General features: G+C 71.5%; 50 protein-coding genes (2 of these 50 cut by a window edge). 24 read left to right on the top strand and 26 right to left on the bottom strand.

Features of this window, described 5'->3' with window-relative positions:
* From pcaB to AC07F0_RS06960, 6 genes are all read right to left on the bottom strand, one after another.
* Window positions 1-445: the 5' end (the start) of a 3-carboxy-cis,cis-muconate cycloisomerase gene (gene pcaB / locus AC07F0_RS06935; RefSeq protein ID WP_478975230.1), read on the bottom strand. Its footprint begins 851 nt before the window's first position; the window shows 445 of its 1,296 coding nt (coding positions 1-445); it begins with the start codon at window positions 443-445; the stop codon falls past the left edge of the window.
* The gene (gene pcaG, locus AC07F0_RS06940) at window positions 442-1,047 is read right to left on the bottom strand and encodes a protocatechuate 3,4-dioxygenase subunit alpha (protein WP_478975233.1); all 606 of its coding nucleotides are present in this window, start codon (window positions 1,045-1,047) and stop codon (window positions 442-444) included. Before pcaG ends, pcaB begins: the two co-directional genes overlap by 4 nt.
* Window positions 1,048-1,053: 6 nt before the next feature.
* Window positions 1,054-1,827, bottom strand: coding sequence for a protocatechuate 3,4-dioxygenase subunit beta (gene pcaH / locus AC07F0_RS06945; protein WP_478975236.1), 774 nt, complete (start codon window positions 1,825-1,827; stop codon window positions 1,054-1,056).
* 113 nt (window positions 1,828-1,940) lie between these two features.
* A complete protein-coding gene (locus AC07F0_RS06950) occupies window positions 1,941-3,143 on the bottom strand; it encodes a thiolase family protein (RefSeq protein ID WP_478975239.1) in 1,203 nt (400 codons plus the stop codon).
* Window positions 3,140-3,784, bottom strand: coding sequence for a CoA transferase subunit B (locus AC07F0_RS06955; RefSeq protein WP_478975242.1), 645 nt, complete (start codon window positions 3,782-3,784; stop codon window positions 3,140-3,142). Before AC07F0_RS06955 ends, AC07F0_RS06950 begins: the two co-directional genes overlap by 4 nt.
* Complete coding sequence (locus AC07F0_RS06960) at window positions 3,784-4,539, bottom strand: CoA transferase subunit A (protein WP_436725934.1); 756 nt, start codon at window positions 4,537-4,539, stop codon at window positions 3,784-3,786. The genes AC07F0_RS06955 and AC07F0_RS06960 overlap by 1 nt, the downstream gene beginning before the upstream one ends.
* A gap of 222 nt (window positions 4,540-4,761) precedes the next feature.
* Between AC07F0_RS06960 and AC07F0_RS06965 the strand changes: the two genes are divergently transcribed.
* Window positions 4,762-5,226: a MarR family winged helix-turn-helix transcriptional regulator gene (locus AC07F0_RS06965; protein WP_436725933.1), complete on the top strand. Its 465-nt coding sequence runs from the start codon at window positions 4,762-4,764 to the stop codon at window positions 5,224-5,226.
* Between the two features lie 17 nt (window positions 5,227-5,243).
* On the opposite strand, the gene AC07F0_RS06970 is transcribed toward AC07F0_RS06965, so the two are convergent.
* The gene (locus tag AC07F0_RS06970; RefSeq protein ID WP_478975245.1) at window positions 5,244-6,245 is read right to left on the bottom strand and encodes a DUF3048 domain-containing protein; all 1,002 of its coding nucleotides are present in this window, start codon (window positions 6,243-6,245) and stop codon (window positions 5,244-5,246) included.
* Between the two features lie 189 nt (window positions 6,246-6,434).
* Between AC07F0_RS06970 and AC07F0_RS06975 the strand changes: the two genes are divergently transcribed.
* Complete coding sequence (locus tag AC07F0_RS06975) at window positions 6,435-7,625, top strand: zinc-dependent alcohol dehydrogenase (RefSeq protein WP_478975248.1); 1,191 nt, start codon at window positions 6,435-6,437, stop codon at window positions 7,623-7,625.
* Window positions 7,626-7,641: 16 nt separating this feature from the next.
* Here AC07F0_RS06975 and AC07F0_RS06980 read toward each other — a convergent pair whose 3' ends face one another.
* Window positions 7,642-8,706 carry an ATP-dependent DNA ligase gene (locus tag AC07F0_RS06980; RefSeq protein WP_478975251.1) on the bottom strand — a complete coding sequence of 355 codons (1,065 nt, stop codon included), beginning with the start codon at window positions 8,704-8,706 and terminating at the stop codon, window positions 7,642-7,644.
* Between the two features lie 74 nt (window positions 8,707-8,780).
* Here AC07F0_RS06980 and ligD point away from each other — a divergent pair, with 74 nt between their 5' ends.
* Complete coding sequence (ligD, locus tag AC07F0_RS06985) at window positions 8,781-9,794, top strand: non-homologous end-joining DNA ligase (RefSeq protein ID WP_478975254.1); 1,014 nt, start codon at window positions 8,781-8,783, stop codon at window positions 9,792-9,794.
* A 16-nt stretch (window positions 9,795-9,810) separates the two neighbouring features.
* Here ligD and AC07F0_RS06990 read toward each other — a convergent pair whose 3' ends face one another.
* The gene (locus tag AC07F0_RS06990) at window positions 9,811-11,952 is read right to left on the bottom strand and encodes an OmpL47-type beta-barrel domain-containing protein (protein WP_478976232.1); all 2,142 of its coding nucleotides are present in this window, start codon (window positions 11,950-11,952) and stop codon (window positions 9,811-9,813) included.
* A gap of 47 nt (window positions 11,953-11,999) precedes the next feature.
* Complete coding sequence (locus AC07F0_RS06995; RefSeq protein ID WP_478975257.1) at window positions 12,000-14,477, bottom strand: ThuA domain-containing protein; 2,478 nt, start codon at window positions 14,475-14,477, stop codon at window positions 12,000-12,002.
* Between the two features lie 189 nt (window positions 14,478-14,666).
* Between AC07F0_RS06995 and AC07F0_RS07000 the strand changes: the two genes are divergently transcribed.
* Both AC07F0_RS07000 and AC07F0_RS07005 read left to right on the top strand, forming a co-directional pair.
* Window positions 14,667-15,668 (top strand): multicopper oxidase domain-containing protein, encoded by a 1,002-nt coding sequence (locus tag AC07F0_RS07000; RefSeq protein ID WP_478975260.1) that lies wholly within the window; start codon window positions 14,667-14,669, stop codon window positions 15,666-15,668.
* 173 nt (window positions 15,669-15,841) lie between these two features.
* A complete protein-coding gene (locus AC07F0_RS07005) occupies window positions 15,842-16,879 on the top strand; it encodes a LacI family DNA-binding transcriptional regulator (protein WP_436725926.1) in 1,038 nt (345 codons plus the stop codon).
* Window positions 16,880-16,894: 15 nt separating this feature from the next.
* Here the strand turns inward: AC07F0_RS07005 and AC07F0_RS07010 are convergent, their stop codons facing one another.
* Entirely contained in the window at window positions 16,895-17,677 is a 783-nt protein-coding gene (locus tag AC07F0_RS07010) for a VOC family protein (RefSeq protein ID WP_478975263.1), read from the bottom strand.
* Between the two features lie 221 nt (window positions 17,678-17,898).
* On the opposite strand from AC07F0_RS07010, the gene AC07F0_RS07015 reads away from it, so the two are divergent.
* Window positions 17,899-18,144 (top strand): WhiB family transcriptional regulator, encoded by a 246-nt coding sequence (locus AC07F0_RS07015; protein ID WP_010042893.1) that lies wholly within the window; start codon window positions 17,899-17,901, stop codon window positions 18,142-18,144.
* A gap of 106 nt (window positions 18,145-18,250) precedes the next feature.
* Here AC07F0_RS07015 and AC07F0_RS07020 read toward each other — a convergent pair whose 3' ends face one another.
* The 4 genes from AC07F0_RS07020 to AC07F0_RS07035 form a co-directional block, all read right to left on the bottom strand.
* A complete protein-coding gene (locus AC07F0_RS07020; RefSeq protein ID WP_478975266.1) occupies window positions 18,251-19,237 on the bottom strand; it encodes an acyl-ACP desaturase in 987 nt (328 codons plus the stop codon).
* Between the two features lie 191 nt (window positions 19,238-19,428).
* Window positions 19,429-20,205: a dimethylargininase gene (ddaH, locus tag AC07F0_RS07025; protein ID WP_436725923.1), complete on the bottom strand. Its 777-nt coding sequence runs from the start codon at window positions 20,203-20,205 to the stop codon at window positions 19,429-19,431.
* 651 nt (window positions 20,206-20,856) lie between these two features.
* Entirely contained in the window at window positions 20,857-23,178 is a 2,322-nt protein-coding gene (locus tag AC07F0_RS07030) for an ATP-binding cassette domain-containing protein (RefSeq protein WP_478975269.1), read from the bottom strand.
* A gap of 10 nt (window positions 23,179-23,188) precedes the next feature.
* Entirely contained in the window at window positions 23,189-24,814 is a 1,626-nt protein-coding gene (locus tag AC07F0_RS07035; protein ID WP_478975272.1) for an ABC-F family ATP-binding cassette domain-containing protein, read from the bottom strand.
* Window positions 24,815-25,110: 296 nt separating this feature from the next.
* Between AC07F0_RS07035 and AC07F0_RS07040 the strand changes: the two genes are divergently transcribed.
* On the top strand, window positions 25,111-25,758 hold the full coding sequence (locus AC07F0_RS07040) for a GOLPH3/VPS74 family protein (RefSeq protein ID WP_478975275.1): 648 nt from the start codon (window positions 25,111-25,113) through the stop codon (window positions 25,756-25,758).
* Window positions 25,759-25,822: 64 nt separating this feature from the next.
* Here the strand turns inward: AC07F0_RS07040 and ssgD are convergent, their stop codons facing one another.
* Window positions 25,823-26,239 carry a spore wall synthesis regulator SsgD gene (ssgD, locus tag AC07F0_RS07045; protein WP_020271762.1) on the bottom strand — a complete coding sequence of 139 codons (417 nt, stop codon included), beginning with the start codon at window positions 26,237-26,239 and terminating at the stop codon, window positions 25,823-25,825.
* A 346-nt stretch (window positions 26,240-26,585) separates the two neighbouring features.
* Here ssgD and AC07F0_RS07050 point away from each other — a divergent pair, with 346 nt between their 5' ends.
* The 3 genes from AC07F0_RS07050 to AC07F0_RS07060 all read left to right on the top strand — a co-directional run bounded on the left by AC07F0_RS07050 (window position 26,586) and on the right by AC07F0_RS07060 (window position 28,790).
* Window positions 26,586-27,602, top strand: coding sequence for a WD40/YVTN/BNR-like repeat-containing protein (locus AC07F0_RS07050; protein WP_478976234.1), 1,017 nt, complete (start codon window positions 26,586-26,588; stop codon window positions 27,600-27,602).
* A gap of 70 nt (window positions 27,603-27,672) precedes the next feature.
* On the top strand, window positions 27,673-27,996 hold the full coding sequence (locus AC07F0_RS07055; protein WP_010042867.1) for a hypothetical protein: 324 nt from the start codon (window positions 27,673-27,675) through the stop codon (window positions 27,994-27,996).
* A gap of 101 nt (window positions 27,997-28,097) precedes the next feature.
* Window positions 28,098-28,790 (top strand): endonuclease V, encoded by a 693-nt coding sequence (locus AC07F0_RS07060; protein WP_478975278.1) that lies wholly within the window; start codon window positions 28,098-28,100, stop codon window positions 28,788-28,790.
* On the opposite strand, the gene AC07F0_RS07065 is transcribed toward AC07F0_RS07060, so the two are convergent.
* Window positions 28,778-28,972 (bottom strand): hypothetical protein, encoded by a 195-nt coding sequence (locus tag AC07F0_RS07065; protein ID WP_478975281.1) that lies wholly within the window; start codon window positions 28,970-28,972, stop codon window positions 28,778-28,780. The genes AC07F0_RS07060 and AC07F0_RS07065 overlap by 13 nt on opposite strands.
* 191 nt (window positions 28,973-29,163) lie before the next feature.
* Here AC07F0_RS07065 and mmpA point away from each other — a divergent pair, with 191 nt between their 5' ends.
* The gene (gene mmpA, locus AC07F0_RS07070; RefSeq protein ID WP_010042861.1) at window positions 29,164-29,310 is read left to right on the top strand and encodes a morphogenic membrane protein MmpA; all 147 of its coding nucleotides are present in this window, start codon (window positions 29,164-29,166) and stop codon (window positions 29,308-29,310) included.
* A gap of 53 nt (window positions 29,311-29,363) precedes the next feature.
* Here the strand turns inward: mmpA and AC07F0_RS07075 are convergent, their stop codons facing one another.
* A complete protein-coding gene (locus AC07F0_RS07075; RefSeq protein ID WP_478975283.1) occupies window positions 29,364-30,542 on the bottom strand; it encodes a saccharopine dehydrogenase family protein in 1,179 nt (392 codons plus the stop codon).
* Between the two features lie 91 nt (window positions 30,543-30,633).
* On the opposite strand from AC07F0_RS07075, the gene AC07F0_RS07080 reads away from it, so the two are divergent.
* The 4 genes from AC07F0_RS07080 to AC07F0_RS07095 all read left to right on the top strand — a co-directional run bounded on the left by AC07F0_RS07080 (window position 30,634) and on the right by AC07F0_RS07095 (window position 35,710).
* Complete coding sequence (locus AC07F0_RS07080) at window positions 30,634-31,014, top strand: MmcQ/YjbR family DNA-binding protein (protein WP_436725914.1); 381 nt, start codon at window positions 30,634-30,636, stop codon at window positions 31,012-31,014.
* 109 nt (window positions 31,015-31,123) lie between these two features.
* Entirely contained in the window at window positions 31,124-32,269 is a 1,146-nt protein-coding gene (locus tag AC07F0_RS07085) for a CaiB/BaiF CoA transferase family protein (RefSeq protein ID WP_478975286.1), read from the top strand.
* Between the two features lie 11 nt (window positions 32,270-32,280).
* Window positions 32,281-33,495, top strand: coding sequence for an acetyl-CoA C-acetyltransferase (locus AC07F0_RS07090; protein WP_478975289.1), 1,215 nt, complete (start codon window positions 32,281-32,283; stop codon window positions 33,493-33,495).
* Window positions 33,496-33,529: 34 nt separating this feature from the next.
* A complete protein-coding gene (locus tag AC07F0_RS07095; RefSeq protein WP_478975292.1) occupies window positions 33,530-35,710 on the top strand; it encodes a 3-hydroxyacyl-CoA dehydrogenase NAD-binding domain-containing protein in 2,181 nt (726 codons plus the stop codon).
* Here AC07F0_RS07095 and AC07F0_RS07100 read toward each other — a convergent pair.
* Window positions 35,702-36,412 carry a MerR family transcriptional regulator gene (locus AC07F0_RS07100; protein ID WP_478975295.1) on the bottom strand — a complete coding sequence of 237 codons (711 nt, stop codon included), beginning with the start codon at window positions 36,410-36,412 and terminating at the stop codon, window positions 35,702-35,704. The two genes, AC07F0_RS07095 and AC07F0_RS07100, sit on opposite strands and share 9 nt — an antisense overlap.
* Before the next feature lie 268 nt (window positions 36,413-36,680).
* Between AC07F0_RS07100 and AC07F0_RS07105 the strand changes: the two genes are divergently transcribed.
* Both AC07F0_RS07105 and AC07F0_RS07110 read left to right on the top strand, forming a co-directional pair.
* A complete protein-coding gene (locus AC07F0_RS07105; RefSeq protein ID WP_478975298.1) occupies window positions 36,681-38,147 on the top strand; it encodes an amino acid permease in 1,467 nt (488 codons plus the stop codon).
* A gap of 42 nt (window positions 38,148-38,189) precedes the next feature.
* A complete protein-coding gene (locus AC07F0_RS07110; protein ID WP_478975301.1) occupies window positions 38,190-38,669 on the top strand; it encodes a macro domain-containing protein in 480 nt (159 codons plus the stop codon).
* 11 nt (window positions 38,670-38,680) lie between these two features.
* Here the strand turns inward: AC07F0_RS07110 and AC07F0_RS07115 are convergent, their stop codons facing one another.
* Window positions 38,681-39,574 (bottom strand): arginase family protein, encoded by an 894-nt coding sequence (locus AC07F0_RS07115; RefSeq protein WP_478975304.1) that lies wholly within the window; start codon window positions 39,572-39,574, stop codon window positions 38,681-38,683.
* 119 nt (window positions 39,575-39,693) lie between these two features.
* Entirely contained in the window at window positions 39,694-41,235 is a 1,542-nt protein-coding gene (locus tag AC07F0_RS07120; RefSeq protein WP_478975307.1) for a M1 family metallopeptidase, read from the bottom strand.
* 201 nt (window positions 41,236-41,436) lie between these two features.
* On the opposite strand from AC07F0_RS07120, the gene AC07F0_RS07125 reads away from it, so the two are divergent.
* From AC07F0_RS07125 to AC07F0_RS07135, 3 genes are all read left to right on the top strand, one after another.
* Complete coding sequence (locus tag AC07F0_RS07125) at window positions 41,437-43,392, top strand: Xaa-Pro dipeptidyl-peptidase (protein ID WP_478975309.1); 1,956 nt, start codon at window positions 41,437-41,439, stop codon at window positions 43,390-43,392.
* The gene (locus AC07F0_RS07130; protein ID WP_478975312.1) at window positions 43,389-44,675 is read left to right on the top strand and encodes a M14 family metallopeptidase; all 1,287 of its coding nucleotides are present in this window, start codon (window positions 43,389-43,391) and stop codon (window positions 44,673-44,675) included. Before AC07F0_RS07125 ends, AC07F0_RS07130 begins: the two co-directional genes overlap by 4 nt.
* A 118-nt stretch (window positions 44,676-44,793) precedes the next feature.
* Window positions 44,794-46,482, top strand: a complete 1,689-nt coding sequence (locus tag AC07F0_RS07135) for a BCCT family transporter (protein WP_478976237.1) — start codon at window positions 44,794-44,796, stop codon at window positions 46,480-46,482.
* Window positions 46,483-46,635: 153 nt separating this feature from the next.
* Here the strand turns inward: AC07F0_RS07135 and AC07F0_RS07140 are convergent, their stop codons facing one another.
* Complete coding sequence (locus AC07F0_RS07140) at window positions 46,636-47,583, bottom strand: NAD(P)/FAD-dependent oxidoreductase (RefSeq protein WP_478975315.1); 948 nt, start codon at window positions 47,581-47,583, stop codon at window positions 46,636-46,638.
* A 66-nt stretch (window positions 47,584-47,649) separates the two neighbouring features.
* On the opposite strand from AC07F0_RS07140, the gene AC07F0_RS07145 reads away from it, so the two are divergent.
* Complete coding sequence (locus AC07F0_RS07145; RefSeq protein ID WP_478975318.1) at window positions 47,650-48,672, top strand: oxidoreductase; 1,023 nt, start codon at window positions 47,650-47,652, stop codon at window positions 48,670-48,672.
* Between the two features lie 46 nt (window positions 48,673-48,718).
* Window positions 48,719-50,359, top strand: a complete 1,641-nt coding sequence (locus AC07F0_RS07150) for an ABC-F family ATP-binding cassette domain-containing protein (RefSeq protein WP_478975321.1) — start codon at window positions 48,719-48,721, stop codon at window positions 50,357-50,359.
* A gap of 148 nt (window positions 50,360-50,507) precedes the next feature.
* Here AC07F0_RS07150 and AC07F0_RS07155 read toward each other — a convergent pair whose 3' ends face one another.
* From AC07F0_RS07155 to AC07F0_RS07165, 3 genes are all read right to left on the bottom strand, one after another.
* Entirely contained in the window at window positions 50,508-52,886 is a 2,379-nt protein-coding gene (locus tag AC07F0_RS07155; protein ID WP_478975324.1) for a Tex family protein, read from the bottom strand.
* Between the two features lie 142 nt (window positions 52,887-53,028).
* Window positions 53,029-53,160, bottom strand: a complete 132-nt coding sequence (locus tag AC07F0_RS07160; protein ID WP_010042827.1) for an LPFR motif small protein — start codon at window positions 53,158-53,160, stop codon at window positions 53,029-53,031.
* 117 nt (window positions 53,161-53,277) lie between these two features.
* The gene (locus AC07F0_RS07165) at window positions 53,278-54,147 is read right to left on the bottom strand and encodes an SCO6745 family protein (protein WP_478975327.1); all 870 of its coding nucleotides are present in this window, start codon (window positions 54,145-54,147) and stop codon (window positions 53,278-53,280) included.
* Window positions 54,148-54,261: 114 nt separating this feature from the next.
* Between AC07F0_RS07165 and AC07F0_RS07170 the strand changes: the two genes are divergently transcribed.
* Together AC07F0_RS07170 and AC07F0_RS07175 are read left to right on the top strand one after the other, a co-directional pair.
* Complete coding sequence (locus tag AC07F0_RS07170) at window positions 54,262-55,221, top strand: GlxA family transcriptional regulator (protein WP_478975330.1); 960 nt, start codon at window positions 54,262-54,264, stop codon at window positions 55,219-55,221.
* A 27-nt stretch (window positions 55,222-55,248) separates the two neighbouring features.
* Entirely contained in the window at window positions 55,249-55,884 is a 636-nt protein-coding gene (locus tag AC07F0_RS07175) for a DJ-1/PfpI family protein (RefSeq protein ID WP_478975333.1), read from the top strand.
* On the opposite strand, the gene AC07F0_RS07180 is transcribed toward AC07F0_RS07175, so the two are convergent.
* A protein-coding gene (locus AC07F0_RS07180; RefSeq protein ID WP_478975336.1) for an enoyl-CoA hydratase/isomerase family protein crosses the window boundary here: on the bottom strand, window positions 55,871-56,475 show its 3' portion. The gene runs 151 nt beyond the window's last position; only the last 605 of its 756 coding nucleotides appear in the window; its start codon lies beyond the right edge, outside the window; the stop codon is at window positions 55,871-55,873. The genes AC07F0_RS07175 and AC07F0_RS07180 overlap by 14 nt on opposite strands.

The raw sequence follows: 56,475 nt of genomic DNA on the forward strand, positions 1-56,475 counted from the left end.
CCGTGTCACGGTGCCGGACGGCCAGCCGCGCCAGCGCACGTTCCGTGCGGCCGAGATCGGCGAGGACCAGGCCCAGGGTGCGCACGGCGACCAGCATCGTCGCGGTGTCCATGATGTCCTGGCTGGTCGCGCCCCGGTGGACGTAGGGGCCGTACTCCTCGCCGACGGCCTTCGTCAGCTCCGCGACCAGGGGAATGACGGGGTTGCCGCCCGCGCGGGCCCGCTCGGCGAGGGACCGGACGTCGAAGGCGCCGGCGCCGGCCGCCTCGGTCACCGCCGTCGCCGCCTCGGCGGGGGCCAGCCCCAGCTCCGCCTGGGCCCGGGTCAGCGCGGCCTCCGCGTCGAGCAGCGCCCGCAGATAGGCGTGGTCGCTCGTGGCGGACGCCGCCGCCGAGGCGGCCCACCCGGGGGCGAGCAGGCCGGTGTCACCTTGAGCAGCTGTCACTGGAACTCCAGGAAGACCGTCTCGCCTTCGCCTTGAAGGCGGATGTCGAAACGGTACGTGCCGGCCGCCTCCGCCACGGCGATCAGCGTGTCGCGGCGCCCGTCCTCCAGCCCGGACAGCAGGGGGTCGGCGGCGAGCACCGCCGCGTCGTCCGGCAGGTAGATGCGGGTGTACAGGTGCACGAGGAGCCCGCGTGCGAAGACGCAGACACTGATGTACGGGGCGCTCCGCCCGCGCGCACCGGGCCGCAGCGTGCGCGCGTACCAGTGGCCGTTCGCGTCGGTCTGGATACGTCCCCAGCCCGTGAACTCCACGCCGTTGCGCCCCAGGAAGCCGCCCGACGCCGGGTCGCGGCGCATCGACCCGTCCGCCGTCGGCACGTTGCCGTCCGGGTCCGCGCCCCACAGCTCGATCAGTGCGTCCGGCAGCGGATCGCCCGCGCCGTCGGTGACGTACCCGTGCAGGGTGACCGTGTCCGGATGCCCGAGGGGCGCGATGTCCTCGCCGCCGCGGAACGGCAGGGCGTGGCCGTAGAACGGGCCGACGGTGTGCGACGGGGTGGGCAGCACACTGTCCGGCCTGTTGGTGTCGATCTTCGTCATGGCAGGTCAGCGCCCTTCTTCGATCCAGGTGGCCCGGGGGCCGTCCAGCACGATGTCCCAGTGGTAGCCCATCGAGAACTCCGGCACCGACAGGCTGTGGTCGTACGTCGCGACCAGCCGCTGCCGGGCCGCGTCGTCGGTCACCGACTGGATGATCGGGTCGTAGGGGAACAGCGGGTCGCTCGGGAAGTACATCTGCGTCACGAGCCGCTGGGTGAACGCCGTGCCGAAGAGCGAGAAGTGGATGTGCGCCGGCCGCCAGGCGTTGAGGTGCTGGCGCCACGGGTACGGGCCCGGCTGGATGGTGGTGAAGTGGTACCGGCCCTCGTCGTCGGTGAGGGTGCGGCCCACGCCGGTGAAGTTGGGGTCCAGCGGGGCGTCGTGCTGCTCGCGCTGATGGGCGTAGCGGCCCGCCGAGTTGGCCTGCCAGATCTCCACGAGCTGGCCGCGCACCGGGCGGCCGTCACGGTCCAGCAGCCGCCCGGAGACGGTGATGCGCTCACCGATCGGCTCGCCCTCGTGCTGCCGGGTGAGGTCGTTGTCGATCTCGGTGATGTCCCGCTCCCCGAAGGCCGGGGAGGCCAGCTCCACCAGCTCCGGATCCTTGCCGACGTCGATCGTGACCGGCGGCTGCTTGGGATGCCGGAGCACCGAGGACCGGTACGGGGCGTAGTCACGCCGCGGCTGGTGCTCGACGGGCCCGCCGTCGGCGAGCCGCTTCTCGTATGCGGCACGCTCGGCCGCGATCTCCTGGTCGATGTCGTGCTGGGTGAGAGTCATGGGAGTCCTAGAGGTTCCTGAGGGTCTCGCCCCGAAAGGGGCGCGGGGCTGTTGTCGATGTGCGGCTCCGCCGCGCGGGCGCGACCAGCCACATCCGGCCGGCAGCCGAACGTCTACCGTTCCAGAACGAGCGCAAGCCCCTGTCCCACCCCGATACACAGCGTGGCGACACCAACGCCACCGCCAAGGCGGGCCAGCTGATGGGCAACAGTGCCGGCAAGCCGAGCCCCCGACGCACCGAGCGGATGCCCGAGAGAGATGGCACCACCCTGCGGATTGAGAATCGCCGGGTCGAACTCGGGCCACTCGGCCACACACCCCAGCACCTGCGCCGCGAAGGCCTCGTTCAGCTCCAGCACGGACAGGTCGCCAAACCCCCTGCCCGCCTTGGCCAAAGCCCGGTTCACCGCCTCGACAGGGGCAAGCCCGAAGTAGTGCGGGTCGATCGCGGAGACACCGGTGGCGGACACCCGGGCCAGCGGCTCACGCCCCGTCGCCCTCAACCCTTCCTCGTCGACCAGCAGCAGCGCCGCCGCACCGTCGTTGAGGGGTGACGCGTTGCCCGCCGTCACCGTCCCGCCGTCCGTACGGAACGACGGCTTCAGCCTGGCCATCGCCGCAAGGGACGCATCCGGACGGACACACTCGTCGGCGGCGAAGACCACCGGGTCACCCTTGCGCTGCGGAATCTCCACCGGCGACAACTCGGCGTCGAAGAACCCGGCCTGCTGAGCCCGCGCGGCCTTCTCATGGGAGGCCAGCGCGAACTCGTCCTGCCGCTCCCGGCCGATCTTGTGCTTGTCGGCGATGAGTTCCGCGCTCTCGCCCAGCGGAATCGTCCACCGCGGCTCCATGCGCGGATTGACCATGCGCCAGCCGAGGGTCGTGGAGCACAGCTCGGTGTGCCCGGCCGGGAAGGGCCTGTCGCTCTTGGGCAGGACGTACGGCGCCCGGGTCATCGACTCGACCCCTCCGGCCAGCGCGATCGAGGCGTCGCCGACGGCGATCGCACGGGCCGCCTGGATCACGGCCTCCAGGCCGGACGCGCACAGCCGGTTGACGGTCACGCCCGGCACGGAGGTGGGCAGGCCCGCGAGCAGGGCGGCCATCCGGCCGACGTTGCGGTTCTCCTCACCGGCGCCGTTGGCGTTGCCGAAGTACACGTCCTGGATCCGCGCCGGATCCAACCGCGGCGTGCGGGCGAGGAGTTCGCGGACGACGTGCGCGGCCAGGTCGTCCGGACGCACGCCGGCCAGTGCGCCGTTGTAGCGGCCGATCGGTGTGCGGACCGCGTCGACGATGTAGACGTCCTTCACTTCAGGCCCTCCGGCACGGTCAGTTCGGCGTCGGTCCTGGCGGCGATCTCGGCCGCGGTCACGCCGGGCGCGGTCTCGACCAGGACGAGTCCGTCGTCGGTGACGTCCAGGACGCCGAGGTCGGTGATGATCCGGTTCACGCACCCCTTGCCGGTCAGCGGGAGGGCGCACTCGGTGAGGATCTTCGGGGAGCCGTCCTTGGCGGTGTGCGTCATGACGACGACGACCGTACGGGCGCCGTGCACCAGGTCCATCGCCCCGCCGATCCCGGTGATCAGCTTGCCCGGGATCGCCCAGTTGGCCAGGTCGCCCCGCTCGGACACCTGCATGGCACCGAGCACGGCGACGTCGATGTGCCCGCCCCGGATCATCGAGAACGACAGCGCCGAGTCGAAGAACGACGCGCCCGGCAGGACCGTCACCGTCTCCTTCCCCGCGTTGATCAGGTCCGGGTCGACGGCGTCCTCGGTGGGGTACGGACCCGTGCCCAGGATGCCGTTCTCGGATTCGAGGACGACCTCGACGCCCTCGGGCAGATAGTTGGGGATGAGGGTGGGCAGGCCGATGCCGAGATTGACGTACTGGCCGTCCCTCAGCTCCCGCGCCGCCCGCGCGGCCATCTCTTCGCGACTCCAGGCCATCAGGACCTCACCGTCCGCTGCTCGATCTTCTTGTCCGCCGCCTGCTCGGGGGTGAGCGCGAGCACCCGCTGCACGAAGATGCCGGGCAGATGCACCGCGTCCGGGTCGATCTCGCCGGGCTCCACCAGCTCCTCCACCTCGGCGACCGTGACCCGCCCGGCCATCGCGGCCAGCGGGTTGAAGTTCCGGGCGGACTTGCCGAAGACCAGGTTGCCGTGCCGGTCGCCCTTCGCGGCCCGGACCAGGGCGAAGTCGGTGCGGATGCCCCGCTCCAGCACGTACTCCGTGCCGTCGAACTCCCGGACCTCCTTCGCGGGGGAGGCGATCGCGACCCCACCCTGTCCGTCGTAGCGCCACGGCAGTCCGCCCTCGGCGACCTGTGTGCCCACCCCGGCCGGGGTGTAGAAGGCGGGGATCCCGGCGCCGCCGGCCCGCAGCCGCTCGGCCAGCGTGCCCTGAGGGATCAGCTCGACCTCCAGCTCACCGGCCAGGTACTGCCGGGCGAACTCCTTGTTGGCGCCGATGTAGGAGCCCGTCACCCGGGCGATCCGGCCGGCCGCCAGCAGGACCGCCAGGCCCGACTCCATCGCCCCGCAGTTGTTGGAGACCACCGACAGCCCGGTCACCCCGCGCTCGTACAGCGCCCCGATCAGCACGTTCGGCACACCGCTGAGCCCGAAACCGCCCACCGCGAGCGACGCGCCGTCCGGGACGTCGGCCACCGCCTCCAGGGCTGTGGCGACCACCTTGTCCATCCGAGAAGCCCATCTCTTCCGAGCGACCCGACCGCTATTTAGTCAGGGCACTGAGTATTTTCATGAAGCTGCTCTCACGCTGCCATCGGGACGGAAGGGCGTCAAGACCTCGGTTGATCGGCCCATGATCCCTTGTGCGGGCGGCAGACAGGCCGGGAGCAGCCGGGTATTGTTCAGTGCACCGACGAATACGTGCGGGACGAATGCGAGCGAGGGGTGCACATGGCGGCGGCGGACCTCACCACCCACCCCGGGCACCTGGCCCGGCGGCTCCAGCAGGCGCACTACCTGCTGTGGAACACGATGGTCTCCGAGGAGATCACCTCGCCCCAGTACGCGGTCCTCAACACGCTCGTCGACGAGCCCGGGCTGGACCAGCGCACGGTGGGGGAGCGGGTGGGCCTGGACCGGTCGACCGTCGCCGAGGTGATCAGCAGGCTCAGCCGGCGCGGACTCCTCGACAAGGTCCGCGACCCGGAGGACGGCCGCCGTTCCCTGCTGCGTCTCACGGACGAGGGCGAGCGCACCCACCGCAAGCTGACCGTGCGCACCGCCCGGATGAACCAGGTGTTCCTCGCCCCGCTGTCCGCCGAGGAGCGGACGGTGTTCTTCGACCTCATCCGGCGCGTCGCGGACGCGGCCGAGGGGCTGCGCAACCCGGGCGAGCCCCTGGTGGCGCCCGGCTGACGGGCGCGGCCCGCGGGTCAGGACGCCTTGGCGTACACCACCCACACCTGGCCCTTGGCGAAGTTCACCGGTGTGCCGTCGCCGGTGGTGAACGCCGTGCCGTCCGAGGCGTCCTCACGCTTCCAGTTCACCTCGTAGGCCCGCCCGTCGCGCAGCACCCTGGCCTTTCCGGAGCCCACCGTCTCGGTGTACGGCGTGTTGTTGCCGAGGAAGTCGTGGAAGGCGGAATCGCGGACCTTCACGTACTGCACGACGACCGTCGCGGCCGCAAGCCGCTTCCCGTCGGCGGTCGTGGCGGGCGCGCCGTCCATGCCGACCAGCCAGCGGTCCCGGGAGCCCGACCAGGTGAAGGTGAAGCGGGCCGCCGGGTAGCGCACCGTCTGCGAGGCCGCCGACGTGCCGCCGGCCGGGGCTGAGCCGTAACGGAAACCGGTGGTCAGGGCGGCCGGTCCCGGGACCTCGGGCACGATCCGCTCGGGCCGCAGATACAGGTTGTGCGGGGCCGGCTTGCCCGAGCCGCGGAAGTACGCGCCCGGGGCGCTGCCCGGCGTCTCGGCCCGCAGCGGTGCCTTGTCGATCAGCGGCAGGAGTTTCTTCTGCGCGCCCGAGAAGGCGAGCGTGGGCCGGTCGAACTGGCGCAGCAGCTCCAGGTCCGACTCGCGCGCGCTGCGCACCGGGCCGACCGTCTTCGGCAGCCGCGTCGCGTACACCGCCATCAGCCGGCTCAGCCCGCCCTCGACCTGTTCCGCGTACACCACGTCCGCCGCGTCGACGCCGGTGTGCGGGCGGGCCGCGACGGCGTTGTCGAGCTTGACGGCGAGCACGGAGGAGCCGGTCGCCGACGTGCCTTGCTCCGACTGTCTGGAGGCGCCCCGTCCGTCGTCGCCGGGACCGCTCCCGCCGGTGGTGCAGCCCGCAGCCAGGGCGGCCGTCGCAGTGGCGGCCAGCAGCGCCGCCGTCGTCGCGACGCGCCGTCCGCGTGCCCCTCGTTCCCTGCCCACCCTCGCCACCGGCCCCATGTCATTGATTTGTCTTGATTGTGCTCTTATATGTCCACCGATGGCCATACCCGATCAATTCTGACGGAGGGTCTTCGCTTCGTCCGCCGATCGGCTCAAGGTTCAGCGCGGATGCGCCCGGGTACCCGGGCCTCGCCGACTGACCGACCGGCCGACCGACGCGCACGCTGACGGAGGGAGCGCGAGGCGATGAGGGCTGTGACCTGGCAGGGCAAGCGGGACGTCCGGGTGGAGAACGTGCCCGATCCGCAGATCCAGGAACCGACGGACGCGGTCATCCGCGTGACGTCCACCGGGCTGTGCGGTTCCGACCTGCACCTGTACGAAGTGCTCACGCCGTTCATGACCCCAGGGGACATCCTCGGTCACGAACCCATCGGCATCATCGAGGAGGTCGGCGCCGGCGTCCCGGACCTCCAGGCCGGGGACCGGGTCGTGGTGCCGTTCCAGATCGCCTGCGGCAACTGCTGGATGTGCCTGACCGGCCTGCCCACCCAGTGCGAGACCACCCAGGTCCACGGCGAGGGCATGGGCGCCGCCCTGTTCGGCTACACCCGCCTGTACGGCTCCGTGCCGGGCGCCCAGGCCGAGTATCTGCGTGTCCCGCAGGCGCAGTACGGCCCGATCAAGGTGCCGGAAGGCCCGCCCGACGACCGTTTCGTCTACCTCTCCGACGTCCTGCCCACCGCCTGGCAGGCCGTCGCCTACGCCGAGGTGCCGCAGGGCGGCAGCATCGCCGTGCTCGGCCTCGGCCCCATCGGCGACATGGCCTGCCGCGTCGCCCAGGTCAAGGGCGCGGGGCGGGTGTTCGGCGTGGACCTGGTCCCGGAGCGGCTGCGCCGGGCACGCTCGCGCGGTGTGGAGACATACGACCTCAGGTCCTTCGACGACGAGAAGGAACTCATCGAGGCGATCCGCGACGAGACCGACGGCCGCGGGCCCGACGCCGTGATCGACGCGGTCGGCACCGAGGCCCACGGCAGCGCGGCCGCCAAGCTCGCCCAGCAGGCCACGGCGATCATGCCCCGCAAGCTGAGCGGTCCGCTCGCCGAACGCTTCAGCATCGACCGCCTCGCCGCCCTCTACACCGCCATCGACCTGGTCCGCCGCGGCGGCACCATCTCGCTGTCCGGCGTGTACGGCGGCATGGCCGACCCGATGCCGATGCTCACCCTGTTCGACAAGCAGATCCAGATGCGGATGGGCCAGGCCAACGTCCGCCGCTGGAGCGACGACATCATCCCGTACCTGACCGACGAGGACCCGCTCGGCGTCGAGGACTTCGCCACCCACCGGGTGCCGCTGTCGCAGGCCCCGCACGCGTACGAGATGTTCCAGCGCAAGCAGGACGGCGCGGTCAAGGTGCTGATGCAGCCCTGACGGGTCCGGGTGCGTTCTACGCGCCGAGAATCTCCGCAAGGTCGTAGCGGAGCGGCTCCTGAAGCTGTGCGTACGTGCAGCTCTCCGGGGTCCGGTCCGGGCGCCAGCGGCGGAACCGGGCGGTGTGCCGGAAGCGCTGCCCGTTCTCCATGTGGTCGTACGCCACCTCCGCCACCCGCTCCGGCCGCAGCGGCACCCACGACAGGTCCTTGCGGCCCGACCAGCGGCTCGGCGCCCCGGGCAGCCTGGCCTTCTCGTGCGCGGCCTCGTCGGACCAGGCCGCCCACGGATGCCCCTGGACATCGTCCATGCGCAGCGGCTCCAGCTCCTCGACCAGCTCGGCCCGCCGCTTCATCGGGAACGCGGCGGACACGCCCACATGCTGGAGGATGCCCCGGTCGTCGTACAGGCCGAGCAGCAGCGAGCCCACCACGGGGCCGCTCTTGTGCAGGCGGTACCCGGCGACGACCACGTCCGCCGTCCGCTCGTGCTTGACCTTGAACATGGCACGCTCGTCCGGCCGGTAGCGCACGGTCAGCGGCTTGGCGATGACCCCGTCCAGACCCGCCCCCTCGTACTGCTCGAACCAGCTGCGCGCCACCTCGATGTCGGTGGTCGCCGGAGCCAGGTGCACCGGCGCGGTCACCCCCGACAGCTCCCGGTCCAGCAGCTCCCGCCGCTCGGTCAGCGGCGCGTCCATCAGCGACTCGTCCCCCAGTGCCAGCAGATCGAAGGCGACGAACGAGGCCGGTGTCCGCTCGGCCAGCATCCGCACCCGCGAGTCCGCCGGGTGGATCCGCTCCGTCAGCGCGTCGAAGTCCAGATGCCCCTCCCGCGCGATCACGATCTCCCCGTCCACCACCGAGCGCTCCGGCAACCGCTCCCGCACGGCCGTCACCAGCTCGGGAAAGTACCTGGTCAGAGGCTTGCCGGTACGACTTCCGAGCTCGACCTCGGCCCCGTCGCGGAAGACGATCGCCCGGAAACCGTCCCACTTCGCCTCGTACTGCATGCCCGACGGGATCGTCGCCACCGACTTGGCGAGCATCGGCAGGACAGGGGGCATCACCGGCAGATCCATGGTCCGATTCTGCGCCCATACGCCGGGTCACGCCCGATGTGCGAGGTATGCGGGGTGCGCCTACCGTGGCTCGCATGGGTGACGCGGTGGAGCTGGAGGCGGGCGGCCGGACCGTACGGCTGTCCAGCCCGGACAAGGTGTTCTTCCCGGAGCGGGGCTTCACCAAGCTGGACCTCGCCCGCTACTACCTGGCCGTCGGCCCCGGCATCCTGCGCGCCCTGCGCGACCGCCCCACCACCCTGGAGCGCTACCCCGAGGGCGTGACCGGCGAGAACTTCTTCCAGAAGCGGGCGCCGAAGAACATGCCCGACTGGATCCCGACCGCGCACATCACCTTCCCCAGCGGCCGCAGCGCCGACGAGATGTGCCCCACCGAGGTCGGTGCCGTGGTGTGGGCCGCCCAGTTCGGCACCCTCACCTTCCACCCCTGGCCGGTCCGCCGCGACGACGTCGACCGCCCGGACGAACTCCGCATCGACCTCGACCCGCAGCCCGGCACCGAATACGAGGACGCCGTCCGCGCCGCCCACGAACTACGGGCCGTCCTCGACGAGTTCGGCGGACTGCGCGGCTTCCCCAAGACCTCCGGCGGCCGGGGCCTGCACGTCTTCGTGCCCATCGAACCCCGCTGGACCTTCACCCAGGTCCGGCGCGCCGCCATCGCCGTCGGCCGGGAGATGGAGCGGCGGATGCCGGAGCAGGTCACCATCAAGTGGTGGAAGGAGGAGCGGGGCAAGCGCATCTTCATCGACTACAACCAGACGGCACGCGACCGCACGATCGCCTCCGCCTACTCCGTACGCCCACGCCCGCACGCCCCCGTCTCGGCGCCCCTGCGCTGGGACGAGGTGGGAGTCGCGCACCCTCAGGACTTCGACCTCGCGACGATGCCCGCGCGCTTCGCCGAACTCGGCGACGTGCACGCGGACATGGACGACCACCGCTACTCACTGGAGGCCCTGCTCGACCTCGCCCGCCGCGACGAACACGACCACGGCCTGGGAGACCTGCCGTACCCGCCCGAGTATCCCAAGATGCCGGGGGAACCCAGGCGGGTACAGCCGAGCAGGGCCAGGAAGGCGCCCTGAGGGCCCTGAAACGCGTCTACAACTCCTTGATCCGGATGTCCCGGTACGACACCACGTCCGTCGTGCCGTGCACCTGGAGCCCGATGTAGCCGGAGGCGAACCGCCGCCCGTCCGTGCCCGGGTCGTCCGAGCGGGGCGGGGTGAAATCCTGGCCGCCGGTGTTGTCGAACTCGTTGATCAGCACACCGTTGCGGAACACCGAGTAGTGCTGGCCCTCCACACGGATCTCGTAGTCGTTCCAGGTGCCCTTCTGCGTCACGCCGGCACCGGCCAGGCCCACGCGGTCGAAGCCGTAGACCGAGCCGGTCTTGTACATGTCGCCGTCGGGCCGGTCGAGCACCTGCACCTCGTGCCCGTACTTGATGGCGACCCACTCCGGCCGGGACTCCTCCGGGTGGTCGTGGACCCACGGGAAGCGTACGAAGACGCCCGAATTGGCGTTGCCCTTGCCGGGAGCGTCGTCACGCCACTGGAGTCGCAGCGAGAAGTCACCGTACTTCCGCTGAGGGAACCACAGCATGCCCATGCCGGGCGTCGTGGTGCTGGAGGTGATCGTCTTGTCGGGGTTCAGCGCGAACGAACCACCGCCCACCTGCTGCCACTTGGCCAGCGACTCGGCACTGCCGTCGAAGAGCGCCCGGTAGCCCTCGGTCTGTCCCGGCTTGCCGATGCCGGACTGGCGGGCGGCCTTGCGGATGGCGGTGTACTCGCGCTGGTCGATCACGCCCTCCTTCAGCAGCGCGTCGAGGACGGACGTCACGTGCTTGAGGAACAGCGCGTGGGACGTCCACTCCTTCTCGTCCTCGATCAGTTCGCCGATCCGGCAGCGGTTGTCGGTGACCCGGTTGCGCACGCCGGAGTCGACCTCGCCGACGATCACCGTCAGCCGCTCGTCGTACTCCGGGCAGTTCGGCGCCGGGACCTGCCCGGAGACGACCGTGAAGGTCACCGTACGCGCCGCCGAGGTGTTGCCGGCCTTGTCGGTCGCCCGGTACGCCACGGTGTGCGCGCCCGCCCGGTCGACCACCACCGGGGCCGTGTAGGCCAGGTACGGGCCGCCGTCCAGCGAGTACTCGGTCCTCTCGACGCCCGAGCCGTGCTCGTCGGTCGCCGTGACGGTCACCCGGGCGCTGTTGACGTACGCCCCGTCGGAGTTCTTCGTGCCCTCCACGGTCACGCCCGCCACCGGCGGCGTGGTGTCCTGCGGCGGCGCCGCGACGACCGTGAACCGCACGCTCTTCTCGGCCGCCACGTTGCCCGCCTTGTCGGTGGCGCGGTAGCGGACGGTGTGCTCGCCCACCTGGTGCACCATCACGGGCGCGGTGTACGGCTGCCAGGCGCCGGAGCCGATCGCGTACTCGATCGTGTTGACCCCGGAGCCGATGTCGGACGCGGAGACGGTGACCGTCGCCATGTCGATGTACGCCCCGTCCGGGTTGCGCTCGCCGCTCACCGTCGCCGAGGTCTCCGGCGCGGTCGTGTCGTCCGACTGCGGCGCCACGACCGTGAACGCGGTGCTCTTCTCGGCGGAGACGTTGCCCGCCTTGTCGAAGGCGCGGTAGCGGACCTTGTGGGCGCCGACCTGGTCGACGACGACCGGCGCGGTGTACGGCTGCCAGGCGCCCGCGTCGCCGATCGCGTACTCGATCCTCTCGACGCCGGAACCGCCCTCGTCGGTGGCGTGGATGGCCACGCTCGCCGAACCGACGTACTCGCCCTGCGTGTTCTGCGTCCCGCTCACGTGCGCCGACGCCTCGGGCGCGGTGGTGTCCTCGCCGGTGCCCTCGGTCACCACCAGGATGCCCTGCATCTGGCCGTGGCCGGGGATCGTGCAGTGGTAGAAGTACCGGCCGGGTGTGAGCGTGACCTGGGCGGTGTGCTTGCCGCCCTGGGCGTCGTTCGGATTGGCCAGGATGTTGAGCTGCACGTCGTTGTTGAACTCGGGATCGCTGGTCACGAACGTCAGCGTGTGCGGCATGCCCGTGGTGTTGCCGGTGGCCACACTGTTCTCGAACACGATCGTCGCGCTGCCGGCGACCGCCGTCCTCGGCGCCGAGAGGTACTTGTCGATGTCGTTGCCGGCCGTCCAGGTGAGGACCTGTTCGGCGGCCGGTGCCTGCGTCTGCCCGGCGGCGGGCATCGTCTGCACGCCGAGCATCACGAGCAGGGCGGCCAGCAGGGCGGCCCAGATTCTTCGTTGCCGGATCACTCGGTCCCCCTCGCCAGCTGACCGGCGGCCGGGGTCGGCCCGCCGCCCTTGTAGGTGACCCGCCACAGGGCCGACTTGGAGTCCGAGGTGAAGAAGCCGCGGCCGTAGTCGAGCACGTACAGCGCACCGTCCGGACCGAACTTCCAGTCCATGAGGTTCTTGATGCCGTCGTTGCCGATCGGCACGATCTTCTTCAGCGACTCCGAGTGCACCGGCAGACCGCCGTCGCCTTGCGTCTTCGGGTCCATGAGCACCGCGTTGCGCGGCTGGTCGGCGTCGTAGAAGTCACCGACGAACCACTTGCCGTCCCAGTACGCGGGCCACTTGACGGCACTGTCCGCCGCGGCCGTGTCGTACCGGTAGACCGGACCGTTCATCGCGGCCTGCCCGCCGCCCTTCAGCCAGGGCAGCCGGTACGTGGCCTCCTCCGGCTTGTACGACGGGACACCGCTGGCGTCCCGCGGGTAGTCCGGCGCGCCGCCCTGCGGCGAGTACCAGATGTTGTTGCCGGTGACCGGCGGCAGGTTGACCAGGCCGTCGTTGTTCGGCGACTCGTTCTTCGGGTGGTCGCAGTCGTACCAGCCGAGCGGCTGGGACGGATCGGGCAGATTGCGGTCCCGGTAGGGCTGCTTGTTGCCCATGCAGTACGGCCAGCCCCGGTTGCTCGCCTTGGTGATGGCGGCGAACGTGTCGTACTTGGCCGGGCCCCAGGTCGTCGAGGGCGCGCTCGCGTCCGGGCCGACCCAGCCCGCGTAGAGCACGTCGGTCGACTTGTCGACGAAGATGCGGGCGGGGTTCCTGACGCCCATGACATAGATCTCGCCGCGCGTCTTGCCGCCGCCCTCGTCGGTCTCCTTCCCGGTGAAGAGGTTGCCCTCGGGGAGCGTGTACGTCCCGTCCGGCTCCGGGTGGACGCGCAGGATCTTGCCGTTGAGGTTGTTGGTGTTGCCGGCCGTGCGGCGCGCGTCCGCGAAGGAGACGCCCTTGTAGTTCGGCTGCGGGTTGTTGCCCGAGTAACCGCCGCTGAACCCGCTGGAGTTGTTGTCACCGGTGGCGATGTACAGGTTGCCCTTGGAGTCCCAGGCCATCCCGCCGCCCGAGTGGCAGCAACTGTGGATCTGCACCGGCCACTTCAGCAGCACCTTCTCGCTGCCCAGGTCCAGTGTGTTCGTGGCTTGGTCGAGCGTGAAGCGGGAGACCCGCCGCTCGGCCATCCGCGTGTCCCGGTTGATCCGGGAGTGCGGCGTGTAGTGCAGGTACACCCAGCCGTTCTGCGCGAACCTCGGGTCCAGCTCGATCCCGAGCAGCCCCTCCTCGACCTTGACCAGTTCGTCGCCGCCGCCCTTGTTGCCGAAGACGGTGAGCGCTCCGGCGAGCGTGACCTGCTTGGTCTTCGGGTCGTAGACGTGGATCTCGCCCTTGCCCTTGCCGATGTCGGGGTTGTTCCAGTCGGTGACCACGGGCTGCGTGGAGTCGGCGCCGCCCCGGCCGATGTAGAACACCCGTCCGTCGGGCGCGGTGACCAGCCCGTGCGGCTCGCCGATCTGGTCGTTCTGCCCCGGCAGGTTGGGCCTGGTCAGCCGCTCCGCCGCGTAGTTGGCGTTGATGGTCGCCTTGCAGTCGGCCTGCTCCAGGCGCGTCGTCCACATCAGCGCGCCGCGCAGATGGGCCCGGAAGTCGGCCTCGTCGTACGACGACACCGTGCCGCCCATGCCGGTGTAGAAGGAGCGTCCGCCGTCGTAGTCACGGCACCAACTCACGGGGTGGTCCCAGCCGTTGGCACCCGCCCCAGGCTGATAGCTCGACTCCCGGACCCGGGCCACCGTATGGACCGCACCCGACGGGTTCTTCACCCAGTTCAGCCACTTGTCGGGGCGCTTCCACTGCACCGGCAGGTCCTTGGCGGCCGGATGCCGGCGGTCGCCGACCTCCACGGTCGCCCGCTGGGCGGACGCCGGGTTCGACGCGGTCGGTCGGGCGCCCACCAGCCCGGTGAACCAGTCCGAGTACGGCTCCGCGCGCGCCGCGTCATGGATGCCGACGAACCCGCCGCCGGCCTCCATGTAGGCCTCCAGGCCCGCCTCCTGCTCGGCGTCGAGGACATCGCCCCCGCCGGTCAGGAACACGATCGCGTTGAAGCGGCCGAGTTTCTTCTCGTTGATGAACACCGAGGCGTCGTCGGTGGCCTGCACCGTGAAGCGGCGGTTCGCCGGTCCGGACAGACCGATGTCCTCGATGGCCTCGATCCCGGCGTTCACGACCGGCGACTCCTCCCCGGCCGCCGCGGAACCGTGGAAGATCAGCACCCGTACATTCGCGCCGCCCGGCGGCGACTTGATCGACATCGTTGTCAGCGGGGGTTCTGGATACGGGCCCGCGTGGGCGGGCCCCGCCAGCAGTCCGGCGGTCACGACCCCGGCGGCCACGGAGGCCGCCCAGACGCGTCTTCCCTTGCTCAACCCTCGTAAGTGCATGGGCACCTCCACGGTCACAGCAACACCGCCAAGGAAGCTAAACCTCTTTGCACGGCTCGCCAATACCTATGACCGTGATGGCCCCAACTTTGTCTTGAGTGTGGATAAACGGGAGCGCGGCCGGTACCGTCTCACAGGTTCATCACAGGTACGCCTCCGTAAAAGCCTTACCAGGGTGGGGAGTTCCGCATGGACAGACGCAGCTTCAACCGGCGGGTCCTGCTGGGGAGCGCGGCCGTCGCGACATCGTTGTCCGTGGCGCCGGAGGCCGTCAGTGCCGCCGGACCGGCGAAGACGGCACCGGCCGGGGGCGAGGTGAGACGCATCAAGTTCTACGCCGAGAAGCTCGCCGACGGACAGATGGGCTACGGCCTGGAGAAGGGCAAGGCGACCGTCCCCGGCCCGCTCATCGAGCTCAACGAGGGCGACACGCTGCACATCGAGTTCGAGAACACCATGGACGTGGCGGTGAGTCTGCACGTCCACGGCCTGGACTACGAGATCACCAGCGACGGCACCAAACTGAACCGCAGCCATGTCGAGCCGGGCGGCACCCGCACCTACACCTGGCGCACCCACGCCCCCGGCCGCCGCAAGGACGGCACCTGGCGGGCGGGCAGCGCGGGTTACTGGCACTACCACGATCACGTCGTCGGCACGGACCACGGCACGCGGGGGCTCCAGAAGGGCCTGTTCGGTCCGGTCATCGTCCGCCGCAAGGGCGATGTCCTGCCGGACCGCACGCACACGGTCGTCTTCAACGACATGCTCATCAACAACAGGCCGCCGCACTCCGGGCCCGACTTCGAGGCCACGGTGGGTGACCGCGTCGAGTTCATCGTGATCACGCACGGCGAGTTCTACCACACGTTCCACATGCACGGTCACCGCTGGGCGGACAATCGCACCGGCATGCTGACCGGCCCCGACGACCCCAGCCCCGTCATCGACAACAAGATCACGGGCCCGGCCGACTCGTTCGGCTTCCAGGTCATCGCGGGGGAGGGGGTCGGCGCCGGCGCCTGGATGTACCACTGCCATGTCCAGAGCCACTCCGACATGGGGATGGTGGGTCTGTTTCTGGTGAAGAAGCCGGACGGCACGATTCCCGGCTACGACCCGCACGAGCACGGGGGTGATCACCCGCAGCGGGATCGGCCGGAGCGCGACCAGCGGGAGCGCGGGCACTGACGGTCGCGCGGGCACTGGCGTTCGCGCGGGCACTGACGGTCGCGCGGGCACTGGCGTTCGCGCGGGCACTGGCGTTCGCGCGGGCACTGGCGTTCGCGCGGGAGCGAGAGCGCTCTCACCGTCCGCGCGAGCGGGGCTATCCTGATCCGCACCCGCAGGTGAGGAGCCCCGAAGTGACCGACACAGCGCCGCGTCCCACGCTGGAGGCCGTGGCAGCCCGGGCCGGTGTCTCGCGGGCCACCGTCTCGCGCGTGGTCAACGGCGGGGACGGGGTCAGGGACATCCTCGTCGAGCGGGTCCGCAAGGCGGTGGAGGAGCTCGGGTACGTGCCCAATCAGGCGGCCCGCAGCCTGGTGACCCGGCGGCACGACGCGATCGCGGTCGTCGTCGCCGAACCGGAGACCCGCGTCTTCGCCGACCCCTTCTTCGCGCTCCAGCTGCGCGGCATCAGCAAGGAACTCACGGCCCACGACAACCAGCTCGTCCTGCTGCTCACGGAGGGCCGGGACGACCACGCCCGGGTCGGCCGGTACCTCGCCGGCGGGCATGTCGACGGGGCCCTCGTCTTCTCCCTGCACCTCGACGACCCGCTGCCGGAGTTGATCCAGCGGGCCGGCGTCCCCACCGTCTTCGGCGGGCGGCCCGGCTGGAGCGGAGACCGGCGCGGCGTGGTGTACGTCGACAGCGACAACCGCGGCGGCGCCCGCGACGCCGTCCGCCACCTGGCCGGCCTCGGCCGCACCCGGATCGCCCACATCACCGGCGCCCTCGACCAGACGTCCGCCGTGGACCGGCTCGACGGCTACCGGGACGTCATGGCGGACGCCGATCCCCGGCTGATCGCCGAGGCCGACTTCACCCCGGCCGGGGGCGAGCGAGCGATGCGCGAACTCCTCGGCCGCTGCCCGGACCTGGACGCGGTGTTCGCCGCCAACGACCTCACCGCCTCGGGGGCGCTGCGGGTCCTGCGCGAGGCCGGGCGGCGCGTCCCCGACGACGTCGCCGTGATCGGCTTCGACGACATGCTGCCCGTCGCGGAACAGACCGACCCGCCCCTCACGACGGTCCGTCAGGACATCGAGAAGATGGGCCGCCTGATGGCCCGCCTGCTGCTGCGGGGGTTCGACCGCGGCACTCCTCAGGAGGGCGTGGGCGACACACCCTCCGGTGTCGTCCTGCCGACGACCCTGGTCCGGCGGGCGTCAGCGTAGTCCCGCGCAGGTGCCTCAGGCGGGCTGCGGCTCGCTGCGGATCACCGCGAACCGCGCCCCGTACGGGTCCGTGAGCTTGGCGAGGCGCCCGACGCCCGGCAGGTCCGTGGCGGGCACGCGGACCGTGCCGCCCAGTTCCCGGGCCCGGGCGACGGTGGAGTCCGGGTCGGTGACCTCGAAGTACGGCAGCCAGTGGGCCTCCCCCTCGGCCGCGTCGGCCAGGGGGACGAGGCCGCCGAACATGGCGTCCTCGCTCTCCCCGGCCGGGGTGAGGGCGGTGTAGGTGCCGCCGGGGAAGTCGACGCCGACGGTCTCCAGGCCGAGCACGGAGTGGTAGAAGGCGGCGGCGGCCGGGACGTCCGCCGTGTACAGCTCCAGCCAGCACAGCGAGCCGGGCTCCCGGACGACGTCCAGGCCCTTGTTGCGGCCCGGCTGCCACAGGCCGAAGGTCACCCCGGCCTGGTCGGCGAGGATCGCCATGCGGCCCAGGTCCTGCACGTCCATGGGCTGCATCAGCACCGAGCCGTGCGCCCGCCCGGCCGCCCGCGCCATGGCGTCCGCATCCGGGGCCTGGAAGTACACCGTCCAGGAGGGCGGGCCCTGCTCCGGGGTGGTCTGCATGCCACCGGCCGTGGTCCTGCCGCCGAGCTGGAAGAGGCCGTACCCGCCGACCTCGGGCCCACCCGGCTGGAACCGCCAGCCGAACAGGCCGCCGTAGAAGGCGGCGGCGCCGTCGATGTCGGGGGTGCCGAGATCGATCCAGTTCGGAGCGCCGGTCACATAACGGGTGGTGAGCATCGCGGTCTCCTCGCACAGGTTCCGTCGTCCGCTCTGCCGAGTCTGGCACCGGCCACTGACGAGCGCCGCCGGAGCGCCGCGGGGGCGTGATGCCGGGTTTCCGCGCGCCGCCGTGCGTCGGCGGGTCCGGGGGGCGACCATCGAGGTGGCCGGAGGCCCGTCCACGCGGTGTTGATCCCGCGTTGATCGAACGTTTTTCGCCCTCCGGAACGCTTCTGGACATGCACATCGACACCATGATCTCGCCCGAACTCGCCTGGCAGCAGGAGGCGTTGTGCGCGCAGACCGGGGCCGACTTCTTCTTCCCCGAGCCCGGCAGTTCGGTACGGGAGGCCAAGCGGATCTGCGGCCTGTGCCCGATCCGTGACGCCTGCCTCGAATACGCGATGGACAACGACGAACGGTTCGGTGTCTGGGGCGGTCTGTCGGAGAAGGAGCGGCTGGAGCTGCGGCGTACGTCGCGGTAGCCGGGTGCGCGCGCCCCCGGCGGGGGAGGGGCGGGCGCAACGCCGAGGCCCCGGCCGCTCGTGGCGGCCGGGGCCTCGCAGTCGTGGGGCCGTACGGGCCGGGCGGTCAGGCGCCGGTGGCGGCGGCCCGGGCCGCCATGCGGGCCTTGCGCGCGGCCAGCTTCTCGTCGAACTTCGTCGCCTCGCTGTCCAGGCCGCCCATGTACAGGCCCAGTTCCTCCTGCGCCTTGCGGCCCTCGGCGCCCAGGCCGTCGATCTCCATGATCTTCAGGAAGCGCAGTACGGGCTGGAGCACGTCGTCGTGGTGGATGCGCAGGTTGTAGACCTCGCCGATCGCCATCTGCGCGGCGGCGCGCTCGAAGCCGGGGATGCCGTGGCCGGGCATCCGGAAGTTCACGACCACGTCCCGCACGGCCTGCATGGTCAGGTCGGGGGCGAGTTCGAACGCGGACTTGAGGAGGTTGCGGTAGAAAACCATGTGCAGGTTCTCGTCGGTCGCGATGCGGGACAGCATGCGGTCGCAGACCGGGTCGCCGGACTGGTGGCCGGTGTTGCGGTGCGAGATGCGGGTGGCCAGTTCCTGGAAGGCGACGTAGGCGATCGAGTGGAGCATCGAGTGCCGGTTGTCCGACTCGAAGCCCTCACTCATGTGCGACATGCGGAACTGCTCCAGCTTGTCCGGGTCGACCGCGCGCGAGGCGAGCAGATAGTCCCGCATCACGATGCCGTGCCGGCCCTCCTCGGCCGTCCAGCGGTGCACCCAGGTGCCCCAGGCGCCGTCGCGGCCGAAGAGCGAGGCGATCTCGTGGTGGTAGCTGGGCAGGTTGTCCTCGGTCAGCAGGTTTACGACGAGCGCGATGCGGCCGATCTCGGTGACCTTCGACTGCTCCTTGTCCCAGGCCTCGCCGTCCTCGAAGAGGCCGGGAAAGTTGCGCGCGTCGCTCCAGGGCACGTACTCGTGCGGCATCCAGTCCTTGGCGACCTGCAGATGCCGGTTGAGTTCCTTCTCGACCACTTCCTCCAGGGCGTACAGCAGCTGAGCGTCGGTCCAGGCGCCGGCGGGGCTGCCGAGGTGGGGAGTGGTGATCGTCATGGACTCTCCAGGGGGACATGCGTACGAGCGGTGAGCAGTAACCTACGGCATCGTAGGCTACGTTCCCGTAGGTTACGATGCCGTAGGTTAAGAGTCCCGTAAAGGCCGCTGATCAGCGGTGTCGCTCGTCAACGCGTCCACCGCCCCCGGAGTCGCAGGTCGAGAGGCTGGACCGGGGGCGTGGCGCCTCCTCAGGCGTACAACCCCCGCAGCCGCACCGAGAGGCACGTCACACATCCCTCGAGCTTCTCGAACTCGCTGATGTCCACGACGACCGGTTCGTACCCCAGGTCCGCGAACAGCTCCGCGGTCTTCGGCGCGCTGGCCGCCATCAGCAGTTTGGCACCGCCGAGCAGCACGACGTGCGCACCGGCCTCCTCCGGCACCGGCAGGAAGCGCGCGAACAGCGACGGCGCGTCCATCTTCGGGATGTGCCCGATGACCGTCCCGTCCGGCAGCGCCGTGACCGCCGACTTCAGATGCAGCACCTTGGACACCGGTACGGCGACGACCCGCGCGCCCAGCGGTTCGAACGCGGCCCGCAGCTGCTGGACGCCGGCGGCGTTGGTGCGCCCGCCCCGGCCCACGTACACCGTGTCGCCGATCTTCAGTACGTCGCCGCCCTCCAGCGTGCCCGGCTCCCAGATCCAGTTCACCGAGCAGCCCAGACCGGCCACGGCCTCCTCGACCCCGGCGGTCTCGTCACGCCGGGACTCGGCGCCCGGGCGGGCGATCAGCGCCACGTTCTTGTACATCACGACCGTGTCCTCGACGAACACCGAGTCCGGGCAGTCGTCGGCCGGGTCCACCTCGATGGTCTCCCAGCCGTGCGTGCGCAGGGCCGCCACGTACGCCTCCCACTGCTCGACGGCGAGGTCGGCGTCGACCCTCTCCCGCTCGATGTGCGTCACCAGCCCTTCGGCGAGACGCGGGCTGGGGCGGCGGACGAGGGCCTTCTTGCTGGGCACGAGCGTGACTCCGTATCGGATGGGACATGTCTGGACGGCACCGACGGAACCCATCGGGCGTCGGCCGACCATCATGCAGGGCGATCCCGGAAGACGACACCCCTGGGGGAGCCCGGCACCTTGGCGGTCCGCAGGGGTGAGTACCCGCCTCCGGGCCCGGCCAGCTCCTGGCGCGGCACCTCGGCGGATCGGGGGCCTGGCGGCAGCGGGCCGGGTCGGCTTCCCTCTCGAGCCGCGACGAGGGGGCGGGCGGTGGCTGTCCAACCTCTCCGGCAGGAACTCCTCCGGAGCCCCGGCCACCCCTACCGCTCCGGCCTGGGCGGCACCACCTGCGCCGAACTCGCCCACGCCTGCCGGCAGGACACCGGTGCAGGCTGGCTCCAGCCCCTCGGCCTCGCCCACGCCCTGGTGGAGACCGCCCACCACGCCCTCACCGTCGCGGCCGATCCCACCGACCGGACGTCCGCCGCGCAGGCCCTCGCCGGCACGACCCTCCACACCATCGCCGGCACCCCGACCGGACCCGCGGACCGGCGCCCGACATCGCCCTGCTGCCGCTGGCCGGCGGGCAGTGGCAGCACGGCCGAGGCGGCCCGCGCCTCGCCGCCGTCGGCAACACGGCGCTCCCGGACGTCCCGCTCACCGGGGAGTTCACACCGGCTCGCTGACGGCCGATGCCGCGACGGCCCGCCGCAGGTGCTCCCCGGTGAACGATCCCGGCGCGTCCAGGAGCTGTCGCGGTGTCCCCTCGAAGACGACCTCGCCGCCGTCCCGGCCGCCGTCCGGGCCGAGGTCGATCACCCAGTCGGCCCGGGCGACCACGTCCAGGTTGTGCTCCACGACGACGACCGTGTTGCCCGTGTCGACCAGCCGGTCCAGCAGGGCGACGAGCCCCTCCACGTCCGCCATGTGCAGCCCCGTCGTCGGCTCGTCGAGCACGTAGACCACGCCCGTCCGGTGCAGCCGCGTGGCCAGCTTGATGCGCTGCCGCTCGCCGCCGGAGAGCGTGGAGAGGGGCTGGCCGAGCGTCAGATACGTCAGTCCTACGTCCCGCAGGGCGCGCAGCCGGCGCCGTACGCCCGTGTCGTCGAAGAAGGCGAGCGCCTGCTCGGCCGTCATCTGCAGGACGTCGGCGATGGAGCTGCCCTTCACGGTCAGCCGCAGCACCTCCTCCTTGAAGCGCCGCCCCTCGCAGTCGTGGCAGGTCGTCGTCACCGGGTCCATGAAGGCGAGGTCGGTGTAGATGATGCCCCGGCCCTCGCAGGTGCCGCAGGCACCGCTGGAGTTGAAGCTGAAGAGGCCGGCCTCGGCCCCCGTCTCGCGGGCGAAGATCTTCCGTACCGTGTCCATGATCCCCAGGTAGGTCGCCGGAGTGGACCGGCCCGAGATCCCGATCGACGACTGGTCGACGACCACGGCGCCGGGGTGCGCGGCGGTGAACTCCCCGACCAGGGTGCTCTTCCCCGACCCCGCCACCCCGGTCACGGCCGTGAGCACACCGGCCGGGAACCGCACGGTCACGTCGCGCAGGTTGTGCCGGTCGGCGCACTTGACCCACAGCTCGCCGCCGGCCTGCCGCACCTGTTCCTTGACCGCCGTTCGGCGGCGCAGACAGCGCCCGGTGAGCGTGTCCGAGGCGGCCAGTGAGGCCGGTGTGCCCTCGAAGACCACGCGACCGCCCTCGGCGCCCGCGCCCGGCCCCATGTCGACGACGTGGTCGGCCAGCGCGATGACGTCCGGGTCGTGCTCGACGACCAGCACGGTGTTGCCCTTGTCGCGCAGCCGCAGCAGCAGATCTCCGAGACGGCCCACGTCGCGCGGGTGCAGGCCGACACTCGGCTCGTCGAAGATGTACGTCATTCCGCTCAGGCTGGAGCCGAGGTGCCGCACCGTCTTCAGCCGCTGCCCCTCCCCGCCGCTGAGGGTCGACGTCTCCCGGTCGAGGCTGAGATAGCCGAGGCCGATCGCCTCGACGCGCTCCAGCGCGGCCACGGCCGCTCCCGCGATCGGCCCGGCCACCGGGTCGTCGATCTCCTTCAGCACGGTGATCAGGTCCGTGATCTGCATCCGTGCGCAGTCGGCGATGTTCCGGCCGCCGATCCGGGTGGCGAGCGCCGCCGCGTTGAGCCGGGCCCCGTGACAGACCGGGCAGGTGCCCTCCACCAGGAACTCCCGGACCAGGTCCCGGGTCTTCTGGCTCATCGCCGACAGGTCCCGCTTCAGGTACAGCCGCTCGAAACGGTCGGCCAACCCCTCGTAGTCGGTGGTCCACGTGCCGCCGCTGCCGTTGACGGTGACCTTGCTGCCGGGCCGTCCGCGCATCAGGAACGCGCGCTCGGCGGCGGTGAACCGCCCCACCGGCTTGTCCGGGTCCAGGTCGGGGCTGTTCGTGTAGGCCTGGCCCTGCCAGGTGCCCGCGGCGAACGGCGGGAAGCGGACCGCCCCGTCCGCGAGGGAGCGCTCGGGATCCAGGATGCGGTCCCAGTCGGGCCGTACCGTGCGGCCGAGGCCGTCGCACTCGGGGCACATGCCCGACGGGTCGTTGAACGAGTACGCGGTCGCCGGCCCGGCGCTCGGGGTGCCGTGCCGGGAGAACAGCACCCGGATCACCGAGTAGATGTCCGTCATGGTGCCGACGGTCGACCGGGAGTGGCCACCGACCGGCCGCTGATCGACGACGATCGCGGGGGAGAGGTCCTCCAGTCCGTCCGCGTGCGGCCGCTCGTACTTGGGCAGCCGGTTGCGGACGAACCACGGGTACGTCTCGTTCAGCTGGCGCTGCGACTCCACCGCGATCGTGTCGAAGACGACGGACGACTTCCCCGACCCCGAAACGCCGGTGAACACGGTCAGCCGGCCTTTCGGGATGCGGAGGGTGACGTCCTTGAGGTTGTTCTCGCGTGCTCCCGTCAGGGTGATGACATCGTGCGTGGTGACATCGCGGGTCGTTTCCCCATGCGTGAAGTCGGTCATGCCCTCGACGCTAGGCGGGAAACCCGACAGCTTCTGGCGTGATTTCCTTCAGTTCCCCGTCCTCCATCAGCAGCCAGCGCGTGATGCCGACCGACTCCAGGAACGGCACGTCGTGACTGGCCACGATCAGCGCCCCCTCGTACGACTCCAGGGCCGTGGTCAGCTGCCGCACACTGGCCATGTCGAGGTTGTTGGTCGGCTCGTCCAGCATGAGCAGCTGCGGCGCCGGCTCGGCCAGCATCAGCGCGGCCAGCGCCGCCCGGAAGCGTTCGCCGCCGGAGAGCGTCGCCGCCTTCTGGTCGGCCCGGGCGCCCCGGAACAGGAAGCGGGCCAGCCGCGCCCGCACCCGGTTGTTGGTGGCGCCCGGCGCGAACCGGGCCACGTTCTCGGCGACGGTCAGCTCCCCGTCGAGGACGTCCAGCCGCTGCGGCAGGAACCGCAGCGGGACATGTGCCGTCACCTCGCCCGACTCCGGAGCGAGCTCCCCGCTGATCGTGCGCAGCAGCGTCGTCTTGCCCGCGCCGTTGCGCCCGATCAGTGCGACCCGCTCGGGTCCGCGCAGGTCGAAACCGCCGTCCACACGGGCGCCGTACCGGAGCCGGAGATCCATGAGGGTCAGGACGTCACGGCCCGGCGGCACGGCCGTGCAGGGCAGGTCGACACGGATCTCGTCGTCGTCCCGTACGGCGTCCACCGCCTCGTCCAGCCGCTCCCTGGCCTCGGCGAGCTTCTCCTCGTGCATGATCCGGTGCTTTCCCGCGGACTCCTGCGCCGCGCGCTTGCGCGCCCCCATGACGATCTTCGGCTCGCGTTTCTGGTCCCACATCTTCTGCCCGTACCGCTTGCGGCGGGCCAGCTTCATCTGGGCGTCGGCCAGTTCGCGCTTCTGCTTGCGGAAGTCGGACTCCGCGACGCGCACCATGCGTTCGGCCGCCTCCTGTTCGATGGCCAGGGCCTCCTCGTAGGCGGAGTAGTTGCCGCCGTACCAGGTGATCTCCCCGGAGCGCAGGTCCGCGATCTGGTCGACGACGTCCAGCAGTTCCCGGTCGTGGCTGACCACGACCAGCACGCCCGGCCAGGACTCGACGGCCGCGTACAGCCGCCTGCGCGCGTACAGGTCGAGGTTGTTGGTCGGCTCGTCCAGCAGCAGGACGTCGGGCCGGCGCAACAGCAGCGCGGCCAGCCGCAGCAGCACCGACTCGCCGCCCGACACCTCGCCGATGGTGCGGTCCAACTCGACGTGCCCGAGGCCGAGTTCGCCGAGGGTCGCCAGGGCGCGCTCCTCGACGTCCCAGTCGTCGCCGACCGTCTCGAAGTGCGCCTCGGACACATCGCCCGCCTCGATGGCGTGCAGGGCTGCCCGCTTGTCGGCGATGCCGAGCGCCTCGTCGACGCGCAGGGTGGTGTCGAGCGTGACGTTCTGCGGGAGGTACCCGACCTCGCCGGCCACGCGGACGGTGCCGTCGGCCGGGGCGAGTTCGCCGGCGATCAGCTTCAACAGGGTGGACTTTCCCGACCCGTTGACGCCGACCAGGCCGGTCCGGCCCGGGCCGAAGGCCACGTCGAGGCCCTCGAAGACGGGGGTGCCGTCGGGCCAGGTGAAGGCGAGGGAGGTGACGGTGATGGAAGTAGGCATGCGGGCCTCTTTCGCGATTGCTTGATGCGGTCAGGGGCAAACGCGTATCGAGACACCTGCGACCAGGGAGGAGGGCTCCAAGGGCATGAGAAAAGCCCTGCACCGGAGGACGGCTCGAACGCCGAGGTCGCACGCAGCGCACACACCAGAGGCGGGTGACGCGGTGTCTCAGGACCTCAGACGAGCAACGTCCTTCTCCAATCGGCGGCAACAGGACGCTGAACAACGTACGAGGGGGCGTCGGGCCTGTCAACGGAATAACGTGAGACCCGATCTCCCGCCCCGAGGAGGCCTCCGTGCCCGACGGCCCGCTCTCGCTGCCGGACCGGCTCTGCCTGCTGGCCTGGGACCCCGCGCGGCCGGCGGACGCCGGCACCGCCCACCTGTCCGGCCCGGTACGGGCCGGTGCCCTCACCGAGCTGGCTCAGCACGGCCTGCTCGTCGACGAGGACGGCATCGCCACGCCGGTCGACCTGGACTCCGGCACGGGTGACGCGGTCCTCGACGGGCTGCTGGAACTCGTCCGCGAGTCGTGCCCGCACCCCTGGCGGACCTGGGTGACGCTGCGCTCTCGGGTGACCCTGGACGCGGTGCGGGAGCAGCTGGCGGCCCAGGGGTATCTGCGGGCGGAGAAGAAACGGGTCCTCGGGGTGTTCCCGTCCGTGGAGTACGCGCTGGAACGCGTCGCCGCCGTGGAGGCGCTGCGGGAGGAGACACGCCAGGTCCTGCGGGGGCCGCGGCCGGTCGCCGGGATCTCCGAGCGGGACGCGGCGCTCGTGACGCTGGCCGCCTCGGCGGAACTGCTCCCCGGCGAGGATGTCGGCGCCCACGCGCAGCGCGTGGGGGAGCTGGCGGAGCGTGCCGTGGCGTCGGTGCCCGGGCTCGGGGAGATCGTCGGCGAGATCCGCACGGCCCTGGCCACGACGGCGACGGCTCCGCCCTGACTCACGGCCACGCCGGATTTCTGGCCGGGGCCGTCGACCCGGGGATCACTCAGCGCGCGTCAGCTCAGCACGCGTCCCGCATCAGCTCCGCCAGGTCGTGGTCCAGATCCAGCTGGAGGTGCTCCAGACCGACCGGCACCAGCTCGCTCGTCGCCTCCAGGAACCGGCGCACCTCGCCGGACCGGACGTGCACGACGGCCGTGCCCTCGGGGGCGTGGAACTCCAGCACCGTGCGGTCGTACCCGTACGGCCGCACCCGCACGTCGCCGTGACCCTCGGCGTTCTTCAGGCCCGCGGCGAGCAGCTCGCGGGAGAAGGTCCAGCAGACCTCGACGCCCTCCAGCGTGGCCGGGGCGGGGAAGGTCATACGGACGGCGAACGGATCACGTCGGTCGTAGTGGAGCGTCGCGGGAATGCTCGGCATACGCGGCGCGGCGGCGACGAGGCGGGCCTCCACGGGCTGCTCGATGACGATGGACAACGCCTTGCTCCCTTGTGACGGCTGGACGGGACACTTCCGGGCGGATGAGGCCGGGCATGGGAAGAGACGACGGAATCAGCCAATCCGTGCACACGAAGTGCGAGTGACCTCTGTCACCGCGTTCATGCACCGGAGTGACGTGGCTCTCCTCCTGTTTCCCGCAGGGCACTTGTGGCGCCTACCGGAACGCCCCGGGGCACGGGTGAGGCCATCTGGACGGCACCGTGGGGGTGGACTAGCTTCGCCGGCCATGAGGCGCTTGGGGAGCACGCGAGGGACGGGACGGACACGGAGCAGGGCGACCGCGGTGGCGGCGGGCGTGGCGGCACTGGTCGCGCTCGCGGCCATGACAGCCGTACCGGCGCAGGCGCACGAGCCTCAGCGCCGGGTGCCGCACTGGGAACTCAAGGACACCGGCACTCCGGACGTACGGTTCCGCGGTCTGGCCGCCGTCAGCCGGAACACCGCCTGGCTCGCCGGGACCGGCGGCACCGTCCTGAGCACCACCGACGGCGGCACCACCTGGCGGAACGTCTCGCCCCCGGGCGCGGCGGAGTTGCAGTTCCGGGACGTCGAGGCGTTCGACGCGCGCCGGGCCGTGGTCCTGGCCATCGGCGAGGGCGAGGCGTCCCGCGTGTACCGCACCGACGACGGCGGGGCGACCTGGACGGAGTCCTTCCGCAACACCGACCCGAAGGCCTTCTACGACTGCCTGACCTTCTTCGACCACCGCCACGGCCTCGCGATGAGCGACCCGGTGGACGGGAAGTTCCGCATCCTGTCGACCCGCGACGGCGGCCGCACCTGGACGGTGCTGCCGGACGAGGGCATGCCGGCGGCGCAGGAGGGCGAGGCCGGATTCGCCGCGAGCGGCCATTGCCTGGTCAGCTCCGGGCCGAAGGACGTCTGGCTCGCCACCGGCGGAGCCGCGCACGCGCGCGTGCTGCACTCCGCCGACCGGGGACACACCTGGACGGCCACCACCACGCCCCTCCCGGCGGGCGACCCGGCCCGCGGCGTCTTCGCGCTGGCCTTCCGCGACCGCACCCACGGCCTCGCCGTCGGCGGCGACTTCACCCCCGGCCGGCCCTCGCCGGACGCCGCCGCGCACACCGGCGACCGCGGCCGCACCTGGCGCCCCGCCGCCGCACCCCCGCCCGCCTACCGCTCCGGTGTCGCCTGGCTCCCGCACAGCCGCACCGCCGCCCTCGCCGTCGGCCCCACCGGCACCGACCTCACCACGGACGGCGGCCGCACTTGGCGCACGGTCGACACCGGCTCCTACGACACCGTCGACTGCACCCCGGACCAAGGGTGCTGGGCAGCCGGCGAAAAGGGGCGGGTTGCCCGCCTGGAGCATTGAGCGCGCGGTATGCCCTGATTGTTGGCAGTGTGGGTACTCGTTCACTGAAGGCGAAAGGAAGTGAGCGGTCATGCCACGCGGTTCGAGCTCCAAGCGGGAGCGCCAGTACGAGCACATCAAGAAGAGCGCGCAGGACCGGGGCGAGAGCACCGGCCGCGCCAAGGAGATCGCTTCGCGGACGGTCAACAAGGAACGCGCCCGCTCCGGCGAGTCGAAGACGGCCAGCCGCACCTCGACGAAGGACATGTCGTCCGGCAAGCGCGGCGGCCAGCGGTCGGGCCAGGGCTCCCAGGGCCCCACCTACGACCAGCTGTACCAGGAGGCCAAGCGCCGCGGCGTCGAAGGCCGTTCCAACATGAACAAGAGCCAGCTCCAGCGCGCGCTGGGCAAGTAAGCAGCACACCCCGAGACCGGCGGTGACTCAAGGGGCCCGCCGGCCTCGCGCTGCCCACGGGTCGGCGGCCGAAAAGATCAGCCCATAGGCTCAGGGGCATCATGACGACCGTACGCATCCCAGAGGACTGGCCCGCCACCGAGCAACAGGCCCGCGCCGTCCAGGACGAACTGCGCGAGCGCGTGACCCTCGACGAACCGGGGCCGCCGCCCGGGACGGGCCATGTGACGGGGGTCGACGTCGCCTACGACGACGAGCGTGATGTCGTCGCGGCGGCCGCGGTCGTCCTGGACGCGTCGGGCCTCGACGTCGTCGCCGAGGCCACGGCGGTGGGCCGGGTCTCCTTCCCCTACGTGCCCGGACTGCTCGCCTTCCGCGAGATCCCCGCGGTGCTCGCCGCCCTCGACGCCCTGCCGTGCCCGCCCGGCCTGGTCGTCTGCGACGGCTACGGCCTCGCCCACCCGCGCCGCTTCGGCCTCGCCAGCCACCTCGGCGTCCTGACCGGCCTGCCCACGATCGGCGTCGCCAAGAACCCCTTCACCTTTACCTACGACGACCCGGACACCCCGCGCGGCAGCACCTCCGCACTGTTCGCCGGCTCCGAGGAGGTCGGCCGCGCCCTGCGCACGCGCGACGGCGTGAAGCCGGTCTTCGTCTCCGTCGGCCACCGCGTGACCCTGGCGAACGCCTGCGCCCACACCCTCGCGCTGACCCCCGAGTACCGCCTCCCGGAGACCACGCGCAGGGCGGACGCGCTCTGCCGGAACGCGCTGCGGGAGACCTATTCGGCCTGATCGGCCACACTCCAGCGACCCACCTCGCGGTACTCCGAGTCGTAGATGACCGCCCCGTCCCCGGGCCGGAGTGCGTAGTGACGCAGATTGCCGCCCCAGTACCTGAGGATCCGGCCCAGCTCACCCGCGGGGTCCTCGGTCAACGCCGCGTCGTCCATGGTGACTTCGAGAAGAAACTTCATGCCTTCAATGGTTTCATTGAACTCCTTTATGGCACTTTTCGAGCTGTCACCAGGAGCGGAAGGCGGAAAGTCTCAAACCGGCCGAGGGGCCGGGGGACGGGCTTGCCCACGGCGGGGCGGCAGATCTGAGTACCGGCGCTGAGTACCTGTACGGATGCCCGGCCCCCACCCCCGTCGGCAGGCTGGGGCGCATGACAACGCACCGCGCCCCCAAGCCTGTTGCCGGCCCGACCCAGACGGTCGAGCGGGCCGTCACCATAGGGCTGATCCTCGCCGTGCTGGCGGGGCTCGGCTGGATCGCCGGGATGATCTACACCATCGCCGAGTGGCCGCTGTAGGCCCTTCAGCGGGCCCTGCAGCCGACCCTTCGGCAGGACCTTCAGCAGGACCTTCAGCGGGTCGACGCGACGCGGAAGCGGATGCCCGCCGCGCGCAGCCGGCCGATCAGCGCGTCGCCCATCGCCACCGCCGTGGTGACCTGCCCGGCGGTCTTCGGAAGGTCGTCGAAGGCCAGGCACAGCGCCGACTCGGCGAGCATCTTCGCCGTCTCGTCGTAGCCCGGATCGCCGCCCGAGACCTCCGTGTACACCCGCCGGCCGCCGCCCTCGCCCACGAAGCGCAGGGAGAACCAGCTCTTCGCCCGCTTCTCGGGGCTCGGCCCGTCCCCGGGCCTGAGCCGGCCCGACAACCAGCGCCGCGCCGACGGCACCTGGGCCGCCGCCACCAGCGCGCCGACGGCCGCGACACCGCCCACCGCGACGGGCAGATGCCGGACGGCCGCGTACTGCCGGTAGCGGAAGTCCGGGCCGTACCGGTCGAGGGCCGAGGCCGACCGCCGCACGATCTGCGGGTCGATCGTCGGCATCGGCAGCGCCCACGCGCCCACCTCCTTGGCGAACCGCGGCGCACCCGCGGGCGCCGACGCCCGCCGGCCCACCAGTCGCGGCTCGTGCCGCCGCCGGTCCCGCGCGGCCGCCGCCATCTCCCGCTGTCGCGCGAACTGGTTGAGGGCGGAGGCGAAGGTCCCGCCCGAGAACGCCGCGTCGGCGGTCACGAAGCCCTCCACGGTCAGCGGCACGTCCTCCGGGAGCTGCTGCACGGTGAAGTACACGCCCAGGTCGTGCGGGATCGAGTCGAAGCCGGCGGCGTGCACCAGCCGTGCCCCGGTCTCCCGCGCGCGGGCGTCGTGCTTCACGTACATCAGGTCCACGAACTCGGGCTCGCCGCAGAGGTCGAGGTAGTCGGTCCCGGTGTCCGCGCAGGCGGCGACGAGTTCCTCGCCGTACGTCACGTACGGGCCGACCGTCGTGGCCACCACGCGCGCGTGCTCGGCGAGGGCGCGCACCGAGACCGGGTCGGAGACGTCCGCCCGCAGCACTCCGACCTCCGCGCCGCCGGGCAGCCGCTCCCGCAGCCGCTCCAGCTTCTCCGCGCTGCGGCCCGCGATCGCCCACCGCAGCCCCTCGGGCGCGTGGGCCGCGAGGTACTCCGCGGTGAGCGCTCCGGCGAAACTCGTGGCTCCGAAGAGCACGATGTCGTACGGACGGTCAGCCCTGTTCAGCCTGCTCATGACACCCCTCGGTCGTGCAGCCCGTGCCGCTGTCGGTGGCCGAGGCTAGCGTGAGGAGTGCGGAGCGCGACGACGAGCCCGGAGGACGACGATGGCCGTGCCCAGGAATGCCCTGAAGAAGTGGGAGAAAGTGCGCGCGTTCGCACTGGGGCTGCCGGGCGCCGCCGAGGAGTTCCCCTGGGGCGAGTCCGTCGCGAAGGTCAACAAGAAGGTGTTCGTCTTCCTCGGCGTCGAGGACGGCAGCTACCCCCTGGGTGTGACGGTGAAGCTCAAGGACGAGACGGCCCACGCGCACGCCCTGGCGTGCCCCGGAGCCGAGCCCGCCGGATACGGCCTGGGCAAGGCGGGCTGGGTGAGCATCCCCCTGGAGCGGCAGGGCGCCCCGGCCGCGGAGGTGCTCTGCGACTGGGTGGAGGAGAGTTACCGGGTGATCGCGCCGAAGCGGCTGATAGCGGAGCTGGACGGGAGCTGACACGTCGGGCAGATTGCTAAGCGCTTGCTCGTTCGGCTCTTGTGCCGAGTGGAACGTGTTCTTAGCATCACTGGTGTTACATCATTTGTGTCACAGCACTGGGGGCTGGATGGCCACGGCAAGGACGCCAGAACAGGGCCCGCTCACCGGCGTGCGCGTCGTCGAGCTGGCCGGTATCGGGCCCGGCCCGTTCGCCGCCATGCTCCTGGCCGACCTCGGCGCCGACGTCGTGCGCGTGGACCGCCCCGGCGGCCCCGGCCTCGCGATCGACCCGGCCTACGACGTCACCAACCGCAACAAGCGCTCGGTGCTCGTCGACCTGAAGGCCCCGGACGGTCCGGACCAGGTGCTCGACCTGGCCGCTCGCGCCGACATCCTGGTCGAGGGCTACCGCCCCGGCGTCGCCGAGCGCCTCGGCGTCGGCCCCGAGGCCTGCCACGCCCGCAACCCGGCCCTCGTCTACGGCAGGATGACCGGCTGGGGCCAGGCCGGCCCGCTCGCCGACCGCGCCGGGCACGACATCGCCTACATCGCCCCCACCGGCACGCTCGGCATGATCGGCCGCCCGGACGAGCCGCCGGCGGTCCCGGCCAACCTGCTCGGCGACTACGCGGGCGGCTCCCTCTACCTCGTCGTCGGCGTCCTCGCCGCCCTGCACCACGCGCGCGCGACCGGCGCAGGCCAGGTCGTCGACGCCGCCATCGTCGACGGCGTCTCCCACCTCGGCACGATGATCCACGGCATGCTCGCCGCCGGCGGCTGGCAGGACCGCCGCGGCGCCAACCTCCTGGACGGCGGCTGCCCGTACTACGGGACGTACGAGACGGCCGACGGCCGGTACATGGCCGTCGGCGCCCTGGAGCCGCAGTTCTACGAGGAGTTCCTCGCCCTGCTCGGCATCGAGGACCAGGCCGCCGCCCGCAAGGACGTCACCCGGTGGGGCGAACTGCGCGAACAGGTCGCCGCCCGCTTCAAGAGCCGCACCCGGGACGAGTGGACGGCCGTCTTCGACGGCACCGACGCGTGCGTGGCGCCCGTGCTGTCGCTGCGCGAGGCCCCGCACCACCCGCACCTGGCCGCCCGCGGCACCTTCACCGACCACGGCGGCATCACCCAGCCCGCCCCGGCCCCCCGCTTCTCCGCGACCCCGACCTCCGTCCGCACCGGCCCGGCCCGGCCGGGCGCCGACACGGCGGACGTCGCCCGGGACTGGGACGTCCCCGGGCTTGCGCCGTCGTCCCGCACCCCAAAGTGAAAGGCCTCCTCGTGAGCACCGAAGCGTATGTGTACGACGCGATCCGCACCCCGCGCGGGCGCGGCAAGGCAGGCGGCGCCCTGCACGGCACCAAGCCCATCGACCTGGTCGTCGGACTCATCCACGAGATCCGCGCCCGCTTCCCGGACCTGGACCCGGCCGCCGTCGACGACATCGTGCTCGGCGTCGTCGGCCCCGTCGGCGACCAGGGCTCCGACATCGCCCGGATCGCGGCCATCGCCGCGGGGCTGCCCGACACGGTGGCCGGTGTGCAGGAGAACCGCTTCTGTGCCTCGGGTCTGGAGGCCGTCAACCTGGCCGCCGCCAAGGTCCGTTCCGGCTGGGAGGACCTCGTCCTCGCGGGCGGTGTCGAGTCGATGTCCCGGGTGCCGATGGCCTCCGACGGCGGCGCCTGGTTCAACGACCCGATGACCAACCTCCAGGTCAACTTCGTACCGCAGGGCATCGGCGCCGACCTGATCGCCACCATCGAGGGCTTCTCCCGGCGCGACGTCGACGAGTACGCGGCCCTCTCCCAGGAGCGGGCGGCCACCGCCTGGAAGGAGGGCCGCTTCGACAGGTCCGTCGTCCCGGTGAAGGACCGCAGCGGCCTGGTCGTCCTCGACCACGACGAGCACATGCGCCCCGGCACCACCGCCGACTCCCTCGCCAAGCTGAAGCCGTCCTTCGCGGACATCGGCGAACTCGGCGGCTTCGACGCGGTCGCGCTCCAGCAGTACCACTGGGTGGAGAAGATCGACCACGTCCACCACGCGGGCAACTCCTCGGGCATCGTCGACGGCGCCTCGCTCGTCGCCATCGGCTCGAAGGAGGTCGGCGAGCGCTACGGCCTCACGCCCCGCGCGCGGATCGTCTCCGCCGCCGTCTCCGGCTCCGAGCCCACCATCATGCTCACCGGCCCCGCCCCCGCCACCCGCAAGGCCCTCGCCAAGGCCGGACTCACCATCGACGACATCGACCTCGTCGAGATCAACGAGGCGTTCGCGGCGGTCGTGCTGCGGTTCGTGAAGGACATGGGCCTGTCCCTGGACAAGGTCAACGTCAACGGCGGCGCGATCGCGCTCGGCCACCCCCTCGGCGCCACCGGCGCGATGATCCTCGGCACCCTCGTCGACGAACTCGAGCGCCAGGACAAGCGCTACGGCCTCGCCACGCTGTGCGTCGGCGGCGGCATGGGCGTCGCGACCATCGTCGAGCGCATCTGACCCCCTCCCGACGGATCACACGGAGCACCTCCACATGAGCACTGAGCCCACCACCATCCGCTGGGAACAGGACCGCACCGGCCTCGTCACCCTCGTCATCGACGACCCGAACCAGTCCGCGAACACCATGAACCAGGCGTTCCGCGACTCGCTCGCCACCGTCACCGACCGCCTGGAGGCCGAGAAGGACTCCATCCGGGGCGTCATCATCACCTCCGCCAAGAAGACCTTCTTCGCGGGCGGCGACCTGCGCGACCTCATCCGCGTCACGCCCGAGACGGCCCAGGAGCTGTTCGACGGCGGCATGGCGATCAAGCGGAACCTGCGCCGCATCGAGACCCTCGGCAAGCCCGTCGTCGCCGCCCTCAACGGCGCGGCTCTCGGCGGCGGTTACGAGATCGCCCTGGCCTGCCACCACCGCGTCGCCCTCGACGCGCCCGGCTCCAAGATCGGCTGCCCCGAGGTCACTCTCGGCCTGCTCCCCGGAGGCGGCGGCGTCGTCCGCACCGTCCGCATGCTGGGCATCGCCGACGCCCTGCTGAAGGTCCTCCTCCAGGGCACCCAGTACAGCCCGCGCCGCGCCCTGGAGAACGGCCTCGTCGACGACGTGGCCGCCACCCACGAGGAACTCCTCGAAAAGGCCCGCGCCTTCATCGACGCCAACCCGGAGTCGCAGCAGCCCTGGGACAAGCCCGGCTACCGCATCCCGGGCGGCACCCCGGCCAACCCCAAGTTCGCCGCGAACCTGCCCGCCTTCCCGGCCGGCCTGCGCAAGCAGACGGGCGGCGCCCCCTACCCGGCGCCGCGCAACATCCTCGCCGCCGCCGTCGAGGGCTCCCAGGTCGACTTCGAGACCGCCCAGGTCATCGAGGCCCGCTACTTCGTGGACCTCGCGGCCGGTCAGACGTCGAAGAACATGATCCAGGCCTTCTTCTTCGACCTCCAGGCCGTCAACTCCGGCGCCAACCGCCCCAAGGGCATCGAGCCCCGCCAGGTCCGCAAGGTCGCCGTCCTCGGCGCCGGCATGATGGGCGCCGGCATCGCCTACTCCTGCGCCCGCGCCGGTATCGACGTCGTCCTGAAGGACGTCTCCCTGGAGGCGGCCCTCAAGGGCAAGGGCTACTCCGAGAAGCTGTGCGTCAAGGCCGTCGCCAAGGGCCGCACGACCCAGGAGAAGGCAGACGCGCTGCTCGCCCGCATCACGCCCACCGCCGAGCTGCGGGACCTGGCCGGCTGCGACGCCGTCATCGAGGCCGTCTTCGAGGACACGTCCCTCAAGCACAAGGTGTTCCAGGAGATCCAGCACGTCGTCGCGCCCGACGCGCTGCTGTGCTCCAACACCTCCACGCTGCCCATCACCGCCCTCGCCGAGGGCGTCGAGCGTCAGGCCGACTTCATCGGACTGCATTTCTTCTCGCCGGTCGACAAGATGCCGCTCGTCGAGATCATCAAGGGCCGGCGCACGGGGCAGGAGGCCCTGGCCCGCGCCTTCGACCTGGTCCGGCAGATCAACAAGACGCCGATCGTCGTCAACGACTCGCGCGGCTTCTTCACCTCCCGCGTCATCGGGCACTTCATCAACGAGGGCGTCGCCATGGTCGGCGAGGGCATCGAACCCGCGTCGGTCGAGCAGGCGGCGGCCCAGGCCGGCTACCCGGCCAAGGTGCTGTCCCTGATGGACGAGCTGACGCTGACGCTGCCACGCAAGATCCGGGCCGAGACGAAGCGGGCCGTGGAGGAGGCGGGCGGCACCTGGACGGCCCATCCCGCCGAGGCCGTCATCGACCGCATGGTCGACGAGTTCGGCCGCACGGGCCGCAGCGGCGGCGCCGGCTTCTACGACTACGGGGACGACGGCAAGCGCACCGCACTCTGGCCGGGACTGCGCGAGCACTTCACCAAGCCCGGACACCGGATCCCGTTCCAGGACATGCAGGAGCGCATGCTGTTCTCGGAGGCGCTGGACACCGTCCGGCTCCTGGAGGAAGGCGTGCTGACCTCCGTCGCCGACGCCAACATCGGCTCCATCTTCGGCATCGGCTTCCCGGGCTGGACCGGCGGCGTGCTCCAGTACATCAACGGCTACGAGGGCGGCCTGCCCGGATTCGTGGCACGTGCGCGTGAACTCGCCGAGCGCTACGGCGACCGGTTCACGCCGCCCGCGCTGCTGGTGGAGAAGGCGGCGAAGGGGGAGCGGTTCAGCGACTCAGCGTGACTCTTCCGAGGGCTCGGTGAGCCACTCGCCCAGCTCTTCCTTCAGCGACCGCTGAAAGGCGGTGAGGAGCGCCTGCACCACCAAGGGGTGCATGTGCGCCGACAGGGACCGCACGTCCCGCGCGTCACGCTCGGCCACCTCGCCGCGGAAGAGCTGGGAGAGTTCACGGGCCGCGGCGCGCGCGTGCTCGACGAGGACCGTGCGCGCCGTGAAGATCGCCTCCGGCGAGAGTGGCACGTCCAGCAGCCCGACACCCAGCCGGAGCAGACCGAGATCGGCCTCGTACCCGCCGTCCGCGGGCCGGAGCACGCCCATCGCGACCAGCCGCTCGACGTCCTCGTCGCCGAGCGGCCGCCCGGCCCGCCGCTGAAGCTCCTCCCGCGTGACCGTCTCCACCGTGTCCGGCGCCCAGGAGGCCACCACCGCCCGGTGAACGGCGAGGTCGCGCGCGCTCAGGTCCGGCGGCAACCGGTGCAGGTACCGCTCGATGCCCGACAGCGTCATGCCCTGCTGCTGCAACTCCTCGATCAGCGCCAGCCGGGCCAGATGCTCCCGCCCGTAGTGCCCCACCCGCCGGGGACCGAGCACCGGCGGCGGCAGCAGCCCCTTCGTGCCGTAGAAACGGACCGTGCGCACCGTGACACCGGCCCGGGCGGCCAGTTCGTCGATCGTGAGGGTCGGTTCCTCGGTGTCGGTCGTCATGTGCAGCAGTATCGCTGTCTCACCAGTGCTGTGAAACCTCGTCCGCATCCCCTGATGACCCTGACGTGAACGACAGGTGGCGGCGGTGCCGCTCCCTGGTGGACCTTGTGAAAAGTCACGCTTTGTGACGTCGGCCACCGTGTGCGAGTGGATCGGTATGGGAAGGTGCTGCCTCGGTCTGTGCCGCGTCACAAGGGTGGTACGGGCCACTGCACTGTACGGACCCCGGGCCCACGACGTCCGGGCGCACCAGAGAGTGGAACCACCCGTGAGCAAGGACGCCGTGAACACGGCTGCGGCCACGCCGCGTACCGATACGGCCCAGGTGCCGGCGGACGCGGGCGACGCCGGCTACAGCAAGGACCTCAAGGCCCGCCACGTCAACATGATCGCCATCGGCGGCGCCATCGGCACCGGCCTCTTCCTCGGCGCCGGCGGCCGCCTCCACGACGCGGGCCCGGCGCTGGCGATCGCCTACCTGGTCTGCGGCATCTTCGCCTTCTTCGTGGTCAGGGCCCTCGGCGAGCTGGTCCTCTACCGCCCCTCCTCGGGCTCCTTCGTGTCGTACGCGCGCGAGTTCCTCGGCGAGAAAGGCGCCTACGTCGCCGGCTGGATGTACTTCCTGAACTGGTCGACCACCGGCATCGCCGACATCACCGCGATCGCGCTCTACACGCACTACTGGAGCCTGTTCACCGACATTCCGCAGTGGGTGCTCGCGCTGATCGCCCTCGCGGTGGTGCTCGCGGTGAACCTGATCTCGGTGAAGATCTTCGGCGAGATGGAGTTCTGGTTCGCGATCATCAAGGTCGCGACGCTCGTCGGCTTCATGCTCATCGGCATCTTCCTGCTCGCCACGCAAGCCGAGGTGGGCGGCCAGACCCCGGGACCGAGCGTCATCACCGACAACGGCGGCGTCTTCCCGCACGGCATGATGCCCGTCGTCCTCGTCATGCAGGGCGTGATCTTCGCGTACGCAGCGCTGGAGCTGGTGGGTGTCGCCGCGGGCGAGACCGCCGAGCCGGAGAAGGTCGTCCCGCGCGCGGTGAACTCGATCATGTGGCGGGTCGGTCTCTTCTACGTCGGCTCGGTCGTCCTGCTCGCTCTCCTGCTCCCCGGCTCGGTCTACTCGGCCGGCCAGAGCCCCTTCGTCACGGTCCTGTCGAAGATCGGCGTCCCGGCGGCGGGCGACGTGATGAACCTGGTGGTCCTGACGGCGGCGATGTCCTCGCTGAACTCGGGCCTGTACTCCACGGGGCGCATCCTGCGCTCGATGGCGATGGCCGGCTCCGCGCCGAAGTTCACCGCCCGCATGAACCGCAGACAGGTTCCCTACGGCGGCATCCTGCTGACCTGCGCGGTGTGCGTCCTCGGCGTCGGCCTGAACTTCCTCGTGCCGGCCCAGGCCTTCGAGATCGTGCTGAACGTCGCCTCGCTCGGCGTCATCAGCACCTGGGTGATCATCATGATCTGCCACCTGGTCTTCGTCCGCCGCGCCAGGGCGGGCCTGGTCGAGCGGCCCTCCTTCCGGCTCCCCGGCAGCCCGGTCACGGAGATCACCACGGTCGCCTTCCTGCTGGCCTGCCTCGGCATGATGTGGAACGACCCGGTGGTCGGCCGCAAGACGCTGCTGCTCATCCCGCTGATCGCGGCCGCGCTGGTCGCGGGCTGGTTCGGCATCCGCCGCCGGGTGTCCCAGACGGCCGACGAGGAGCTGTCACAGCTGACGAAGTAGCAGGCCGGGGCCACTGTCAGTGGGAGGGCCTACGGTGGCGTCATGTCGGGGATCAGGTATGTCCGGGGTGACGCCACCGTTCCGTCGGTGAAGGGCGTCAAGGTCATCGCCCATGTCTGCAACGACATCGGGGGCTGGGGCAAGGGCTTCGTCCTGGCCGTATCGCGCCGCTGGCCCGAGCCGGAGGCGGCGTACCGGGCCTGGCACCGGGGCCGCGCGGGGAACGACTTCGGGCTGGGCGCTGTGCAGTTCGTGCAGGTCGAGCGGCACGTGTGGGTGGCCAACCTGATCGGCCAGCGCGGCACCAGGACCGGCAGCAAGGGCGTCCCCGTCCGCTACGAGGCGATCGACACGGCACTGGAGGCCCTGGCCGCGAAGGCCGGTGAACTGGGCGCGACCGTCCACATGCCCCGCATCGGCTGCGGCCTCGCCGGCGGCAAGTGGCCCCGGATCGAGCCGCTGATCGAGGAGCGGCTGATACGGCGGGGGATAGCGGTGACGGTGTACGACCACGGCGACTGACCGGCCCCCGCTCAGCCCTGGCCGTCCCTGTCGAACGCCCGCACCAGACAGTCGCCGAGGCGCTGCGCGATCGCCCCGTCGGGATCCAGACGGGGGTTGAAGATCGTGACGGTGAGACCGGCGGCGGTGCCGCCGGACAGGGCCGTGCGCAGGACGGTCTCCAGCTCCTGCCAGGTCAGCCCGTCCGGGAGCCGGTGGTCGACGGCGGGCATCACGGCATCGTCCAGCACGTCGACATCGAGGTGGATCCAGTACCCGGCGCCCGCGCCGTCGCCGGTCAGCAGCCGGGCCGCGCGCCGGGCCGCCTCGCCCGCACCCAGGGCGCGCACGGTGTCCAGCTCCAGCGCGTAAAGCCCGGACGGCAGCGGCTGCATCCCGTACGCCGCCGATTCCTCCGCGTCCCGGAAGCCCAGCGCGACGACGTCCTCGTCCCGCACCAGCGGGCCCCGGCCGTCCAGGTCGGCCAGCACGCGCGGGCCGCGCCCGGTGGCGAGGGCGAGTTCCATGGAGGCCACCTCACCGGCCGGTTCCGCCGACGGCTGGTAGAAGTCGGTGTGTCCGTCGAGGAACAGCAGACCGTGCCGGCCCCGGCGTCGCAGCGCGAGCAGACTGCCGAGCAGCACGCTGCAATCGCCGCCGAGCACGACGGGGAACCGGCCGTCGTCGAGGGCATCGCCTACGGTGTCGGCGAGCGCGGTGGAGTACGCGGCGATGCCGCCGGGGTTCAGGAGGCCGGTCTCCGGGTCCCGCTGCGGGTTGTACGGGGGCGGCTCGACGCGGCCCGCACGCACCGCGCCCAGCCCTTCGGCCAGCCCGGCGCCGAGGAGTGCGTCCGGCAGTTCCTCGACGCCGGTCGGACGCAGCCCGAGTACGAACGGTGCCTCGATGATCGCCACGTTCCGCACGCCGGGCTCCTTCGTGTCAGCCGTCGGCTCCTCGGCTCAGCCGTCGGTCCACGCCGGGCCGGGCCCACGCACCCGGCGCGCATGGGCCCACCGTAGACCGCAGGGCGGGAGGCGGCGCGTCAGCGCCCGTGCTCCCCGTGGTGCCCGTGCTCCGCATGGTTCGCACCCGCGTGCTCATGCACACCGTTCGTCGCCGCGATCTTCTTCCACGACTTCGGCTGCGTCACCGCCGCACCGGCCTTCGCGACCGCAGTGGTCCGAGCGGCCGGCAGCCCCGGCTTCGACGGCTGGTACAGCCACGTGTCGAACAGGGCGGACAGCGGCTTGCCCGACACCTCCTCGGCGTACCGCTGGAAGTCGGCGACCGACGCGTTGCCGTGGGCGTACTTCTGCGGCCAGCCCTTGAGGATCGCGAAGAACGACTCGTCACCGATCTCGTTGCGCAGCGCCTGGACGGCCAGCGCGCCCCGGTCGTACACCGCGATGTCGAACTGTTTCTCGGGACCAGGGTCCCCGGGCTTCACCGTCCAGAACGGGTCGTCGGCGGGGTGCGATGCGTACACGTAGTCGGCGAGTTCCTGCGCCGTGCCCTCGCCCTCGTGCTCGGACCACAGCCACTGCGCGTAGCGCGCGAAGCCCTCGTTGATCCAGATGTCCTTCCAGCGCTTGAGCGAGACGTCGTCGCCGTACCACTGGTGTGCCAGTTCATGGACGACGAGGGAGACGTTCGACCCGTTCGCGAACTGCCGCGGGCTGTAGTACGGCCGCGTCTGGGTCTCCAGCGCGTACCCGGTGGTCGTGTTCGGCACGTATCCGCCGAGCGCGTCGTAGGGGTACGGCCCGAAGTAGCCCGTCAGCCAGTCGGCGATCTCCCCGGTTCGTTCGATGCTCGCCCGCGCGGCGCCGGCGTGGCCGCCCAGATCCTTGCTGTAGGCGTTGAGGACCGGGATGCCGCTCTCGGTCGTGCCGGTCGTGATGTCGAACTTCCCGACCGCGAGCGTGGCGAGGTACGTGGCCTGCGGCTTGTCGGAGCGCCAGTTCCAGCGGGTCCAGCCGAGACGTGAACTCGTCGACTGGAGCGTGCCGTTGGAGATGGCCTGCGTGCCGTCGGGGACCTGCACGGACACGTCGTAGGTGGCCTTGTCGAGCGGGTGGTCGTTGCTCGGGAACCACCATGCCGCCGCCTCGGGCTCGTTCGCCGCGACGCCCCCGTCCGGGGTGCGGTGCCAGCTCGTGAAGCCGTACGCCTTCTTCGACGACGGCACGCCGCGGTAGCGCACGACGACCGTGAGGGGTGTGCCCTTGGCCGGCGGGGTCTTCGGCGTGATCTCCAGCTCGTGCTCGCCCGACGTCCGGAACGACGCCTTCGCGCCGTTGACGCGCACCTCGCCGACGTCCAGCAGGAAGTCCAGGTTGAAGCTGGACAGGTCCTGAGTGGTGCGGGCCACGAGGGTCGCCGTGCCCTCGAGCTCGTCCGTGGCCGGCTGGTACTTCAGCCTCAGGTCGTAGTGGGAGACGTCGTATCCGCCGTTGCCGTAGGCCGGGTAGTAGGGGTCACCGACACCCGGCGCGCCGGGGGAGTGGGGCGCGGCCGATGCCGGGATCGCCAGCAGGAGAACGGCCGCGACCAGGGCTCCCGGCGCGATGATTCTGCGGTGCACGCAACACTCCAAGTCGTAGGGTCCCGAAGTCTGTCCGGAGCTTATTGACTCCCTGTGCCTCTGATCATGTCCATGGCCCCTGCTGTCACACGATCGCCATTCGGCCGACATGAGACACCGGACCCAGAGGGCCGCCCCGGACACGCCGGTCCATCAGCTGCCCTCTTCTGAACGGGAGTTCACCGATGTAGCGTCCGCCGCATGCCGAAACGCACGCGCTTCACGACCTGGAGACCGCTCGCGACGGCGGCCACGGCCGCCCTGATGGCCACCCTGCTCACCCCGGCCGCGGCAGAAGCCGCCCCGCGTGAGAGCCGGCCCGTCCACTCGTACGAGAACGCCATCCGCGAGGCCGTCTGGGTGGACACCGGACTCGACGGCGACCGCGACGGCAAGGCCGACCGGGTCGCCGTGGACATCGTCCGCCCCCGCGAACCCGCCCGGCAGGGCCGCAAGGTCCCCGTCATCATGGACGCCAGCCCGTACTACTCCTGCTGCGGGCGCGGCAACGAGAGCCAGAAGAAGACGTACGACGCGAACGGCGACGTCAACCAGATGCCGCTGTACTACGACAACTACTTCGTGCCCCGCGGCTACGCCTTCGTCGGTGTCGACCTGGCCGGAACCAATCGCTCCGACGGGTGCGTCGACGTCGGCGGCCGCTCCGACATCCAGTCCGCGAAGGCCGTCGTCGACTGGCTCAACGGCCGCGCCAAGGCCTACACGACCCGCACCGGTACCACCCGCGCCAAGGCTGCCTGGAGCAACGGCAGGACCGGCATGATCGGCAAGAGCTGGGACGGCACCATCGCCAACGGCGTCGCCGCGACCGGCGTCGAGGGCCTGAAGACCATCGTCCCGATCAGTGCCATCTCCTCCTGGTACGACTACTACTTCCAGCAGGGCGCCCCGCTCTACGACTCCGGCCCCGAATGGCTGTCCGACTACGTCAACAGCCCGGGCGCCCGGGCCAAGTGCGCCGCGGTCCAGCGCAAGCTCGTCGACGGGGCCCCGCGCACCGGCGACTGGACCCCGCTGTGGACCGAGCGCGACTACGTCAGGGCCGCGCGGAAGGTCAAGGCCAGCGTCTTCCTCGTGCACGGCACACAGGACCTCAACGTGCGGATGAAGCACGTCGGGCAGTGGTGGAACGCCCTCGCGAAGAACGGCGTCGAGCGCAAGATCTGGCTCTCCCGGACGGGCCACGTCGACCCCTTCGACTTCCGCCGCGCGAGCTGGGTCGAGACCCTCCACCGCTGGTTCGACCACGAACTCATGGGCTACGACAACGGCATCGACCGCGAGCCCATGGCCGACATCGAACGCGCGCCCGACCAGTGGACCACCTCCCGGACCTGGCCGCCGAGCGGCACCCGCGCCGCCACCCTGCGCCCCGGCCGGGGTACCCAGGCCGGCGTCGGCAGCCTCGGCCTGCACCGCGGCCACGGGAACGAGACCTTCGCCGACGACCCGGCGCTGAGTGAGACCGACTGGGCCGCGCGGATCGACAAGCCGACACCGGAGAAGGCCGGTTTCGTCACCCGGCCGCTCAGCCGCGACCTGCGCCTGTCCGGCTCCTCCGAGGTCACCGTCACCACGACGCCCTCCACCCCGACGGCCCATCTCTCCGCCGTCCTCGTGGACATCGGCCCGGCCACCATCCGCGACTACGCCGACCGGGGCGAGGGCATCACCACCCTCACCGACCGCACCTGCTGGGGCGCGAGCACCGCCGGCGACAGCTCCTGCTTCAAGGAGACGAAGGCGAAGACCGCCGACGTCGGCTACACGATCGTCAGCCGCGGCTGGGCCGATCTCGGCAACCACGCCTCCGACCTGACGGGCGCCCCGCTCACCCCGGGCAAGCGGTACACCATCACCCTCGACCTGGCGGCGACCGACCACGTCGTCCCCGAGGGGCACCGCCTGGCGCTGATCGTCGCGGGCACCGACAAGGGCCTCATCGACCCTCCCGCGGACAAGCCCAGGCTGACCGTCGACCTGTCCCGCACCTCGGCGCGCGTCCCGTTCGTCGGCGGAGCCACCGCCTTCGCCCGCGCCACCGCGGGCGCCGCGACCGCCATCCCCGACGCCACGCTCCTGGACGGTGTCCGGGAGCCGCGCACCGCTCACCGCGTCCCGGAGGGAAGCCGGTGATCCGCCCCACGACCCGAGCCGGAGCCCTGATCCTGACCGCCGCGGCCGTCGCCACGTCCCTGGCCGCCGTCCCCGCCCAGGCCGCCGCCGACTCACCGCCCCGCACGGGATTCGAGCAGACGAACGGCGCCCGCTGGACCAGCCAGCCCGAGGAGCAGGACTTCCTCAAGGCCGTCGACCGGTCGAGCAACAGGGTCTCCCTGACCCGCTTCGGTACCACGAAGCAGGGCCGCCCGCTCCAGCTGGTCCGCATCGGCACCCACCCGACGCCCAACAGGGTGCTGCTCGTGTGCAGCCAGCACGGCGACGAGCCCTCCGGCCGCGAGGCCTGTCTGACCACTGTCCGCGACCTCGCGTACGCCCGTGACAGCCGCACCCGGCGCTTCCTGGACCGCACCACGGTCCTCGTCGTGCCCACCGCCAACCCCGACGGCCGGGCCGCCGGCACCCGGGGCAACAGCGACGGCGTGGACATCAACCGCGACCACCTGGCGCTCCGGACCGCCGAAGGCCGTGCGCTGGCGAAGCTCCTGCGCGACCAGCGTCCCGACCTCGTCTACGACCTGCACGAGTACGGCGCCACACCGCCGTACTACGACAAGGACCTCTTCGACCTGTGGCCGCGCAACCTCAACACCCACGAGGCGGTCCACGACGAGGCGAAGATCCTCTCCGAGAAGTACGTCCGCCCCGCGGCGCAGCGGGCCGGCCACTCGACCGGCACCTACGGCATCTGGACCGACCCCGAGACCGGCGAGCCGGTCAAACAGGTCGCCGGAGACGGCCAGGAGCGCATCATGCGCAATATGTCCGGCATCAAACACGGCATCGGCCTGCTCATCGAGAGCCGTGTCGATCCGCTCACCGAGGCCGAGAAGGCGGACGAGGCGCTGAACAACCGCCGCCGTGTCACCTCCCAACTGGGCGCACTGGGTGGCCTGTTCGGATATACCGACCAGCGGCGCGGTGCGGTCGAGGCGGCGACGGGCAGGGCCCGGCTCGCGGGCTACGCCACCCACGGCCCGGTCTACGTCGGCGGCGCCGACAACGACACGCCCGAACCGGCCGAGGTGATCCAGAACCCGCCCTGCGGCTACCGGCTCACGGCCGAGCAGTTCGCCGAGGTGGGAGACGAACTCGCGCTGCACGGCGTGCGCGTACGCCAGGACGCGGAGGGTGTGCTCGTGCCCCTGCGCCAGTCTCTGCGGGCGCTCGTGCCGCTGCTGCTCGACGAGCGCGCAACGTACCACCTGACGGCAGGGAATCCGGAAACGCCATGTTGAGGGGGGTGAAATTGCGCCACACGTGGTAGGGGCGTTACGGAGGACTTACGTTCCTCCTACGTCCCGATGAAAGGTGCCGCCTGTGACGCACGACCGACCAAGTGAGAGCGACCACCAAGTGGGGGCCGCGCTTCCGGGTTCGGAAGCGGGCCTCCCCGGTCAGGAACGTCCTAAAACCGACCGAATTGTCTTCGGGGTCACGGCCGTGCTCACCCTCGCCTTCGTGGTCTGGGGAGCGGCGGCGACCGACTCGCTCGAAGACGTCTCCACCAGCATGCTCAGCGGGCTGATGCACAACGGCGGCTGGGCGTTCATGCTCGCGGCCTCCGGCTTCGTCGTGTTCGCCCTGTGGCTCGCGATCAGCCGCTACGGCCGTATCCACCTCGGTGCGGAGGGCGAGGAACCCGAGTTCCGCACGGTGTCCTGGGTCGCGATGATGTTCAGCGCCGGCATGGGCATCGGCCTGATGTTCTACGGCGTGAGCGAGCCGTTGTCGCACTACTCGACGGCCCCGCCGGGCACCGACCCGGCCGACTCCGGTGAGCGCATGGAGACGGCCATGGCCACCACCCTGTTCCACTGGACGCTCCACCCATGGGCGATCTACGCGGTGGTCGGCCTCGCCATCGCCTACAGCACCTTCCGCCGGCGGCGCCGCCAGACCATCAGCGCCGTCTTCACCCCGCTCATCGGCACGAAGAACGCCAACGGCGGCATCGGCCGGGCCATCGACATCCTCGCGATCATCGCGACCGTCTTCGGCTCCGCCGCCTCGCTGGGCCTCGGCGCGCTCCAGATCGGCTCCGGTGTGCAGGAGCTGAAGTGGATGGACAAGGTGAGCACCGGGCTGCTCGTCACGATCATCGCGGTGCTCACCCTGGCCTTCGTCGCGTCCGCGATCTCCGGTGTGGAGAAGGGCATCCAGTGGCTGTCCAACACCAACATGGTGCTGGCGCTGGTGCTCGCCCTGTTCGTGTTCGTGGCCGGCCCGACCATCATCGTCCTCGACCTGCTGCCCACCTCCGTCTTCGCCTACCTCGGCGACCTGCCCCAGCTGGCCGGCCGGACCGAGGCGAGCGGTGGCGAGGGCGTCGCCGACTGGCTGGGCAGCTGGACGGTCTTCTACTGGGCGTGGTGGATCTCCTGGACGCCCTTCGTCGGCATGTTCATCGCCCGCATCAGCCGGGGCCGCACGATCCGCCAGTTCGTCGGCGGTGTCATCCTCGTGCCCAGCACGGTCAGCCTGATCTGGTTCGCGATCTTCGGTGGCTCGGCGATGAAGATGCAGGAGCAGGGACAGCTCGGCAAGGAGACCACCCCGGAGGGGCAGCTCTTCGGCGTGCTCCAGCAGTTCCCCATCGCGACCGTCACGAGCCTGCTCGTGATGGTCCTCGTCGGCATCTTCTTCGTCTCGGGCGCCGACGCGGCCTCGATCGTCATGGGCACCCTGTCGCAGAAGGGCGCGCTCGAACCGGGCCGGTTCGTGGTGGTGTTCTGGGGCGTGGTCACCGGTGCGGTGGCCGCGATCATGCTCCTGGTCGGCAGCGGCCAGGGCGACGCGCTGACCGGTCTGCAGAACCTCACGATCCTCGCGGCGGCGCCGTTCGTCATCGTGATGATCTTCATGTGTGTCGCCCTGATGCGCGACCTTCGCCGCGACCCGGTGATCGTGCGTGAGCAGATGGGATCCGAGGCCGTCGAAATGGCCGTCATGGAAGGCCACAAGAAGTACGACGGCGAGTTCGAGTTCCGCGTCGGCCCGGGCCGCGGCCCGGACGTGGAGGGAGACCCGATCGGCAAGCACTGACCCGACCGCCCCAGCCGCTTGACCTCGACGCCCCCGGCCGCCACCGGCCGGGGGCGTCGAGGTCCAGCGGCCCAGGCTCAGCGGCCCAGGCTCAGCGGCCCAGGTCAAGCAGCCCAGTTCCGGCAGCTCACGGCAGGCGGTCGGCAGGCGGTCCTAGCCGACCAGCCGCGCGGCCTCCTCCGCGCACCCCCAGGCCACCGTCACGCCCGCACCGCCGTGGCCGTAGTTGTGGATCAGCAGACGGCCGTCCGGCAGGGTGTCGCGCTCCAGGCGCACGGCCGGGCGGGTCGGGCGCAGCCCTACCCGGTGTTCCAGTACCCGCGCCCCGGCGATCTCCGGCCGCAGCGCCGCACAGCGGCGGATGATCGCCTCGGCCGTCGCGGGGTCGGGCTCCAGCGACCACGCGTCCTCCTCCGCCGTACCGCCGAGGACGAGCCCGCCCGGCTGCGGGAACATGTACGCGTACGCGCCGGCCGCGTCGGTGGAGACCAGCCAGGTGTCGATCCCCGGGTTCTCCACGACGACCAACTGCCCGCGCACGGGCCGCACGGACGGATCTGGCACCAGCTCCCGCGCGGCGAGCCCCGTGCAGTTGACCACGACCGGCGCGTCGGCATCCGCGAACCCGGACACCGCACGAGCCTCGACCACACCGCCCGCCGCCGCCAACCGCTCCCGCAGCCACGGCAGATGAACCGGCATGTCGAGGAGCGGCAACCGCGCCCGGAGCCCCGACCCCGCGTACTCCGCGGGCGTGGTCGCCCGCAGCTCCGGCACCCGCCCCGTCAGCCACCCGTCGACCTCGTCGAGACGCGTCTCGCCCAGTACCCCTTCGACCAGGCGCACGCCGCTCGCCCCGGACCCCGCGGCCAGCTCCTCGTACACCTCCAGCGACCGCAGCGCCCAGTCCCGCGCCAGCGCGAGAGGCTCGATCCGGTACGGCCACCACAGCGCTCCCGCGACCGCCGACGTCGTCGCCTCGACGGGGTCCCGCGTCCACACCCGTACCCGCCGCCCCCGCTCGGCGAGAACCACCGCGGTCGTCAGCCCGACCACCCCGCCACCGACCACCACGATCTCGCCACCGCGCTCAGCAACCATGCCCGGACCGTAGCGGAATGTGTCATGCCGTGCTCACATCACCCGCGGTGTGGGGATACTCACCGTATGTGTGCCGCGTACACGACCTTCGGCCTGGCACCCGCGATGCGGGCCGGCTCAGTCCTCACCGACGGTGGTTACCAGGTCCACCGGGACTTCGTGGACTTCATCGTCGACGGGCGCCCGCTGCTGTTCCGGCTCTCGGACCTCGACGCGGTCTCCCCGCTCGCCTCCGACGTACCCCCCGCGATCTTCACCGCGCAGGTCCGCAGCCTGCTCCTGGAAAGCCCGGCACCGCTGCCCGGCGGCCGGTACGTGGTCTACGGCTGTCCCGAGTGCGAGGACCTGGCCTGCGGCGCCGTCACCGCCGTCATCCAGCGGGACGGCGAGGACGTCATCTGGCGGGACTTCGCCTGGCAGACCGACGAACACGCCGACCTGGAGCTCAACGGCTACCACGGCATCGGCCCGTTCCGCTTCCGCGGTGCCGAGTACCGCGCGGCGCTGAGCGCCCTGCTGAACGGCTCCCTCCCGGGCACCCGCCGCCGCGTCCTGCTGATCGGCGCCCGCGTCGCCGTCCTCGCCAGGCTCGCCGCGGCGCTGCGCACCATCGGAGTGGGCGCCGACATCGCCCACGACGCCGACCACGTGCCCGCCGACGAACTGCGCGGCTACGGCGCCGTCGCCTTCGGCCGCGGGACCGACGAGCGCGAACGTGCCGCCGTCCGCCGCGCCTTCGAACGCGCCGCAATCCCCGTCGCGTACGTCGACGGCCTCGCCCCGATCATCCCCCTCCTCGTCGCCCAGATCGAACACGCCTTGGACCGCAGCCCCGTGGAGCAGCGCCGCCTCGCCGGCCTGACCGCCACCGACGGAGAGGCCGACGTCGAGGTCACCTCCGCCTGCCGGGTCACCCTCACCGCGTACCGCCTCGACCGGTTCTCCCGCACCCACACCCACGAGATCTTCGACGGCGTCCTGGAACCGGGCCGCCACCGCATCGCCCTGGACACCAAGGCGGTGAAGGGACAGTCCTTCCTGGTGGCGCGCACCGCCACCAGCGTGCTGGCGACGGCCGTGACCCCCTGAAACCCGGCCGCGGAACGCCCGGGACGGCCGTTAGGATCGCGGTCTGATGACTGCCACCCTCGTCGCCAAGAACCTCGCCGCCGGCCACGGCGACCGCTCCCTGTTCGCCGGACTCGACCTCGTCGTCGCGCCCGGCGACGTGATCGGCCTGGTCGGAGCCAACGGCGCCGGCAAGTCCACCCTGCTCAGGATGCTCGCCGGACTCACCGCCCCCGAGCAGGGCGAGCTGCGCCTGTCCCCGCCCACCGCCACCGTCGGCCACCTGCCACAGGAGCCGGACCGCCGCCCCGGCGAGACCGTACGGGCGTTCCTGGCCCGCCGCACCGGCGTCGCCGAGGCCCAGCGGACCATGGACGAGGCGACCCAGGCCCTGGTCGACGGGGCGCCCGGCGCCGACGACGCCTACGCCACGAGCCTGGAGCGCTGGCTCGGACTCGGCGGCGCCGACCTCGACGAACGCGCCGAGGAGGTCGCCGACTCCCTGGGCCTCGCGGTCGATCTCGACCAGCTGATGACGTCGCTGTCCGGCGGCCAGGCCGCCCGTGCCGGCCTTGCCTCCCTGCTGCTGTCCCGCTACGACGTCTTCCTCCTCGACGAGCCCACCAACGACCTCGACCTGGACGGCCTGGAGCGCCTCGAACGCTTCGTGAGCGGCCTGCGCGCCGGGACGGTGGTCGTCAGCCACGACCGCGAGTTCCTCACCCGCACGGTCACCAAGGTCCTCGAACTCGACCTCGCCCAGCGGCAGATCAACCTCTACGGCGGTGGTTACGAGGCCTATCTGGAGGAGCGGGAGGTCGCGCGCAGGCACGCCCGCGACGAGTTCGAGGAGTACGCCGACAAGAGGGCGGCCCTCCAGGACCGCGCGCAGATGCAGCGCTCCTGGATGGACAAGGGCGTGAAGAACGCGCGCCGCAAGGCGGGCAACGACAACGACAAGATCGGCCGCAAGTTCCGCAGCGAGGCCAGCGAGAAGCAGGCCGCGAAGGCCCGGCAGACCCAGCGCATGATCGAACGGCTGGACGTCGTCGAGGAGCCCCGCAAGGAGTGGGAACTGCGCATGGAGATCGCGTCGGCCCCGCGCTCGGGCGCCGTCGTGGCGACCCTGCGGGACGCCGAGGTGCGCCGCGGCGGCTTCGTCCTCGGCCCGGTGTCCCTCCAGATCGACTGGGCGGACCGGGTCGCGGTGACGGGCGCGAACGGCGCCGGCAAGTCCACCCTGCTCGCCGCCCTGCTCGGCCGCGTCCCGCTCGACGCCGGGCACGCGGCGCTCGGCTCGGGCGTCCTGCTCGGCGAGGTCGACCAGGCCCGCAAGCTGTTCCACGGCCAGGAGCCCTTGATGGACGCCTTCCGCGCGGCCGTCCCGGACACCGAACCGGCCGAGGTCCGCACCCTCCTGGCCAAGTTCGGCCTCAAGTCGGACCACGTCCTGCGCCCCGCGGCGACCCTCTCCCCGGGCGAGCGCACCAGAGCCGCCCTCGCGCTGCTCCAGGGCCGCGGCGTCAACCTCCTGGTCCTCGACGAGCCGACCAACCACCTCGACCTGCCCGCCATCGAGCAGCTGGAGTCCGCGCTCGACTCCTACGAGGGCACCCTCCTGCTGGTCACCCACGACCGCCGCATGCTCGACGCCGTACACGTCACGCGCCGCCTCGAGGTGGCCGACGGCAAGGTGACCGAGCGCTGACGGGCCGTCAGCCGACTGGCCAGGTGGGTACTCCACGACTGCGGCACGAGAGTGAAGGGCGCGAAGCGCCCCTTCACGAGGGGCGCGGGGAACTGCGCGACCAGCCGCAACGGCCCCGCAGCCCCCCCACAACCACAAGTCGGAGCCGTCAGGGGCGACCCTTCCCCGGGTCGACCAGTCCGGCCCGGCGCAACGCGTCGGCCATCGCCCCGTTGGCGGGCGGAGGCGCCTGGCGTGAACCGCCACCACGGCGTCCGGCGCCGCCGCCCTGGCGCTGCTGCGGCGGACGCCCGCCCCGCTGCCGGCGCTCGCCCGAGCCGCCCTGCCCCTGCGGGGCCGCCTCGTCGTCCAGGCGCAGCGTCAGCGAGATCCGCTTGCGCGGGATGTCGACGTCGAGGACCTTCACCTTGACGATGTCCCCGGGCTTCACCACGTCCCGCGGGTCCTTGACGAACGTCTTCGACATCGCGGAGACGTGCACCAGACCGTCCTGGTGGACCCCGACGTCCACGAACGCGCCGAACGCGGCGACGTTCGTCACGACGCCCTCCAGGATCATCCCGGACGACAGGTCTGAGATCTTCTCCACGCCCTCCTTGAAGGCGGCCGTCTTGAAGGCCGGACGCGGGTCGCGGCCGGGCTTCTCCAGCTCCTTGAGGATGTCGGTGACCGTCGGCAGACCGAACGTCTCGTCCACGAAGTCCTGCGGCTTCAGCGAGCGCAGCACCGCCGTGTTGCCGATGAGCCCCGCGACCTCCTGCCCGGCGGTCTTCACCATGCGCCGGACCACCGGGTACGCCTCCGGGTGCACGCTGGACGCGTCCAGCGGGTCGTCACCGCCGCGGATCCGCAGGAAGCCCGCGCACTGCTCGTAGGCCTTCGGGCCCAGCCGCGCCACCTTCTTCAGCTCACCGCGGGACTTGAACGGGCCGTTGGCGTCCCGGTGCGCCACGATGTTCTCGGCGAGCCCGGAGGTGATGCCGGAGACCCGGGCGAGCAGCGGGGCCGACGCCGTGTTGACGTCCACGCCCACGCCGTTCACACAGTCCTCCACCACCGCGTCCAGCGAACGCGACAGCTTCACCTCGGACAGGTCGTGCTGGTACTGGCCGACACCGATCGACTTCGGGTCGATCTTCACCAGCTCGGCCAGCGGGTCCTGGAGCCGCCGCGCGATCGACACGGCGCCGCGCAGCGACACGTCCATGTCGGGCAGCTCCTGCGAGGCGAAGGCGGACGCCGAGTACACGGACGCGCCGGCCTCGGACACCATCACCTTCGTGAGCTTCAGCTCCGGGTGCTTGGTGATCAGTTCCCCGGCGAGCTTGTCGGTCTCACGGGACGCCGTGCCGTTGCCGATGGCGATCAGCTCGACCGCGTGCTCCTTCGCGAGCCGGGCCAGCTTGGCGATGGCCTCGTCCCACCGGTTGGCCGGGACGTGCGGGTGGATGACGTCGGTGGCGACGACCTTGCCGGTCGCGTCGACGACGGCGACCTTCACACCCGTACGGAAACCCGGGTCGAGGCCGAGCGTCGCGCGCGTGCCCGCCGGGGCGGCGAGGAGCAGATCGCGCAGGTTGGCCGCGAAGACCCGCACCGCCTCGTCCTCGGCGGCCGTGCGCAGCCGCAGCCGGAGGTCGATGCCGAGGTGGACGAGGATGCGGGTGCGCCAGGCCCAGCGGACCGTGTCCAGCAGCCACTTGTCGCCGGGGCGGCCCCGGTCGGCGATCTGGAACCGGTGCGCGACCATCCCCTCGTACGACGACGGGCCGTCGGTCGGCTCCTCGGGCTCCAGGACGAGGTCGAGGACCTCCTCCTTCTCGCCGCGCAGCATCGCCAGGATGCGGTGCGAGGGGAGCTCCGTGAACGGCTCGGCGAAGTCGAAGTAGTCGGCGAACTTCGCGCCCGCCTCCTCCTTGCCCTCCCGCACCCTGGCGGCCAGCCGCCCGCGCACCCACATGCGCTCGCGCAGCTCGCCGATCAGGTCGGCGTCCTCCGAGAACCGCTCGGTGAGGATCGCCCGGGCGCCGTCGAGGGCCGCCTGCGGATCGGCCACGCCCTTGTCGGCGTCGACGAACGCGGCGGCCGCGGCGAGGGGCTCGACGGACGGATCGCCGAGCAGCCCCTCCGCCAGCGGCTCGAGACCGGCCTCACGCGCGATCTGCGCCTTGGTGCGCCGCTTGGGCTTGAACGGGAGGTAGATGTCCTCCAGGCGCGCCTTGGTCTCCGCGCCCCGGATCCGCGCCTCCAGCTCCTCGGTGAGCTTGCCCTGCTCGCGCACCGAGTCCAGGATCGCCGTCCGACGCTCCTCCAGCTCCCGCAGATAGCGCAGCCGCTCCTCGACGGTGCGCAGTTGCGCATCGTCGAGCATCTCGGTCGCTTCCTTGCGGTAGCGGGCGATGAAGGGCACCGTAGAACCGCTGTCGAGCAGCTCCACGGCAGCCCTGACCTGCCGCTCCCGTACGCCGAGCTCCTCGGCGATCCTGCCTTCGATGGACCCTGCTGCGAGGGTCCCGGGTGTCGTCACGATCCCGTACCGCCTTCTCCACTGAGGTTGCGCGGCAATTGTGGCAGGTGACACCGACAGTCGGGGTCAGGGCGGCACCGGGCAGGTCGGGACGGTTCTTGTCAGGACCCGCGGTCACACCCCGCGGCTCGGGCGCCGCCGCTCAGACCCTGCGGCTGCGGGTGGAGGACGAAGCGCCGCCGAAAAGCCGGGCCAGCGCCCGGAAGGGCAGCGTCACGACGGTGGCGATGGCGCCGCCGATCTGGCGCAGCACGTCTGCAATGGCACGGAACACGTGATTCCCCTTTCTCCTCTCCCGACCGCAGTGGCCGGGAGAGACCGGGTACCTCGCCAAGACCTCACCATGCGTCACGGCCGAACACCTGTACCGGGGGTCGCGGACAGCGCCCGGTCAGCGCTTGCCGAGCAGATTCGCCGGATACGCCCCGGCCTTGAGCGCGGCCTGCGCGAACGCCGCCCCCAACTCGGTCAGCCGGGCCACCCCCTCCGCGCCCAGGTGCTCGTACGGGGCCCGGTCCAGGCGGTCCGTCTCCTGCTCGATCTCCTCGCGCAGGGCGACACCGCGCTCGGTGAGCTCGCCGGCGGCATCCAGCAGCCCGCGCTCACGCAGCCGGTCCGTCGCCGCGTCCCAGTCCTCCTGGCTCCAGCCGCGGGTGCCGAAGACCCACTTCGGTGTCATGCCCTTGCCCGTCGCCGTGTGGGTCACCATGGCCTCAAGCCCGTCCAGCCCCGCGGACATCAGCACGGCCAGATGCCCGTCGCCCCGGTGCTCGCGCAACAGGGTCGCGGCGTGCCAGTACGCGAGATGCGGCTCCTCGGGGACGGGCAGGTCGGCATGGGCGGCGTACAGGGGCCGCGCCCCGCGCGAACAGGCCTCGGCGGCGCGCAGTGCGAGCCGCGCGGCCTCGGCCATCTCGGCCGACGCCACGGCCTCTTCGCCCAGCAGACGGCGCAGCGTCGCGTCGACCGCACGCACGCGTGCCGCCAGCACCTGGCCGGGCGTCGCGGTCTCCCACACCGCCGGCACGTGCCGGGCCACGAGCTCGTACTTGTAGTTGTAGAAGGCCGCGGCCACCGCCCCGGCCCCGACCGGCCCGAGGGCGGCGGCGCGCACGGCGAAGTTCACGGCCCGGGGGTCGGTGACGCCGACAGCACCCAGTTCCCTGCCCACATCGGGCGAGAAGTAGTGCGTGGAGTGCAGGGAGTTGAGCACATTGTGGCAGCGTCGGCCGGCGCGCGGCTCAAGGGCGGCAGTCGTCATGCCCGGCAGGTTACCAACCGCTTGGTATGCCTTCCATGGCCGCGTCTCTCATGGCCGAAAAGGTGGGGAACTCGTCATTGCGGCCACCCTCTGGGCCGCCGAAGAATCGACGGCATGGCCCCGCGTACCGTTCTCGCCGTCCTCTTCGAGGGCGTGCAGAGTCTCGACGTCACCGGGCCCGTGGAGGTCTTCGCGGGCGCGGACCTGCTCTCACCGGGCGCGTACCGGATCCGCACGGCGTCCCTCGACGGCGCGCCCGTACGGACCACCAGCGGTCTGACCCTCGTGCCCGACGTGTCCCTGGTCACCGCGCCCGACCCGGACATCCTCCTCGTCCCCGGCGGAACGGGCTCCCTGTGCCCCGACCCGCGCCTGGTCGGCTGGGTACGCGAGCACGGGCCGCGCGCCGCCCGGCTCGTCTCCGTGTGCACCGGCGCGGCCGTGCTCGCCGCAGCGGGCCTGCTGGACGGCCGCCGGGCCACGACCCACTGGGCGTACTGCGACCGGCTCGCCCGTGACCACCCGGGCGTCGAGATCGACCCCGACCCCGTCTACGTACGCGACGGACACATCGCCACGTCGGCCGGTGTCACCGCCGGCATCGACCTCGCCCTCGCCCTGGTGGAGGAGGACCTGGGCCGGGACGCCGCCCTCACCATCGCGCGCCACCTTGTCGTGTTCCTGCGCCGGCCCGGGAACCAGGCCCAGTTCAGCGCCCAGCTCGCGGCCCAGACCGCACACCGCGAGCCCTTGAGGGACATCCAGCGCTTCATCACCGAACGCCCCGACGCCGACCTCTCCGTCGAGGCCCTCGCCGCCCGCGCCCGTCTGTCGCCCCGCCACTTCGCCCGCGCCTTCCGGTCCGAGACCGGTACGACGCCGGGCCGGTACGTGGACCGGGTCCGCCTCGAACACGCCCGCCGGCTGCTGGAGGACACCGCCGACGGCATCGAGGAGATCTCCCGCACCAGCGGCTACGGCACTCCCGAGGCCATGCGCCGGGCCTTCGTCAAGGCTCTGGGCACGCCCCCGGCCGAGTACCGCCGCCGCTTCCGCCCGGCGACCACCCCCTGAGCCCCGCCGAACCGACGAAAGGGACCCATGCAGATCGCCATCGCCCTCTACGACGGCTTCACCGCCCTCGACGCCATCGGCCCCTATGAGACCCTCGGCCGGCTCCCGGACGCGGAGACCGTCTTCGTCGCCGAGAAGACCGGCCCCGTACGGAACGACTCCCGGAACCTCGCGTTCCTCGCCGAACGGACCCTGGCCGACGTGCCGAATCCCGACATCATCGTGGTCCCCGGCGGCCCGGGCCCGCTCCCCTCGGCGGCGGACGGACCCCTGCTCGCCTGGCTGCGTACCGCCGACGCCACCAGCACCTGGACGACGTCCGTGTGCACCGGCTCCCTGCTGCTCGCCGCCGCCGGACTCCTCCAGGGGCGCCGCGCGACCTCTCACTGGCTGGCCCTGGAGGAGCTGAAGCGCCACGGCGCCGAGCCGACGGGGGAGCGGGTCGTCACCGACGGCAAGTACGTCACCGCCGCCGGCGTCTCCTCCGGCATCGACATGGGACTGACGCTGCTCGGCCGGATCGCCGGCGACGACCACGCGCAGATCGTCCAGCTCGCCACCGAGTACGACCCGCAGCCGCCCTACGACGCCGGATCACCCGAGAAGGCGCCCACGCACATCGTCGAACTGCTCCGGTCGCACGCCGACGTCATCCTGGCGTAGGCGCACTCCAGCCGAACCGCGGCTGCCTGCGCTCCAGGAACGCGGCGACGCCCTCCGCGGTGTCGCCGCTCTCGCGCGCCCGTGCGGCCCAGTGCGCGTCGCGGTCCGTGCGGCCGTTCGCGAACTCCTTGGCCGCGGCCTGCGTCAGCTGCGAACGGGACACCAGGATCCGGGTGAACTCGGCCACCCGCCGGCCCAGTTGGCCCTCGGGCAGCACCTCGTCGGCCAGGCCGGTGCGCAGCGCCCGCTCCGCGTCGATCAGTTCTCCCGAGAACAGCAGGTACTTGGCGGTGGCCGGGCCGACCAGGGACACCAGCCGCCTGGTCGACGACGCCGGATAGACGATGCCGAGCTTCGCGGGCGTCACGCCGAAGAGCGCCCCCTCCTCGGCGAACCGCAGATCACAGGCCGCCGCCAACTGCGCCCCGCCGCCCACACAGTGCCCGCGCACGGCCGCCAGCGTCGGCTTCGGGAACGCGGCGAGCGCCTCCTCCGCCTCCACGGCCAGCCGCTGCGCCTCCTCCGGCGAGCCCCGCAGCGTCGAGATGTCGGCCCCGGCGCAGAACGTCCCGCCCTCGCCGGTGAGCACCA

The sequence above is a fragment of the Streptomyces sp. NPDC045955 genome, assembly GCF_056430805.1.

What these genes read in the sequence shown, in the direction of transcription:
- pcaG (WP_478975233.1), bottom strand. Translation starts at nt 1,047, where the DNA reads ATGACGAAGATCGACACCAACAGGCCGGACAGTGTGCTGCCCACCCCG.
- pcaH (WP_478975236.1), bottom strand. Translation starts at nt 1,827, where the DNA reads ATGACTCTCACCCAGCACGACATCGACCAGGAGATCGCGGCCGAGCGT.
- AC07F0_RS06955 (WP_478975242.1), bottom strand. Translation starts at nt 3,784, where the DNA reads ATGGCCTGGAGTCGCGAAGAGATGGCCGCGCGGGCGGCGCGGGAGCTG.
- AC07F0_RS06960 (WP_436725934.1), bottom strand. Translation starts at nt 4,539, where the DNA reads ATGGACAAGGTGGTCGCCACAGCCCTGGAGGCGGTGGCCGACGTCCCG.
- AC07F0_RS06965 (WP_436725933.1), top strand. Translation starts at nt 4,762, where the DNA reads ATGGCGGCGGCGGACCTCACCACCCACCCCGGGCACCTGGCCCGGCGG.
- AC07F0_RS06970 (WP_478975245.1), bottom strand. Translation starts at nt 6,245, where the DNA reads ATGGGGCCGGTGGCGAGGGTGGGCAGGGAACGAGGGGCACGCGGACGG.
- AC07F0_RS06975 (WP_478975248.1), top strand. Translation starts at nt 6,435, where the DNA reads ATGAGGGCTGTGACCTGGCAGGGCAAGCGGGACGTCCGGGTGGAGAAC.
- AC07F0_RS06980 (WP_478975251.1), bottom strand. Translation starts at nt 8,706, where the DNA reads ATGGATCTGCCGGTGATGCCCCCTGTCCTGCCGATGCTCGCCAAGTCG.
- ligD (WP_478975254.1), top strand. Translation starts at nt 8,781, where the DNA reads ATGGGTGACGCGGTGGAGCTGGAGGCGGGCGGCCGGACCGTACGGCTG.
- AC07F0_RS06990 (WP_478976232.1), bottom strand. Translation starts at nt 11,952, where the DNA reads ATGCTCGGCGTGCAGACGATGCCCGCCGCCGGGCAGACGCAGGCACCG.
- AC07F0_RS06995 (WP_478975257.1), bottom strand. Translation starts at nt 14,477, where the DNA reads ATGCACTTACGAGGGTTGAGCAAGGGAAGACGCGTCTGGGCGGCCTCC.
- AC07F0_RS07000 (WP_478975260.1), top strand. Translation starts at nt 14,667, where the DNA reads ATGGACAGACGCAGCTTCAACCGGCGGGTCCTGCTGGGGAGCGCGGCC.
- AC07F0_RS07010 (WP_478975263.1), bottom strand. Translation starts at nt 17,677, where the DNA reads ATGCTCACCACCCGTTATGTGACCGGCGCTCCGAACTGGATCGATCTC.
- AC07F0_RS07015 (WP_010042893.1), top strand. Translation starts at nt 17,899, where the DNA reads ATGCACATCGACACCATGATCTCGCCCGAACTCGCCTGGCAGCAGGAG.
- AC07F0_RS07020 (WP_478975266.1), bottom strand. Translation starts at nt 19,237, where the DNA reads ATGACGATCACCACTCCCCACCTCGGCAGCCCCGCCGGCGCCTGGACC.
- AC07F0_RS07030 (WP_478975269.1), bottom strand. Translation starts at nt 23,178, where the DNA reads ATGACCGACTTCACGCATGGGGAAACGACCCGCGATGTCACCACGCAC.
- AC07F0_RS07035 (WP_478975272.1), bottom strand. Translation starts at nt 24,814, where the DNA reads ATGCCTACTTCCATCACCGTCACCTCCCTCGCCTTCACCTGGCCCGAC.
- AC07F0_RS07050 (WP_478976234.1), top strand. Translation starts at nt 26,586, where the DNA reads ATGACAGCCGTACCGGCGCAGGCGCACGAGCCTCAGCGCCGGGTGCCG.
- AC07F0_RS07055 (WP_010042867.1), top strand. Translation starts at nt 27,673, where the DNA reads ATGCCACGCGGTTCGAGCTCCAAGCGGGAGCGCCAGTACGAGCACATC.
- AC07F0_RS07060 (WP_478975278.1), top strand. Translation starts at nt 28,098, where the DNA reads ATGACGACCGTACGCATCCCAGAGGACTGGCCCGCCACCGAGCAACAG.
- AC07F0_RS07065 (WP_478975281.1), bottom strand. Translation starts at nt 28,972, where the DNA reads ATGAAGTTTCTTCTCGAAGTCACCATGGACGACGCGGCGTTGACCGAG.
- mmpA (WP_010042861.1), top strand. Translation starts at nt 29,164, where the DNA reads ATGACAACGCACCGCGCCCCCAAGCCTGTTGCCGGCCCGACCCAGACG.
- AC07F0_RS07075 (WP_478975283.1), bottom strand. Translation starts at nt 30,542, where the DNA reads ATGAGCAGGCTGAACAGGGCTGACCGTCCGTACGACATCGTGCTCTTC.
- AC07F0_RS07080 (WP_436725914.1), top strand. Translation starts at nt 30,634, where the DNA reads ATGGCCGTGCCCAGGAATGCCCTGAAGAAGTGGGAGAAAGTGCGCGCG.
- AC07F0_RS07085 (WP_478975286.1), top strand. Translation starts at nt 31,124, where the DNA reads ATGGCCACGGCAAGGACGCCAGAACAGGGCCCGCTCACCGGCGTGCGC.
- AC07F0_RS07095 (WP_478975292.1), top strand. Translation starts at nt 33,530, where the DNA reads ATGAGCACTGAGCCCACCACCATCCGCTGGGAACAGGACCGCACCGGC.
- AC07F0_RS07100 (WP_478975295.1), bottom strand. Translation starts at nt 36,412, where the DNA reads ATGACGACCGACACCGAGGAACCGACCCTCACGATCGACGAACTGGCC.
- AC07F0_RS07110 (WP_478975301.1), top strand. Translation starts at nt 38,190, where the DNA reads ATGTCGGGGATCAGGTATGTCCGGGGTGACGCCACCGTTCCGTCGGTG.
- AC07F0_RS07125 (WP_478975309.1), top strand. Translation starts at nt 41,437, where the DNA reads ATGCCGAAACGCACGCGCTTCACGACCTGGAGACCGCTCGCGACGGCG.
- AC07F0_RS07140 (WP_478975315.1), bottom strand. Translation starts at nt 47,583, where the DNA reads ATGGTTGCTGAGCGCGGTGGCGAGATCGTGGTGGTCGGTGGCGGGGTG.
- AC07F0_RS07145 (WP_478975318.1), top strand. Translation starts at nt 47,650, where the DNA reads ATGTGTGCCGCGTACACGACCTTCGGCCTGGCACCCGCGATGCGGGCC.
- AC07F0_RS07150 (WP_478975321.1), top strand. Translation starts at nt 48,719, where the DNA reads ATGACTGCCACCCTCGTCGCCAAGAACCTCGCCGCCGGCCACGGCGAC.
- AC07F0_RS07165 (WP_478975327.1), bottom strand. Translation starts at nt 54,147, where the DNA reads ATGACGACTGCCGCCCTTGAGCCGCGCGCCGGCCGACGCTGCCACAAT.
- AC07F0_RS07170 (WP_478975330.1), top strand. Translation starts at nt 54,262, where the DNA reads ATGGCCCCGCGTACCGTTCTCGCCGTCCTCTTCGAGGGCGTGCAGAGT.
- AC07F0_RS07175 (WP_478975333.1), top strand. Translation starts at nt 55,249, where the DNA reads ATGCAGATCGCCATCGCCCTCTACGACGGCTTCACCGCCCTCGACGCC.